Origin of the sequence: Bifidobacterium parmae (assembly GCF_002860365.1) — a bacterium.
Lineage (GTDB): Bacteria > Actinomycetota > Actinomycetes > Actinomycetales > Bifidobacteriaceae > Bifidobacterium > Bifidobacterium parmae.
The window spans coordinates 57672-112431 of record NZ_NMWT01000008.1; the positions used below are offsets into that span (position 1 = coordinate 57672).

Sequence of the window (54760 nt, forward strand, 5' to 3'; positions counted from 1 at the left end):
GATCTCGACGCCGCGTTCGAAGCTCAACGGGCCGGAGCCGTCCGGGCTCATGTCGCCGTGGCGCACCTCGACGGCCTCGACGGTGCCGTCGGCCTCGAAGTCGCGGCCGTAGACGAGATCGTAGTAGTCGACCTCGTTCTCGTCGGCGCCCGTGTACCAGGCGGAGCCCTTGACCACGTGGGCGTCCACGAAGTAGCGGCACGGGTTCTCGACGCCGGCCTTCTCGGCCTGCGGGCCGAGCACCATCGGTCCGATGTAGCCGAGCACCAGCTCCGGGTGCTTCTTGAGGTCGTCCTCGGTGGCCTCTTCGATCTCGGCGGGCGCGAACTGCGCTTCGAGACGCTTCATGTCGACCGTGCGGTCGCCGGGCACGCCGACGACGACGACCTCGCGCCACGGCTCGTCGTGGTCCTCGTCCTCGGGGTGCTTGATGGTGATCGCCACGTTCTTGAGGATGTCGGAGGCGGCCCATTCGCGGCCGTCCGTGCGCGGATGGTCGGCGTTGGCGCGTTCGATCATCTTGTCGATGGTCTTCGCGTCCGGCGTGGCCTCCTTGTGCGCGGCCGGGGTGGCGGAGCAGTCGATCTCGGGCAGTTCGGGCGTGTGCAGCGCCTCCACGTTCCACGCCTTGCCGGACGGGGCGAGCGCGAACGTGTCCTCGCCGATCGGCATCGGCGCGAGGAACTCCTCGGACGCGGAGCCGCCCATCGGGCCGGACATCGCGAACACCGGCACGTACTTGAGGTCGAGACGCTGGAAGACGCGCTCGTAGGCGCCGCGCTCGTCGTAGTACGCCTTCTTCAGGCCCTCCTCGTCGATGTTGAACGAGTAGGCGTCCTTCATGACGAACTCGCGGCCGCGGATCAGGCCGGCGCGCGGACGGAACTCGTCGCGGTACTTGGTCTGGATCTGGTAGAGGACGACCGGCAGATCCTTGTAGGACGAGTACATGTCCTTGACGAGGAGGGTGAACATCTCCTCATGGGTGGGGGCGAGCAGGTAGTCGGCCTTGTGGCGGTCCTTGAGACGGAAGATGTTGTCGCCGTACTCCTCCCAGCGGTGGGTGGCCTCGTACGGTTCGCGCGGCAGCAGGGCCGGGAAGTGCACCTCCTGGGCGCCGATGCCGGCCATCTCCTCGCGGATGATCTCCTCGATCTTGTTGAGGACCTTGAGGCCCAGCGGCAGCCAGGTCCAGATGCCGGGCGCGGCCTTGCGGATGTAGCCGGCGCGCTGCAGCAGCTTCGCCGAATCGACGTCGGCGTCGGCGGGGTCCTCACGCAGCGTGCGCAGGAACAGGGTGGACATACGAAGGGTATTGGAAGTCATAGGCTCCAAGATATTCAACTCAACCGACAACACCAGGTCGCCGACGGCACATCAGCCGACCAACGGCACCCCAGGTCGCCGATTGCGCACCAGCCGACCGACAGCACCCAGCCAACCGACGGCACCCAGCCAACCGACGCACCCGGGGCTTCATACCTCGCCGCCATCCAGCGCGACTATTCCCGGGAATCACCCCACCCATCCGGGAACCATTGCACTGACGCCGTCTCAGCACAAGAAATCCCGGAAAATCACCGCACCATCCGGGAATAGTTGCGCTGACGCCAGCTCAGCACAACTATTCCCGGACGGAGCCACATATTCCCGGGAAAAATTGCGCCGAGACGACCTACGGGCGGCCGCTCCACGGAAACGCGGCCGCAATCGCAACTGGATGGAACATCGGATAGTGACCGCAATCGCTATCACGTGGCTGACGATTCTTGGAATTTCGTCAGCCACGTGGGAGAATGGAAGGGGACATACGAAGGGGACGAGCAATGACGCAACAGCAATCACCGCAACAGGCGCAACCAGCACAACCAGCACAAGCGCCGCCATCCGCGCAATCACCAGCACCGGCGCGATTCCCGCAATCGCCGGCGGCGCCGCAACCACAGCAGTCACAGCAACCACAGGCGGCACCGGGATTCCCCCAATCACCGACGCCACCGGCACCAGCACAACCGCAACCAGCACAACCGCAACCATCCGCTCGACCGGACGCGACCGCGCAACCTCCGCGCCGGTCCACCATCCAGACGCTGCTGCTCGTGCTCGGCGTCGCACTCGTCGTCATCGCCGTGTTCGCGTTCGCATGGTTCGCATACGGGCTGCTCGGCGACGTGGGCCGTGCCGCCTGCGTGCTCGTCGTCGGCGCGATCGCGGTCGGCGTGGCCGTCGCGCTCACGCCGCGGCTGCGCGTCACCGCGGAGGGACTCGCGTGGGCGGGACTCATCGCGCTCGCCATCGGCGCGATCCTCATCTCCACGATCGGCGGACCGCGCGTCTCCGGCGAACTCGCGTCGCTCGCCGCCGGCGCGCTGCTATTCACCGTCGCGGGCGTGGGTCTCGGACTGCGGCGTATCCCGTTGCCCTGCGGATTGCCGCCGTTGCGCGCGTACTCGTTGTACGCCGTGTTCGCGATGCCGGTCGCCGTCATGCTGATGGCGACCGCGCTGCCGATTCCGGACCATGCGCAACGTTTCACCATCGAGAGTGCGCTCGCGGGCGTCACGGCGATCCTGCTCGCGGCGCTGTCGTCCACAGACGCGCGCCGCCGCGCACCGGACTTCGAACGCATCGCCGCGCTCGTCGTCGCCACGGTGGCGCTCGTCCTCGCGTCGGTCGCGTTCGTGACGACCGTCGACTACGGGCATGACCTGTGGGCGTCGGCGGCGCTGCTGCCCGTCGTGGTCGTCGCGTGGGTGGGTGTGATCACCGTCACCTACGTGCGCACGATGACGCGCACCGGACGGCCGCTGCCGACCGGACTGCGGTTCGTGCCGGTCAGCGCGATCATCTGGGTGCTGGCGGTCTCGACCACGCTGATTCTGCGTATGCTGCCGACGTCGATGGACTTGGAGACCCGACGCATGTGGGCGTATCTGCCGGCGATCCTCGTGGCCACCGCTGCGGCGATCGCCGCATGCGCGCTGCCGACACGCGCGGTTACGACGGAAACGGTCCCGACGAATACCGTCCCGACAAACGCCGTCCCGACGGAAACGGTCCCGACAAATACCGTCCCGACGAACGCTGTCCCGTCGAACGCGGCCGAAGCGGGAGCGCGGCGCTTCGCGGTGAGCACAGCGGAACGGGTGGCGGCGGCGTTGAACGGTTCGACGGTGCTGCTCATCATGGTGTGCGGCGAATTCGGACGTGAGGGGATTCCGCCGCTCGTGACATCGATGGCCGCGTTCGTGGGTCTGCTCGCCGCGACGACCTTCGCGTGGATGCGTGCGACCGTGCCGACGCGCAAGCCCGAACGGGTGCGGCGCGAGACCACGGCGCGTCCGACGGGACCGTATACGATGACTCCGCCTCTGATGGGACCGTATCCGGAAGGGCCATACGCCGTGACACCACAGCCGGTACCGCAGCAACCGGTACCGCAGCAACCGGTACCGCAGCAGGCGGCGGCGCCCCGACCGGCGTTGTATCCGGACCCATCTCCGGCGGCGCAATATCCGGCGGCACAGTGTCCGCCGTCGCCGTACCCGCCTGCGTACGCGAATTCGCCGTATCCGACGACGCCGTATCCGTCGGCACCGAACCCGATGCAGCATCCGCTGATGACGCAACCGTCGATCGCGCAACCGACGATGTCGCAGCCGCAGGGCGTGATGGTGACGAAGGCGCGGGGCGTGGATTTCGTCGGCGTGATCGTCACGTCGTTCACCGTGTTGGCGACCGTGTTCCTGTTCTTCGATACGCTGATTTCGCCGCGGCCGTATGCGCCGGCCGATCTCATCTGCGGCGCGGTCGGCGTGGTGACGTTGGCCGCCGGCGTCCGATGGATGATGGCGTGGCCGCACGTGCGCAGTTGGACGGCTCTATGGCCGGGACTCACCCTGCTGATGGCGCCGTCATTGCTGGTGAGCTGGACTTCCCCGCTGTCGTTCCCGCGGGCGCTCATCTTGTTCGGACTCGCGTTGGCCGTATTGTTGTGGGGCGCGATTCGAGGGCTTCAGGCTCCGCTCATCTACGGCACGGTGGTGCTTGTGGTGCATCTGGTCACCGTGTTGTGGCCGTGGCTGGCCGTGTTCTCGCGACAGTTCTGGTGGGTGTGGCTGCTCATCGGCGGTGTGATCCTCATCGTGGCGGCCGCCCGCTACGAGGCGAGCCTGAGGACGATGCGCACGCTGGCCACCCGCATCGGCCAGCTACGCTGAGTCGGGGCCGCCGTGCGGTAGCTGCGGTAGCTGCGGTAGCTGCGGTAGTGGATGCGACGGCTACGTGGTTCGCCGGACGTCGGTTCGGCCGGCTCGGATTCTACCGATGCGAGTTGGCCGACTCGCATCAAATGGGTGGGGCTGGTCGAACGACCTGAGTGAACGACCCGAACGACGTCGCATTCTGAAAAACGCCACAGTCCCTTACCTGCACTGTAAAGACGCAATGTGAAGATGGCCACGATATGAGGGCGCGTATCCCATCATCTTCATCAGGGGGAGACTGGAGCCCCGGCCCCGACCGTACCTTGTCAGCCACCTATGCGGTGTTCCGCCACGCTGTCAACCGTCATGGACAGGCACCACATCCATGAACACGTCAATATCGTGGGGCTCGCCGCAAGCACACGCCACGGAGAATCCCGTGGAGCAACGTCGCATCACACGAATACGGCCAATGACAAGCTGGTGTCCAATTGGACACTCTGGACCAGTGAATTGTTATATTTGATAGGCATGGAACCATAGGACGAGGAGCGGAACTTGCGCATCATTGACAAACTTGATGTGAACGAGTACGAGCTGGACGCCCGGCTCCTCGACATGTTGCTGACAGACAAGACCACGGGAGACACCATCCGATGGTGCACCGATGGATACCGATCATTGGGTGACGGATACGCCGCCTACGACATGATGACACGTGATTCCGTTACGGCGGGCAGCGCCGCGGTCGTCATGCCTCGCGCCGCGAAGCCTGTCGAGGAACAGCTTCGGCGCACTAGGGTCAACGCCGAGGTGTTCACGCCGGCATGGGTGTGCAACGTGCAGAACAATGCGGTGGATGACGCTTGGTTCGGAAGACCTTTTGTGTTCAATATTCCCCGTGGACAGACTTGGATTCCCACCCGCCGCCGTGTGGTGTTCAATGACGGCAGGACCTGGACCGGTTACGTGGATGAGCGCGTGCTTGAGGTCACGTGCGGGGAAGCCCCCTACCTGACAAGTCGGTATGATGCCGTTACGGGCTCGCTTATCCCGGTCCGGGAACGGATAGGACTGCTCGACCGCAAGCTGCGCGTCGTCGCGGAGAACGCCGCCGATGACGCCGAATGGCTGAAATGGTCATTGCGTGCCTTCGAAAGTTCCTACGGTTATGACTATCAGGGGGACAGCGTGCTGCTGGCCAGAGAGAACCTGCTGGCCACATACTGCGATGCGTTCGCGGAACGGTTCGGACGCCGTCCGACCGCCGCGGAACTGCGCCGAGTGGCCAACGTGATCGCTTGGAACATATGGCAGATGGACGGCTCGGATTCCACGGTACCCTATGCATTCACGGAAGTACCCAAACCGCACTCAGCAATTGGATTGTTTGATGCGCAACTGGATGAACCGGCCACTATGCGTGTGCCCGTGAAGGCGAAGGTCTACGATTGGCGGGCGAGGCGACCTGAGACGTTCGAGTCGACGATGACCGGGAGGAATTGATCCATGGAAGGACGACAGCAGACCAATACCGACGGCGGTTTCGTCTCCACGTCCCGCTATCGGCTGATTTACGTGTTCGCCATCGACGATGACGCACACCAAGGGATGTTGAAGATCGGCGACACCTCGATCGATACCGATAGGACCATCGACCAGCTGCCACCGAACTGTGCGCCGTTGAACGATGCAGCCCATGCACGCATCCGGCAGTACACGAACACGGCCGGCATCTCCTATGAGTTGCTGCATACGGAACTTGCCGTGGCCACGAGACGTCTTCAGGACGGGACCACCGTGCTGAAGGCATTCAGAGACCTTGACGTGCATGCGGTTCTGGAGCACTCCGGACACCATCACAAAGCGGTCAACGGCACCACGGGCAGAGAATGGTACAGCCTTGACCTCGGCTGTGCCAAAGACGCGATCGCCGCGGTCAAGGCAGGCCGCGCCAATCTCGCTGGCACTGCCGCCAAGGCGGAGGACCGTACCCCGATTGTGTTCCGTCAGGAGCAGAAGAACGCAATCAACGAGACCCTGAAGAGGTTCAGAAAAGCCGATCGTTATCTATGGAACGCGAAGATGCGTTTCGGCAAGACGCTGTCCGCTTTGGAGGTGATTCGGCGGGCGGGATTCGCACGCACGATCATCATGACGCATCGTCCGGTGGTGGATAAAGGCTGGTACGAGGATTTCACGAAGATCTTCGGCCCAGATGACGACTACCTGTACGGCTCGCACGCCACCGGCTACGATTTGGGGACACTGCTCGATAGCGGCGAGAAATTCGTGTACTTCGCGTCCATTCAGGATCTGCGCGGCTCCAAACGTGTGGGAGGCAAGTACGACAAGAACGATGACGTGTTCGACACCGTATGGGATCTGGTCATCGTCGACGAGGCGCATGAGGGAACGACGACCGCTCTGGGCGACGATGTCATCTCGCAGGTGTTCAAGGAGCACCTGCACCGCACGAAGTTCCTCGCCCTGTCCGGCACCGCGTTCAACATCATCTCCGAATACGGTGACGAGGACGTGTACACGTGGGACTACGTCATGGAACAGGAGATGAAGTCCGAATGGGACGAACGGCACTTCGGCGACCATAACCCCTATGACGACCTGCCGGAACTGCGTATCTACACCTACGATCTTGCCGATATCCTCCACAACGAACGATACATCGCCATCGACGACAAGGCGTTCAACTTCAGGGAGTTCTTCCGCACGTGGACGGGAGAGGCGGCGCGAGACCACGATCCGATGCCGGTGACCGCGAAGGTGGGCGATTTCGTGCATGAGCAGGACGTCGTGAGCTTCCTGAACCTGATGACGACGCCTTCATCCGACAGCGCGTACCCGTTTTCGACTCCGCAATACCGCGACCTGTTCCACCACACGTTCTGGCTGGTCCCCGGAGTCAAGGAGGCGTTGGCGCTCCAACGGCTTATGGAGCAGCATCCCGTGTTCGGCAACGGCGCGTTCGACATCATCAACGTCGCGGGCGACGGCGATCCGGATGACCCGTCCGGGGAAGCGTTGCAGACGGTACAGGATCGCATCGCGGCCGCGGGAAGCGACGGATACACCATCACCTTGTCCTGCGGCAAGCTCACCACGGGCGTGACCGTGCCGGAATGGACCGGCTGTTTCATGCTCGCCGGCGCGTACAGCACTTCGGCATCCAGTTACCTGCAGACCATCTTCCGTGTCCAATCCCCCTACCGTGACGAGGACGGGAAAGTGAAGGAGACCTGCTACGTGTTCGATTTCGCGCCGGACCGCACGCTGAAAATGGTCACCCGCGCGGTTTCCGTCTCCGCCAAAGCGGGCAGAACCGGGGAAAGCGACAAGACCATTCTCGGCAAATTCCTCAACTACTGCCCCGTCATTGCCGTAAGCGGCTCAAGGATGAAGCAATACAGTACCAGCCGTCTGCTGCAACAGCTCAAACGCGCATATGCGGAGCGCGCCGTCCGCAACGGCTTCGACGACCCATGCCTATACAACAACGAACTGCTGCGTCTGAACGATGTGGACATCAAGGAGTTCAACGAGCTCAAGGCAGTGGTCGGGGAGAACAAGGAACAGAAGCAGATCAACAATATCCAGATCAACGCACAGGGACTGACGGAGGAGGAGTACGAGCAGCAGGAGAAGCTCTCCCGCAAGCCGAAGAGGAATCTCTCCCCGGAGGAGAAGGCCGTGCTCGACAAGCTGAACAAGGCGAAGACGCAGCGCCGCAACGCGATCAAAATCCTCTCGCAGATCTCGGTGCGCATACCGCTGCTCATCTACGGGGCGGACGTCCCCTATGACGACGACATCAGCCTTGACCGGTTCGTGCAGCTCGTGGACAATACGTCGTGGGCGGAGTTCATGCCCAAGGGCGTCACCAAACGCGTGTTCCGCAGATTCGAGAAATACTATGACCAGGAGGTGTTCGTCGCCGCCGGCCGGCATATCCGCAATCAGGCGAAATACGCGGATACCCTGCCGCCGACGGAACGCGTCCAGCGCATCGCGGCCCTGTTCTCCATGTTCAAGAACCCGGACAAGGAGACCGTGCTCACCCCATGGCGCGTCGTCAACATGCACATGTCCGACTGTCTGGGCGGATGGTGCTTCTTCGACGAGGATTTCGCGTATCCTTTGGAGAAGGGGCCACGTTTCGTGGACAGGGGCGAAATCACCCATCGCATCTTCGACACCGTGTCGAGCCGCGTATTGGAGATCAATTCGAAGACCGGCCTGTACCCGTTGTACATGGCGTACAGCCTGTTCCGGCAACGGCTCGACGGCGAGCTCACCGACGTGCCGTTGGACGAGCAGCGCTACACGTGGAACCGTGTGGTGGCGAGCAACGTGTTCGTCATCTGCAAGACGCCGATGGCGGAGGCCATCACCCGCCGCACGCTCCTCGGCTACACCGGGGCCGAAGCCAACATCCGTCACGCCGACCAGCTCGAAGGCGTGCTGGAGACCGAGACCGAACGATTCATCAACCGGATCAGCCGATCCGCCTACTGGAAGAAGACCGGCAAGAACATGAAATGGACGACCTGCGTCGGCAATCCCCCGTATCAGAAGACCGATGGAGGCCACGGCGCCTCCGCGAGCCCCGTCTATCAGGATTTCGTCGAGACGGCGATCGCGTTGAAGCCCGAATACGTGTCGATGATCACGCCGTCCCGATGGTTCTCCGGCGGCAAGGGGCTCGATGGCTACCGCGCCCGCATGCTCCATGACCATCACATGAAGCTGCTCGTCGACTTCCCGAAGCTCTACGAGCCGTTCCCGGCCGTCAAGATCAGGGGCGGCATTTCCTACTTCCTGTGGGATCGCGACCATGACGGTCCATGCGCCGTGCAGACCATGGAGGACGGCAAACCCGTGGGGAAACCGGTCGAACGGTACCTCGACGCGTATGACGTGCTCATCCGACGCAACGAGGCCGTGCCGATCCTCGACAAGGTGATGAGACACAACGAAATCACCCTCGACAAACGTGTCTCCGCTCGTAAGCCCTTCGGTCTTCCGACCAACTTCCATGGTTCCGACACCGACGACGGCATGTTCGAGCCGGTACGGCTCTACGCCTCGCAGAGCGTCGAGTGGGTCACCCGCGCGGAGATCACCACCAACGCGGATTGGATCGACGACTGGAAGGTGCTAGTCACCCGTGTACAAGGTACCAGCGGCAGCGTGGAGACCAAGTTCCTCTCCAACCCCATCGTGGCCGGCCCCGGCAGCGCCTGCACCGAGACCTATCTCGTCGCCGGACGGTTCGACAACGAACGGGAAGCGAACGGGTACGCCTCCTATCTGCGCACCCGGTTCGCACGATTCCTCATCTCCCTGCGCAAAGTCACACAAGATTCATCTCGAAACGTCTATGCCTTCGTGCCCGACCTTGACGACTACGGCCACGAATGGACCGACGCCATGCTCTACGAGCGTTATGAGCTGAACGATCGGGATATCGCCTACATCGAGTCCACCGTCAAACCATTTGAGGATTAATATCAATTAATACGTTCAAAATATGAATAAGAATAACTTACTTAAAGTAAAACAGTTCTTCAAAGACAAAGTAGAAGAGTATTGGAAAATAAGCAAAACCAAGCTGACAAAAATAACAATATTGCTGATAAAGCAATTGATTAAGTTGAAACTGCTAATCACAGGAAGGCTTATCACGCTCCCACTATACACTGGGATGATTGTATGTGTGATAGTATTTTCAATTTGGCCACCTCTTCTATTCTCATTTTCCACTCCCAACGGAACAGGCTCAGCGCTTACGATGAGCCTCGGCTTAATAAGCGTACTATCTTTTGTCATAGGTTTTATGAATCCCGCCATCGACAAGAACGACGACCAGTTCTTAGGCAGCGGAAGGAGAAGGACCCTCGTAGAGAACTCAATGTGGTTTCGAATAATCACATCCCCAAGCTACCGCCTTCTTTTAGTATCCCTGATCCTTGTCCCTATATTAAGTAAAGTATTACTCATACTCAGTATGAACAATAAGTTGAATATACATATTCCACATTTACTGTCAAAAAGTTTCACCTATAATGAAATACTACCAATAGCAGCATTCCATTCTTCAACCAATGAAACAATTAGCATATTCATGCGTTTCTGGATAGCAGATTACACTCTTTGTATTATCGTATTGGTAGCGCTCGTTTGGAAATGCCTACAGATTCTTTCTTTAAAAGCCCTTGGACGAGATCAGGAAAAATCCGAGACAATTATACTTGACAATTATATCTATGAATATCAACGAACATTTATCGACAACATCACTACGGAACGCCGCAATCGCAACCACCCAGAGTTCATCGATCCGTCACCAACCGCAAGACTAATCAATAACGACATTATTGATTGGAAAGAGGATTCGACCATATCATCCGCCGACATATTGCGAATCTTGGACTTGGTTTGGAATGGACGAGATGAATTCGACCGGTACCAACCCAAAAAGAACATCAATGACATCTTCTATTCATTGTTGAATATAAGAAACCCACATCACCACGACGATTCACGTATAGACGACTACAACGATCCACACCACGACGATACTGCAAGCACCCATAAAGAGAAGGCTCAATACCACATAATCATGATGGCAAAAACTGTCAATCACGAAAACGCTTTATATGTGCGAGATTATCTGGCCGAAAAATGGAGCCTTACCGAATTTAGAGACATTAAACAATATGATGGCGACATGGACTCCTCTGCCAATATCAACAATTCCTCTTACCAAGAAGTGTTATACAGGTCACTTGAGTCTGACTTGCTTTTCTTGCAAACACAAATTAAAGCAAAACCAGAATTGAATGATTGTTTTTGCTGGGGTTATAATAATCTAGAGAAGAATTATGAAGGTTGGGTTGGATGCACAATAATCCATGGCTATATCAACGCCATATCCGATAAAGATAAACCCGTAGAGCTTACTAAACTTCATGATAAACTTCTTTATTTTAAAGTGATTTCAGCTGAAGATGGCACTTTAACCAAAGTTATAGACTCATACGACCAAAAGCTCCAAAGACAGATTCAATATCTATCAAGCGATAGAACGAATTAATTTATGATATAGAAGTATCATAGACTATATAATCTTTGGAATTCCACACTAATTTTGATTGTTTAATGTTGCCGCCCTACTCATAAGAACCGATGGGGGCGTCTGGCAAGCCAGACGCCCCCATCGCATCGCTGTCAATCGCAACGGCATATCAACTAGGCCAATTAGCGCCTCACGCCTTCTCGACTTCGGCAGCGAGCTCCTCACCTTCGACCACGTCGAACGTGTCGGCCTTGGTCTCGGCGGCGATCAGGTCGCGGAACCGCTCGACCTTGGCGACGGCGTCGGCCGGCACAACCAGCTTGAGCGCGATGTGGTCGGCCACGTCGAAGCCGGCGGACTTGCGGGCGTCCTGCACGACGCGAATCGCGTCGCGCGCGTAGCCTTCGGCCTCCAGCTCGGGGGTGAGCGCGGTGTCGAGGATCACGAAGCCGCCGGTCGGCAGCGCGGCGGACACGGACACGGCCTCCTCGGCGGCGTCCTTCTCCTCCACGCGGTTGATCAGCTCGTACTCGCCGTCCTGGAGCGCGATCTCGCCGGACGGCGTCTCGACGACCGGAGCGCCGGTCGCCGCGTCCACGTGCCAGGCGCCGGACTTGGACGCCTTGATCGCGAACTGGACGTCCTTGCGCAGGCGCTTGCCGGCGACGCGCGCGTTGACGCGCAGCTCGTGCACGATCTTGAGGCCCTGCGAGGCGGCGTCCTCCAGCGTGCAGAACTCCACGTCCTTCACGTTGAGCTCGGACTTGAGCACCTCGGCGTAGGCGCGCACGGCGTCCACATCCTCGGCGACCACGGTGAGCTTGGAGAGCGGCTGACGCACGCGGATCTTCGCGGCCTTGCGCAGCGACAGGGTGCCGGAGACGACCTCACGCACCTTCTCCATCGCCGCGACCAGAGCAGGATCGTCGACGAGCACGCGGCCCAGCTTGGTGCTCTCGCCGGTCTTCTCGTCCACGACGAACGGCCAGTCGGCCAGGTGCACGGACTCGCCGCCGGTCAGGCCGCGCCACACGGACTCGGCCTCCATCGGGGCGAGCGGTGCAAGCACGCGCATGAACGCCTCGAGCACCGTGTACAGCGTGTTGAACGCGTTCTCGTCCTTGGCGAGGAAGCGGTCGCGGCTGTTGCGGATGTACCAGTTGGTGAGCACGTCGATGAAGTCGGACGCGGCGTCGCACGCGTCGGAGATCGCGAACTCGTTGAGCGACTTCTCGGCGGCGAGCACGAGACGACGCGTGCGGGCCAGCAGGTAGCGGTCCAGCTCGGGCAGGCCCGCGACCTCTTCGGGCTTCAGCTGGCGCGCGTCGTAGCCGGCGGCGTTCGCGTACAGGGTGAAGAAGTAGTAGGAGCTCCACACGGGCAGCATGACCTGGCGGACCGTGTCGCGGATGCCTTCGGCGGTGACGATCAGGTTGCCGCCGCGCAGGATCGGCGACGACATGAGGAACCAGCGCATCGCGTCGGAACCGTACTTGTCGAACACGCCGTTCACGTCCGGGTAGTTGCGCAGGTGCTTCGACATCTTCTGGCCGTCGGAGCCGAGCACGATGCCGTGGCAGATCACGTTCTTGAACGCCGGACGGTCGAACAGGGCGGTCGCCATCACGTGCAGCAGGTAGAACCAGCCGCGCGTCTGGCCGATGTATTCGACGATGTAGTCGGCCGGGAAGTGCTGCTCGAACTTCTCCTTGTTCTCGAACGGGTAGTGGAACTGCGCGAACGACATGGAGCCGGATTCGAACCAGCAGTCGAGCACGTCGGGGATGCGGCGCATCGTGGACTTGCCGGTCGGGTCGTCCGGGTTCGGACGGGTCAGGTTGTCGATCCACGGACGGTGCATGTTGATGTTGCCGTCCTTGTCGCGCGGGTAGTCGCCGAAGTCGGCCTTCAGCTCCTCGAGCGAACCGTACACGTCGACGCGCGGGTGCTTCGGGTCGTCGGACACCCACACCGGGATCGGGGAGCCCCAGAAGCGGTTGCGGGAGATCGACCAGTCGCGCGCGTTGGCGAGCCACTTGCCGAACTGGCCGTCCTTCACGTTGCCGGGGATCCAGTTGATCTGCTGGTTGAGTTCGAGCAGACGCGGCTTGATCTTCGTGACGGACACGAACCAGGAGCTCACCGGCTTGTAGATGAGCGGCGTGGCGCAGCGCCAGCAGTGCGGGTAGGAGTGCACGTAGCTCTTCTCCTGGAAGAGGATGGCGCGGCGCTCCTCGGGGATCTCGGCGAGCGGGCCGGACATGTTGCGCAGGTCGCGCAGGATCGGCTTGTTCGCGTCGAACACGTACATGCCCTCGTAGTCGGGGCACTGCGCGGTGAAGCGGCAGCCTTCGTCGAGCACGTCGGTGCTCTTGACGCCCTTCGCGTTGAGCGTGTTCATATCGTCCTCGCCGTAGGGGGCCTGGTGGACGAGGCCGGTGCCCTCGACGGTGTCGACGTAGTCGGCGGTGAAGATCGTGTAGCCGTTCGGACCGGGCACGTTGCCTTCGGTCTCGGCCTTCTCGCCAGCGAAGTACGGGAAGACCGGCCAGTAGCGGCGGCCCTCCAGCTCGGCGCCCTTGAGCTCGCGCACGATCTCGTAGTTCTCGCCGAGCTCCTTCTCGTAGTGCGGCAGCAGGGCCTTGCCGAAGTAGAACTTCTTGCCCGCGTACTTGCCTTCGGTGGGCTTGACCTCGACGTAGTCGATGTCGGCGCCGACGACGATCGCGAAGTTGGTGGGAACGGTCCACGGGGTGGTGGTCCAGAACACGGCGTACGCGTCCTCGTCGCGCAGCTTCACGGCGACGGAGACGGTGGTGTCCTGACGGTCCTGGTACACGTCGGCGTCCATGCGCAGCTCGTGCGCGGACAGCGGCGTGCGGTCCTTCGGGCAGTACGGCAGCACGCGGTAGCCCTGGTAGGCGAGGCCCTTGTCGTACAGCTGCTTGAACGCCCACATCACCGACTCCATGTACGGGATGTTCAGCGTCTTGTAGCCGTGCTCGAAGTCCACCCAGCGGGCCTGACGGTGCACGTAGTCCTGCCATTCGTGCGTGTACTTGAGCACGGAGGCGCGGCAGGCGTCGTTGAACTTGTCGATGCCCATCTTCTCGATCTGGTCGACCGAGTCGATGCCGAGCTCCTTCTGCGCTTCGAGCTCGGCGGGCAGGCCGTGCGTGTCCCAGCCGAACACGCGGTTGACCTTGCGGCCCTTCATGGTCTGGTAACGCGGGATCACGTCCTTCGCGTAGCCGGTCAGCAGGTGGCCGTAGTGCGGCAGGCCGTTCGCGAACGGCGGGCCGTCGAAGAACACGAACTCGTTCTGGCTGTGGTCGCCGGAGGGGTTGCGTTCCACCGACTTCTGGAAGGTGTCGTCCTTGTCCCAGTAGTCGAGGACGGTCTCCTCCATGTGGGGGAAGCTGGGGTTCGGCGCGACGTGCGCGGTCTCGCCGCCCTCGTTCGCCTTGGGATATACGTTGTCGCTCACCGTGTGGCTCCTCGTGATGCGTCGTTGGTTCCTTCACGAGGACGACTTTGGTTCCGGCGTCTCGCCGGTCCCGCCACCGCGGTACCACCTCGCTTGCCGCGCGCGCCGTCCGCGCCTCCAAGAGACGCCCGTCACGTCGCGACCGCTTGAGTTCGGCTGTGTCGGGCCGATCCCGTCGGTTCTAGTAAGCGCGGATCATGGAATCCGCGCCGTTCTTCCGAAGGCTCCCCGCTGATGACGGATCGACGCCTTGACTTCGGTTGCACATCGTAGCACGCCGCATGCCCGGCGCAAGACGCGTCTCGGATGCCGCGCCCGCGTCCCACGCCGCATGCCGTGCGTCGGCACCGTCGCGCCGGTAGCCGCCTACCGCTCCCCCGCCGCGACGGCGCCGACGCGCGTCGTGAATGCGTCGAGGAAGCGGGCGACGTCCACGCCGACCGCCGCGTCGACGGTCTTCTCGGCCGTGTTGAGCCGGTCGTAGTCGCCGATGGTGCGCCCGCGCGTCGGTCCGTCCAGGTCGACTTTCAGGTTGATGGGCAGTGTGGTGACGAGCGTCGGGGCGAGCGCGACGGCCACGGCGAGCGGGTCGTGCAGCCCGCAGCCGCCCATGCCGGGCGCGCTGACCGCGTACGCGTCGATGTAGTAGTCGGTCATGTCGGCGAGGAACCGGCCCGCCGGCGTGCCGGTCTCACGCCAGACGGCCGTCTCGCGTTTGGTGAGCAGCGTCTGCATGGTCACGTCGAGTCCGATCATGGTCACGTGCGCACCGGAGCGGAAGATGCGGTCGGCGGCCTCCGGGTCCTGCGCGATGTTCGCCTCCGTCCACGCGTTCACGTTGCCGGGGACGGTGAGCGCGCCGCCCATCATCACGATGCCGCCGATCATGCTCCCGACGCGCGGCTCGCGTTCGAGCACGGCGGCGATGGTGGTCATCGCGCCGGTCGGCACGAGCCACAGGTCCTTGCCGTAGGTTTCGGCCGCGTCGATGATGAAGTCGACGGACGGCTCCGTTTCGGCCTCGCGCGTGGGATCGGGGATGTCGACTTCGCCGATGCCGTTGCTCCCGTGGATGAACGCGGAGCCGCGGCTCACGGTGAACGTGCCGTCGCCGCCGTTCGCCTCGTCGGCGGCGATCGGATGGTCGACGCCCCGGTACACGGGGATGTCGGGATGTCCGAACAGCTCGGTGACGGCGAGCGCGTTGCGCACGCCCCGCTCGACGGTCACGTTGCCGTAGGTGCCGGTGATGCCGATGAGTTCGGCGTCGGGGCTGCCGAGCGCGTAGGCGATGGCGAGCGTGTCGTCGATGCCCGTGTCGAGATCCAGTATGAGTTTCTTCCTGTCGGCCATGCTTGTTCCATTCCGTCTTCCGCCGGTTGCCGGCTTCAGGCTATCACCTCCAATCGGCTTTCCCCGTCGGGGGTGACGCGGCTGACGCTGATGCGTTCGGCGATCTGGTCCTTGAGCCAGTCGACGTGGGAGATGATGCCCACGTCGCGGGTGCGGCTGATGCGGCGCAGCATGTCCATCACGTCGGCGAGGTAGTCCTGCGAGAGGGTGCCGAAGCCTTCGTCGACGAACAGCGTGTCCATGCTGATGCCGCCGTTCTCCGCCTGGATGATGTCGGCGAGCGCCAGGGCGAGGGCGAGGGAGACGAAGAACGTCTCGCCGCCGGAGAGGGTGCCGGGGTTGCGTGTCTGTTCGGTGCGCCGGTCGAACACGGTGATGCCGAGTCCGGTCTTCCTGTTGCCGTTGGCGGGCGCTTCAGTCACGAGCCGCAGCTCGTAGACGCCGCCTTGGATGTCGCCCAGGAGTTCGTTGGCGCGGTCGAGCACGTCGCGGAACCGTTCGGTGACGGCGTAGGTGGTGAGCGTGAGCCCGTTGTTGGCGCCCGACGCCTTGTTGTCGCCGGCGGCGAGGGCGGCCATGCGTTCCAGCGGCGCGAACCGTGCGGCCTGTTCCGTCCATGTGCCGGCGGTCCGTTCCATCCGTTTCGCCTGCGTATGCCAATCCTGCGCGAGCGCGGTGAGCGCGCCGATGCGGCGACCGGTTTCGGCGGCGTGCCGTTCGGCTTCCTGCGTGGCGGCGGACAGTGCGCCCGTGTCGATGGCGGCGATCGCCGCGCCCAGCGGGGTCGGTTCGCCGGCGTCTGTGTAGGCGGTGTCGGCGTCGGGGGTGGCGGCGGGCTCGGCGACGCCCAATTCGCTCGCGTCGTCGTCGCCGATGCCTGTGAGTGCTTCCTTCAGCTCGTTGCGTGACCGTGTGAGGTTGGCCGTGGCCGTGTGCAGCGCGTCCTCGTGATGGCGGACGCGTTGTTGGATCGTGGCGCGTTCCCGTTCGTCCAGTCCGGCTGCGGTCGCCTCGCTTATGGTGGCGAAGTGTTCGCTTTCCGTGAGCGCACGGTCGCGTTTCGCTTCGGATTCCGCGGTGCTGCGTGCGGCGGCGTCCGCCTGGGCTTGGGCCTGCGTGTGCCGGCGTTCCAGTTCGGCGCGTTCGTCGATGGCCTGTTTGAGCCGTGCGGCCTCATGCGCCGCCTGTTCGGCCGTGTCCAGCTGCCGTCGGGCGGCCGCGCGTTCCGCCGCCACCGTCGTCTTGGTATGTCCTTCGGCTTGCTTGGTGGCGGCCGTCGCAGCGTTGCCGGTCTCCTCGGCTTTCGCTTCGGCGGCCGCGAGCATGGTGTGCGCCTGCTGCGCTTTCTTCGTGGCCGCGGCGATGCGCTGCTGCGTGTCGCGGAGTTCGTCGCGCTGTTGTCGCGCTTCGTCCAATGCCCGGATGCTGGCGGTGATGACCTTGATCCGGGCGTCGGCCTGTTCGACGCCGGTGCCTTCGCTTTGCTCGCGGTGCGTGTCGATCTGCTGGCGGATGGCCCGCATGTCGGCGCGTGCCTGTTCCGCGGCGTCCCGCAGTTCGGCGACGTGTTGTTTCATGTCGTCGAGTTCCTGGGCGTCGGCCACGCTGTCGGGGGCGACGGCCGGTGACGGATGGTCGAGGCTGCCGCATACGGGGCAGGATTCGCCGTCTTCGAGACCGATGGCGTATTGGGCCGCACCGGAGCGTCTGATGTCGTTCTCGACGCGGGCGAGCGAGCGTTCCGCGCGTTGCTGCGCCGCTTCCGCGTCCTTGCGGCGCTGTTCGAGTCCGGGCAACGTCGCGGCGAGGGTCTCGGCCGCTTCGGCGTGCTTGCGCATGCGCCGCACGTGGTCGAGCTTCTGCGTGAGGCCCTGTTCTCCGCCCAGTCGTTCGGCGATCTCCTGCAGCTGGCGTTCGATGCTCTCCGCGTCCGGCAGGTCGGCCAGCGCATGTCGCACATGCTCCTCCTGTTCGCGCGTCTGCTCGACCGTCAGTAGCGCACGCCCATGCTGTGCTTTCGCCTGTTCGGCGGCGGCGATGAGCCGTTCATGCGCGTCGGCCTGTTCGAGACGGGCGTGCGCGGCTCCGGCCTCCGCCGCCTTCCGCAACGCCTGTTCACGCTGTTGTTCGAGCTCGCCGGCGTCCGGCAGTCGTTCCAGTTGCCCCCGCAGCGTTTCGGCTTGCCGTTCGGCTCCAAGCTGTTCCCCGCGGGCCGTCGTCGCGGCCTTGTCGAGGTCGAGGATCGGCTGCGCTTCGACGGCGAGCGCCAGATCGTGACGGGACCGTTCGACCGCCGGCCCGTCGGCCTGTACGTCGTGCAACGCCCGGATGTCGCGCAGTTCCTTCGTCGCCGCGGCGCGCAATGCTTCGGCGTCCGCCTGCATCGACCGCGCGTGGTCGAGCTCCCGTACCGCACGCTCGTTCTCCGTCTCGCCGGCGCGGAGCAGTTTCCCGCATTCGACGTCGATGCCGGCGACCGTCTCGTGGAGGCTTCGTAGGATCTCGCCCGGTTCGCGCGCGGGGTAGGCGAGCTTGTCGGCATCCTCACGGTCCAATCCCCAGCGTGCGTTGGACAGGATCTCCAAACCGTGTTCAGGCCCGTCGCTCTCTTTCTCGATGAGGCCCTGTTGTTCGAGGATGCGCGTGGCGGTCGTTCTGGCCGTGGCGATGCCACCGGCGAGACGGATCCCCTCCTGGACCATGCCGGTCTTCATGGTTTTGCGGCGTTCGGCGAGTTCGTTCTGGATGGTCTCGTAGATGCTCGCGCCGAACAGGTTCTCGATGAGCTCAGTGCGCTTTTCGGGGGCGAGGGATAGGAACATGGCGAACTGGCCTTGCGCGAGCATGATGGTGCGCGAGAACTGTTCACGGTCCAATCCGATGATCCGCGTGATCTCCGGGCGCACGTCGCTTGCGCGCGAGGTGATCGCCTCGGAGTGCCCAGCCTCTCCCGCATAGGCGAAGTACCGTTCCGGATCGTTGCCGGGGGCTTCGACCAGCGCGGCGATGCCGCGGTCGATCCGCATGAGCTTGCCGGTGGCGTTGTGCGAGGTGAATCCTTCGCCGCGGTCCTTCGGACGCTCGTATTTCGGGGTGCGTCGCACCTCGTAGTAGTCGCCGCCGGATCGGAAGATCAGATCGACGTAGGTTTCGGCGCGTTCGCCCATGAGGAACCGGGAGCGGACGCGCTGGCCGTCGCCGCCGGAATCCAATACGGCCTTCTCGTTGCCGGAGATGTTGCCGTACAGGGCGAACGTGAGGCAGTCGAGGATCGTGGTCTTGCCGGCGCCGGTCTCCCCGTCGATGAGAAACATGCGCGAACGGGTCAATGCGGCGAAGTCGATGGCGTATTCGCCCTTGTAGGGCCCGAATCCGCCGAATTTCATGGCGATGAGCTTCATCTCAATCCTCCTTCCGAGTGCCGCCGTCAGCGGGATCGGCGCTGCCGGCGTCGCCGGACCTGACTTCGCCCGCATGTTCGGCATGCTTCGCGTGCGCGGCCTCCACCGCCGATTCCAGCACCTTCCGCTCCTCCTCGCCGGGGCCGCGGCCGAGCTGGTGACGCACGAACTGGTCGAGCACGTCCATTTCCGAGGTCGCCTTGCGCAGGTCCACGGCGCGTCTTGCGGCCGTGTCGGCCCGTCGTTCGTAGACGATGCTCTTCTCCAGGGCGTGCGCGTACCGGTCGTCGATCTTCTGGTAGAGCCCGTGCGGGAATTCGGCGGCATGCACGGTGACGGACACCCAGTCGTCGCGGTGTTCGCGGGCGAGATCGCCGAGAATCTCGTCCACCGTGCCGTCCAATTGCACGAACGCGGGTTCGCCGGAATCCACGTCCATCGTGCGGATGTTCGTCACGCCGCCGTCGGCGACGTCGAACAGCACCACGCTTTTGCCGTTGCCCTCCACCGGCGGGACGCGGCTTTCGGAGAACGAGTAGGCGAGCAGGGAGCCGCTGTAGCGCGCCTGCGGCGTGCGGTCGAGCTGGAACACGGATTCGTCGACGGGCGAATCGGGCACGTTCACCCGCTGCGGCCGGTGCAGATGCCCGAGCGCCAGATAGTCGAGACCGCTATGGGAGAAGAGACCGGCCGGCACGCTGTCGACGCCGCCCACGGCGATGCCGCGCTCGGAGTCGCTGGGCGCGGCCCCGGAGACGAACGCGTGCGCCATGAGCACGGCGGCCACATGCGGGTCGACGGCGCGCCGAGCGGCGAGATCGCGCGTGACGAGTTCCATCGCCGCGCGCATCACGCCCTCATGCGAACGCGGGATGCGAGTGTCGACGCCCGCCTGATCCAACAGCAGTTGCAGGCCGGAACGCGCCGTGTCCGGATCAAGATACGGCAGCGTGTACACGGCGAGCTCGTCGTCGCCGCGCGTGACCGTCACCGGCTGCGCGATCGCGTCGAGTCCGCAACGCACGTGCACGTTCGGGCGCATCAGACCTGCTCCCGCGCCGAGACGAATCGCGGAATCATGGTTGCCGGGCGTGATGACGACCTCCAGCGGCCGGCCGTCGACCTCAAGACGGCCGAGACGGGCGAACATCTCGTCGAACAGCCGGATCGCCTCGGCGGACGGCACGGACAGGTCGTACACGTCGCCGGACACGCACAGCACGTCCACATGCTCGCGTTCGATCACGTCGATCAGCCATGCCAACGCCCTGCGCTGGTAGTCGAGCAGGTCCACGCCTTTGAACCTGCGCCCGATATGCCAGTCGGAGGTATGCAGCGCCCTCATGCCGGCTCCTTTCGTCCCGCCGGCAGGCCGCCCCGCGACGCAGATGCGCCGCACGACCCGCCGGATCCGTTGCCTTCACCCACCGTAACCGGACAATCAGCAACCGGTAGATATGTACCGGTTTTTCGTGTCATCGCGTCGGCGTCGAAGGACGCCCTGGCGTGTCGCGCTCGTTGTCCGGTTGAGAAGGGTGTTCACCGGAAACGAATACGGCGGACGACGACCCGCATCGCCGACAGCACGTCACGGCGGCGGAGTCCGTCACGACATGCATGACGCACACGACGAGGAAAGGAGACGCCGATGCTGGGAATCCCCACGCCACGGCGATCGTTCCGATCAGGAACGACACGCTTGCGTTCCGACGGCATGCCACGCATCCGGGCGGTAGACTGGGCGACAGCCATACCGATGCAAGGAGGAGGCATGTCCAGGCAGAAGAAGGGTACGGACGACTGGGACAAAACTAAGACCCGATACTATGTCGACGAGTTTTTCAGCGACCGTCAATATGACAGGAACGGGCCGACACCATTCCATAAGAGGAAGCATGAGTTCGGACCTCTGGCACTGTATATGATTGAAGACCAGGTCGGGAAACTGCTCGAACAGTACAGGCCGACGTTGCCCGAGGGTGCGCCGGACACGCCACGTGATTGCGCAAACCAGTTCTACGCGGACTGCCAGAAGAATCTCCTGGAAGCGATGGATAGTCCCGAGACCGAGAATGACGCCAAGTTTGTGAGCTTCATCAAAATCAGCGCGGAAGGCTGGTTCAGGAAAATGTACGCACGCACCGATGAAGGCAAGGCCAAGGAGGCACTGCGCAAACGAATGGGACGGGATTCACGGTTCACCAATGAATTCACCGCCCTCGGAAAAGACGATTCCGCCAAAAACGGCAAGCCCACCGGCAAGGAAAGACTGAAAGGCAAGCGCGGGAACTGGGGATTGTCCTTTGAGTACCTCGACTCGCACGGACTGAATGCGAACGAATACCACGCCCCTTCCACTGTTTCCGAAGCCAAGTTGGAGACGGTGGCTCTTCAGTATCCCGTTTCCATCGACAGGAAGGCGCTGCAGGACGCAGACCGCAAACGCAATCCGAACTACGGCTTGCCTGGACAGATGGAGAACATGTTGGAAGGCGTGTTCAATGAGGCGAAAGGCACGTTGCCGCTCGGCTCAGTGTTCCAAATCGTCCGGTACCGCATGGCCGTACTGGAGCATTTCACGGCGACCCATCCGACGGATGAGGACGGTAACCCGATCGACTTCGCGGTGGACTACACATCCGCCGCGGATGCCGCACTCGAAGCGATCGAGGGCGAAGACGACAAGCAGTGGATGACCGATCTCGCCGAAGCGCTCGAGAATCTCACGCCAAAACGCAAAGCAAAGTACCTTAACAAACATCCGGAGATACTCAACAAGTTGCTCAACAGCAAGAATCCGAATATTCACAGGGCGTTGCTCGCCCTCGAAGGCCAACAACACGAGCAGAAAGCCTGAACATCATGAACAACACACGATCCTTTACCGAGCTGCTCGGCATGTACGATCAGCTGAAAGACATCGAGCCCGAAATCACCATGCCCAGCGGCGACGATCTCGACTCCCCCGAACGCATCGAACGCCAGCTGGCCGAAGGCGTGAAACGCGGCCAGCTGTGGAGTGCATACAGCAACGGTGATTCCCTGTACGTGCTCATCGCGGAAGTGGACGATGACCCGCGTATGGCGACCGTCATCCCCTTGTCGAACGACTTGCGCAGCGAGACAGACGATTCGCTCGTCATCGGCAACACGCCATTGGACATCGAAATGGTCGCCTGGCCCGGCCTGAAGACCCTCATTCCGGTCCGTCTGCTCTATAAGCCGATGAAGGAACTGTCCGAAAGCGCCGTCAAGGCCATCGAGAGCGACAACCTGCGTTTCACCAGGAAAGCCGACGCGATCCGTCGCGGCCACGACAGCGGAGAGTATGATTCCCCGTTCGTCAAGGACCGCGATGACATCACCGTCATCCTGCTCAAATGGCACGCCATGTGCTTCGACCTGCCGAAGCTGCACGAGGAGGAGGAAGCCGAGGCCTCCACGACTCCCGAACGCGGCGAATACGCCAAGGCGCTGATCACCGTGCTCGGCCTGCCGTTCGATCAGGTGGACGACGTGCTGGACGGCGTGGTTCCGTTGACGGATGAGCAGTGCGACAAGCTTGCCGATGCCGGCGTGCAGGTGCCGAATGCGTCGAAGCGCACGTTCCACCTGCCTGCCGATCTTCTGGTCGAAGTGGAACAGCCGGCATGGCGCCGCGATGCCGACGAGTACGCGCAGCGCATGGACGGCGACGCCCGCGTCAATCTGGCGCAGGACGCGTTCATGCTCGCGGCACGCCCGAACGGCTACGGCCGCGAGGCCTGGCGCGGTGCACTACACGACGCGTACCGCAATCGTCTCACCGAAGACGACGATCAGGACTGACCGCAGTCGGAAAGGGGCACGGAAAATCGACATGGCGAAGCCGTCAAGGGAGTGGGTTGTCCGGCAGGCGGACCGGATGCTTGCCATTGCGAATGACAAGCATCCGGACACCTTTGTCGAGGACTGTCTGCATGATCCAATGAAGGATATAGCCCTGCATTGGTGTGATGAGATCGTGTTGAAAATGGTCGAAGCGTCACCCCAGGAACAGAGCAACACCAATGATGAACGTGTCTCAGGGTTTTGTCTGCCACAATACAAAACAGCGGACGGCAGGACCTTCATCGAGGTGCATACCGATTTTTATCGCAGGGACTGCTTCACCGTTCTCCATGAGCTCGGCCACCATCTGCAGAACTCGGATGGTGAGCTCTTCTGCGCCCTACGTGCTTTTGATGATAAGGCAGATCAGAAACGCGCCGAGGAGGCGGCATGCAACATGTTCGCATCCAAAGCACTGATTCCGGATTCGGTGATTCCGGAATTGGAAACTCATCGCTGGAATGCCTCGACGGTGGACGATCTGTACCACCGTGTCCAAGCCTCGCGTCCGGCTACAACAATACGCGTAGCCGGCTTGCTGCCGCCGGGCGCATGGGTCACGTTCATCAACCAATACGGCCGTCCCATGCTGCGCGCGTTCTCGGACGGTCACAAGGAACACGACATCGAGCTCCTGCCAGTGGAACAACTGGTACTGGACACATTCAAAGACATGCGCAGAGAACCTCGACGAGGGCGCTCTGATCGATACCGTAACGAAATGACCTTTTGTATCGCGAACCTCGACAAGCCGCGTATCCCGCGCACACGTCCCAAGCATTACACTCGGATCAGCGTTGCGCTGTCCCCCATGTCGAAATACCCTCCATGCACGTTCATCATGGGCGGCCACTGAGCCCTGTTGAGATGCGACACGACTGTCCCTACTCTGGCTTGTTGTGGGACTAACGGCCGAGCATGTCGATGAAACGGCGAGTCGCACCGGGGGCCAGCCGACCCGCGTCCTCCAGCGCGTTGACGGCAAGATAGGTGTGGTGCCTATCCCCCTCGTACCAGCCTTCCTCCTGATATCCGTCGCCCTTGTGGTAGATGACCGGAGGAACGGCATTGGCGCGCTCACGCGCCTTCTCATCGTCGATGAGTCCCTTGTCCCAATCAAGCGCGATTTGAACCAACGTATCCATAATCTGTTCCTTTTCGGTATCTCATATACCCGGGTTCCGCGTATGCCTTTCCACGGCTCACATCACGTGGACGCCGTCAGGGCCGCGAAGATCAAGCAGATCCGGCATCGACTCTCCGACCTCGCCCACGTGGAACTTCAACGGCTTCACGGAACCGTCGGCGAAGCCGTCATCATCCATCGCAAGACCGAAACATTTCCCCGTCTCCTCGGCCTCGTCATAGCTGTCGAAATACGTGGCGTCCGCCGGGGAATCCACCAGCTGAGGATCACCGGCCCCCGCACAGCTCACATAGAACGCGCCACCGTCGCAATACCCGATGATGCAGAAGTCCCCGAGACACAGCCCCTTGGCGATCTCACGGCTCCTGCTCCTCCGACTGATGCCACGACCGTTCCCGTCACGGGTTCCGAATTTCCTGCCCGACTTGCTGACCATCCTGAGCTCCTTCCCGCCCCTCCGGGGCGAATCCCGCGGCCCGGACCATCCGAACCGCTACGCCATCTCAAACCGGACAACGCCACGGGAATACGCGACACGCCTCGAAAACAGCCGAAAGACACCTGCCCCACTTCTCACCGTGCACTAATTTTTATACATGCAATGTACTATTTTTTGTACATCGCATGTGCAATCATTGCCATATGGCAGCATACATTCCCCGCCCCATAGCCGATGCCATCCTCCATTCGCGCCGCAAGGTGGTGATACTCGAGGGAGCGCGCGCCGTCGGCAAAACGATGACGGCCAAGCACGAGCTGACGGAACATGGGTTCTCCTATGTGACGCTCGCGGACGATTCCACCTACGAACTCGCCCGCACCGACCTGCACGGCTGGCTTGGCCAGTTGACGCTTCCGGTAATCATCGACGAGGCGCAACGCATCAAGGGGCTCCCCTTGGCCGTCAAGGAGATGGCCGACAGCCTGGAAGCCACCGGCATACAATTCCTGCTCACCGGCAGCGCGATCATCAACCGCGGCGGATTGGACGGCCAGGACCCGCTCGCCCGCAGGGCGCAACGCTTCACCATGAACCCGCTGACGGAACGAGAGAAACTAGGCATCGAACGCAGCCTCGTCGACGATCTGTGGGAGTCGGAACCCGATACCGACTATGACGAGGCGATCACGCGCCCCGCGCTCTATGAGCTCATGGCCGCGGGAGGCTTCCCCGAGTATTCGTCGCAATACGCGGAATATGCGGAGTGGGAACGCGAATCCCTCATCGCCGACGACATCGCCACCGTATTGGGAGACACCATTCTTCCCGGCGAGAAGCTGGATGTCGCCATCGCGAAGAACATTCTGGAGAAACTGCTCTGCACTCCCGGCGGGATACTCAATGCGAGCGCGACAGGAGACGCCCTGGCATTGGACCGGCGCACAGTCGAACGCTACATCGGCATCTTCATGCGCAGGTTCCTGATTCGCGCGCTGCCCAATCTGCGCACCGCTCCGAACCGGCAGACCTTCACCCGCGCGAAACTGCATCCTGTGGACACGTCGCTCAGCGTGCAGACGCTGCTCGCCAAAGGAAAAGACCCGACCACCGACCCCGTGGCGTATGGGGAGACTCTCGAATCGTTCGTCGTCAACCAGATCGTTCCCGCAATCCAATGGTCGCAGACCCACCCCGATTGCTTCTACTGGCGGGAACCCGGCTCACACCCGAAAGAAGTCGATCTGGTGCTGGAACGCCGCAACCGCCTCGTCGGCATCGAAGTCAAATCCTCGTCGAAGGTCGACCGCAACGATTTCAAGGGACTGGCGGAGCTGACGAAGGATGCCCGGTTCCACCGCGGGTATCTCGTCTACACCGGCTCAAGGGTCATGCGTTGGCCAGACGACCTGTGGGCCCTGCCCGTCACCGCGCTGTGGCGTGCGGAGGCGTTCAAACCTACCGGAATCAGCGCCGCATAATCCTCAAGCCATCCGCAATCACCCCTTGAGGCGCCTGTCGATCTCGGCGACGAGCAGCGGCGGAAGCATCGCCTCGCCGCCGGGTACACAGGTCGCGTTCACGTGCGCGAGCAGCGATTGCATGTCCATGCAGGTGACACCGCCCGGCCATACTGCGGATCGCAGATCGGGCGCCCCGTTGGGGCCGGGGATGGGACACACCACCCAATAGGATTCCACGTTGAACCGGCGCAACAGACGCGCCCAGTTTCGTTGTTGGACGGCCATGTTGTCGCTCATCCGCATCCACGGCTCACCGTCCGAGCCGATGATGAACGCACGCTGCGAACGGCTGATACGAACCAGATTGCCCGCGTCCACGTTCACGTAACTGGTATCCGAACCTCCCTTGTAACGTTTCGCGTCGACGAACCACGCGACGGGCCGGCCATCGGGCTTCAATCCCATGAGAATGCAGTCGATGTCCTTGTCCGTGGGATCGCCGTACTGGTCCATCCCATAGAGGCTCCACCATGAGAGGACGGGAGGCTGGACGGCGCGAATCGCCCCGGCGAGCATCCGTTCGCCGTATTCTCCCGCACTGACGGCGTTCCGATCAAAACCGGAGCCCTCCAATCCAACGCCCGGAGTACCGCGCATATGCCATCCCGTGTCCACATATGCGGACGCCTTGATGCTGGGCATGATCGGATCAGGCATGCCGCCCATGTCTCGTGTGACGGTGGCCCACCCCATCCACCCCAACGGGTCGGGTTGGATGCCGCATCGCGCGGCCACGTTCGCTACGGCATTCGCCGTCGGTTCGGCAGGCTCCGTCCGCTCCGGCATGTTGCGGAACCGTACGGGCATATGCCGCCGGATGGTGTGGCCGATGCCCAGTCCGAACAGGAAGCAGAGCCCAAGGAAACCGATGGCGAGAATGAGAATCGGGACAATGATGAGTACAAGCGCGCCCACAATGCTCTCAGGGGTCATGAAATGATCGTCCTTTCCGTCCGGCGGCCCTCAGCCGGCTGCATTCCGCTCCAATACAAGTTACGTTCCGATACGACGGCGCTATCCCTCACACCGCACGATGGACATCCGTGATCCGTCCGGTCCGAGACGCACGTCGTTCCCTGAACGAATCACGCTCACGTACAAACGCAGAAACGCCTGCAGCGCTTCGACCCCGCCGCAATCCAACATGTTCGCCGCCGCACGCAGCAAGGAGGCGTACTGCTGGTTGCAGCCCCTTGCTGCCGCCCCTGATGTGCGGCGACACGTAGACCTGCCGTGCGGCCGCGAGCACCTCCCGCCACAGACTCTCGTCGGCGGCGGCGAGCAGCCCCATGCGCTGATTCAACGTCAGGTGCCGCAGGCCGAATCGGGGGCTCAACCCGATCATCCACCCCGGATCCGTGTCATAGTCGTATTCTTCGATGAGGTCATCGCCATGGTCATCATCGGCGGCACCGGCATCCGGTCTGCGAGCCATCGGCCGCATGAACACCGTTCCGGTCTTCTCGAACAACGGATGATCGATCACGCCGCGAGCGGTCTCGGTATCGCACAACCCACATCCCACCATCTGCCGAAGCAGTCCCATGACGGCCTTCCTTCCCGCCCCATCCGGAGCGACCCAGCGGCCCGGACCATCCGAACCGCTACACCAGAGGAAACCGGACTAACGCACATCGATGAGACGATGGCCGGCGAGGCCGACGAGCCAACGCTCGGTCACGCGGTAACCGGGGTACCGCTGTTCGAGCGCACGGGCGTACAGATCCTGCTGCTGGCGATACTCGTCCGCAAGCCGGTTCTTCCATACGCCCACGGATTCGCGGTGCGCCTCGTCGCCCTGCAGCCGGTCGGTCTTGTAGTCGAACAGGATGATCGACTTCGTGGCGTCGTCGACGACGTAACCGTCGATGATGCCGCGCACGACGACCTCCTCGCCGCCAGCCCACGTCGAGGGCGAATCGGCGGTATCGGTCTCGGCCCCGGCGCCCTTACCGCCTTGCGGCCTCTTGAGTTCGTTGGCGCCGATGAGCATCGTGAACGGCTCCTCCCGGTACAACCGGTCCGCATGCCGGCGGATGGTCGCAGCCAGCTCGCATGGCTCCTTCACTCCCGCCTTGCCGCCGCTGACGAACCAGAGCAGGCTCCTCATCATCTCGTCGCCGCGCAGCACGTCCGCCACGGCGGCGGAGACGAGCCCGCGCGATTCGAGCCGGTCGATCGCCTCGCCGAGCCGCTTGCGGCATGCGGCGGCCGTGGCCGGACCGGTCCAGTCGAACAGTTCGAGCACGTTGTGCGCGCCGGTGCCGACCTCCGCCGGCGACGGCGCGTATGCCGCGGAGCCTTCCGCCATGAACGACGGCAGGGCGAAATCGTTGCGACGCCACTCGTGCGCGTCCTTGTCGTCCACGATCACGCCGTCCGCTGCGGCATCTGCCGCATCGTCCGTCTCTGCGTCGCCATCGCCGGCCGCCTGCGTGACGTCCGCCAGCCAGTAGCGTGCGCCGGACGCGTTCACTGCGGCCGGCACGCGCGGCAGGTCGTCGCCGTCGAGCATGGGCGGCGCGGCGAGCACGTTCATGCGTTTGAGCGTGGTCGCGTAGCCGGGCGTGTCCGCGGTCATCACCGTGGGCGGTTCCGCCGCCTCGCCGTGGAAGGACACGGTGACGCACAGGCCGGAACGCGAGGTGCGCGGATCGGCATCGGCCGGGTTCTGCGGGATGGGGATGGTGCGGGATCCGTTCACCGGAATCGATTTCCATTCGTCCGGCACGTTCAAGGCGACGAGACCTCCCGCACCGATGTTCTGGTTCCAGGCGATAAGGCCACGCATGATCCAAGACAGGTATTCCGGCGTGGCGACCATCGACTTCGGTGCGAGCACCATGCGTTCGCCGTCCGGATCGCCGTCGCCGACGACCAGCATGCCGGAAACGAGTTCCGCGAGGCTGAGCGTATCCGGCGAATCGTCTCCTTCCTTCTTCTTGACCGGGTCGACGGTCGCGGCGATGATGAGCTTCTCCTTGGGGCGCGTCAACGCCACGTAGAGCAGTCGCAGCTCATCCTCGACGCTTCTGATTTTGAGCCTGTCAAGCGCATCCTCCCGTTGGGGTGTTTTCAACCGCAGTTCCCGCTTTGTGGACCGGAAATCCATACCGGCGATGCCGTGGTCGGCACCCACCTCCGGAACTACGGGGATGCTCTCCTTCGTGACGTTGCTCAGCAGATCCGCCGCGGCGTTCATCAGAATCACGGCCCTCCACTGCAGGCCTTTGGCCTTGTGGATGGTCATGATATGCACGGCGTCCTTGGTGGGCACGGTGGAGGCCTCCTCCCCCGCCTTCTTGTCTTGGGACCAGGCTTCTACGGCATCAAGGAACGGCCTCAGCCCCTGCGCCTGCGTGGATTCGTAGGTCCGCGCCTTCGCCGCCAGGGATTCGAGGTTCGCCTTGCGCTGTTTGCCGTCCGGAAGACGGCCGGCGTAGTCGAACAGTCCGACGGCAGTGTAGAGATGCCAGAGGAGTTCGTCGACCGGATGCGCCTTCGCGAACGCACGCAGATCGTCCAACAGGTTCAGGAACGCGCGGCACTTGCATCGCAGTTCGTCGGTCAGCCATTCCGGCGCCGACGCCCGCAGACCATCGCCGTCGGAAGCGCCGGCGGTATCGTCGGTATCCTTCGCCGTGACGTAAATCTGCCCGTACAGGCCCCCGCGGTTCTGCTGCCGCAACCGCGCCAGATCGTCGTCGGTGAATCCGAGCGTGCGCAGCACGGCGACCATGGGGACGCCGCGATGCGCGTTGTCGATGACACGCAGCCAGTTCAAGGCGACCACGATCTCCGGCTTCTTGTAGAAGTCGCCGACGCCCTTCACCTCGACGGGGATGCCGGAAGCCAGCAGGCGTTCGGCGAGATCGCCGAAGTAGGTGGCGCCTCGCGCCAGCACGGCGATGTCGCCATACGCATATCCCTCGTCGTCATGCAGCTGCCTGATGCGGCGCACGATCATGTCGACCTGCAGCTCGATGGCGGTGTCGCGTTTCTTCTCGGAACCATCATCGGATTCGTCTTCTTCCGGGAGCGTACTGTCGCGCAGCAGCAGTTCGACGGCGCACGGATCGAAGGTGGGAGTCTCGACCCCCGTCCCGGGCCGCGCATCCTCCCTCATGCACAATCGTTCCGCACGGTAGTCGGCCTTGCCCATCGCATTGGTCATCAACCCGTCGAACACGGCGTTGACGAAGGTGATGATCTCCGGGGTGGAACGGTAGTTGGTCCACAGCTGGCTGACGTGGGTCTCGGACACGTTCCGGCAGATCTCCAGGAACGCTTCGGGTGATGCGTCGCGGAACCCGTAGATGCTCTGCTTGATGTCACCCACCATGGTGAGCTTGTCCGCCTTGGCGCTGATGAGCCGGATGAACGCGTTCTGGAGGGCGTTGTCGTCCTGGCTTTCGTCCACGTAGATGTACCGCCACTGGCTGCGGATACGCTCCACGGCCTCGGGGTGCTTGCCGTCCTCGTCTTCCAGCACCTGCACCGCCCATTCGGCGATGTCGCTGAAATCCGCGAGATGAAGGAGCTTCTTCTCATCCTTGTATGCCGTGTCCAGTTCTCCGATGAGAGCGACAAGCGTGTCGATGCGATGCTTGAGCATCGCGTTCAGCTTGTTCGTGTCATCCGCGTCAAGAGCGAAGATGGACAACAACCTCTGCAACGGCTTCCGGATGGCGCTGATGGCACTGGTGACACGCGTGTTGCGGTCATCGTTTCCCTTGATGAGATTCTTGCCGTATGACGCTTCGAAGACGTTCCTGTTCCAGTTCACATCGCTCACGCATGCACGATACAAGTCACCTTCCTCATCGCGGAACAAGTCGAACAGGAAGTTCCAGGTTTCCGACCGCATGCGTTCCGGAAGTCCTTCCAGATGGGCGAAGAGACGCAGCTGTTCGCTGTCCCGCCACGGGTCGGCATCCGGGTATTGCGCCTCGCAGTCGGCGATCACCGCGGCGACCGCCTCATGCAGCTCATCGTAGGCCGTGGTGAATTCCTCGATGGCTTCATCGATGTACCGCTTGGGGACGATGTCCGAACCGTATACCGGCTCATCCGAGCGGATCTCGATGTCGAAGCGATTCGAAAGCCCCTTGAGCCAATCCAGCCGGTTCGGCTTGGTGAGCGCCGTGTCGTACAGCCGGAACATCATGTCACGCAGACCGGCATCGCCATAGGGGCCGCCGAACTGTTCCAGCAGGGCGAGGAAATCGTCATGATACGGGTTGCCCTCGCTCTTCTCGCCATACCACCGCTCGAACAGCGTATCCATCACCTGGCGCTGCAAATCGTGGCGCATGGCTTCGTCGGAGAGGATCTGCTGCCCGGGCTCCACATCGGGCAGCAGTTCGGCGTTACGGTCGACGATGCGCTTCGACAGCGCGTCGATGGTGCTGATCTGTGCGGCCGGCAGGTCGTCCAACGCCTGCGTGAACACGTTTTGCGCCTTGTCGCAGTCGGCGAGAATCAGTTTCGCGAGCCTGCCGTCGTCACCGCCGATCACATAGCCGTCGTCGGTTTTGGCGAGCGATCCGCCGACGCGATGCGCGTTCTCCCGCGCATAGTCGATGGTGAATCTGAGGTTCGTCTCCAACCGTCTGCGCATCTCCGCCGCCGCGGCCTCGGTGAACGTGATGACGAGCGACGAGCGGATGGACCGTTCGAAGGCGCTGCGCCCGGAGTCCATGTTGCGTTCCAGCAGGTCGGCCAGCACGTCCTGCAGCAGGCGCGTGGTCTTGCCGGTGCCGGCGGACGCGTTGATCACATACGTGTTGGGGCTCATGTCGTTCAGCTCCTTCATGCCTTCGCCACCTTGTCTTCCGAAGCGTCTGCGACTCCAGCGAGCAATGCCTTGCCCGCATTGATGAGTTCCGTCCTGCTGACCTGGCGTTCCTTGTGGAACGCCTCGCCGTTGATGAGGTCCAGGGCGAACACGTCGGCATAGTCGCTGAACGTCGTGCCGTCCCTGTCATCGTCGTCCGTCTTCCGATAGGGGGCGACCTTCACGTCCCCGGCCATGACGGCATCGCATGCCTCGTGAATCCGATGCTGCACGAATGCGCTGATGGCGTCGAAGTCGTTCTGCGAGTCCAACGGCCATCCGCTCGATACCTTCCAAGGGACGATGCTGGTGCCACCGGCGGTGAGATTCATGCCCCATGCGGTGGCCTGTCCGCCATCGTCAAGCGAGGCGAGACCGTACTGCAATCTGCCGTGAACCTGCTTCCAACGTTTATCGACCTCGATCTCGTCCATGTCGTTGTTCTTCAGCTTGATGGGCAGAAAGTACAGTCCGGCGACCGGCAATCCTGTCTGTTGCAGCGCCACACGCGCGTAGGTGAAGAGCTGGAGCTCTCGTCCGGCATATACGGTCGAACCGCGATTGGCATCCGGCTTAGCCTTCGTGGGCGTTCCTCCGAACAAAGGCTTGACCGAGGACTTGTAGTCCAGGATCAACAGACTCTCCGGCACCTTCTCCGCATCATCCGGGGCTACGATCCGGTCGATGCGGTCGATCTTGCCATTGACGTGCAACGGCAGCAGGATCTCCCGCCCGTCCACAAGGCCGTGAAGCGTATGCTCGGACAGCGCCGCCCAATGGCCGGGCTTGCCGTGGATGTCGCCGAACTGTCGTTCGGCGTGCATCGGGATGAACCGTTTCGAAATATACGGGGCCTTCTTGGACCCCGACTCCGTACCGTATTTCAACCCATGTTTCTCACCCCACGCCCTACGCCGTATGTCCATGTGCACGGCCATGTTGAGCAGCCGGTCTTCGAGCTGTCGGCGTACGGCGCGCATGCGGTTGCTGGAGTCGAGCACGCTCATGCGCGCGTCGTCGTCGAGCACGGTCCAGTCGTCGTCCGGTTCGCCACTCGTGGCATCGGACCTGTCGAGTCGCGCGTAGTCGCGGATGTACTCCTGCATCTCCTCCAGTTCGGGCTGTTCGCCGGGGTGGCGGCGCATCCATCGGTCAAGCGCGTGTTCGAGCACCGCATGGTAGTAGCTGCCTTCCAGCATGGAGTCGAGCTCGTAGGGGCGGATCGGCTTGATTCTCAGTCCGCGCTGGAGGAAGTAGTCGTACGGGTTCGCATAGTACTGTTCGATGGCGGAGACGGACGCATCGAATACGAGCGGCGACGTCGGGTCGTCGGGCCGCTCATGGTTCGTGAACAGCAGCGTGGCGAGTTCGCGGTCCAACGGCGGCTGCCCGTCGGCCGAGGGCACGTCGATGAGTGCGTCGTCGATGTCGTGCGCCCAGTCGTCCGCGTCCGCGGCGGTTCCGGCCTTGCCGTCCGCCAGTTCTTCGACGGATGTGCCGAGGATCGCCGCCGCGTAGGCGCTCGGCTGTTGCGCCGCGCCGTCCATCGTCCGCGGCCAGGTGACGGTCACCTGTTCCGTGGCGTTTCCGGTGACGAGGTTGAACGACGTCGGTTCGCGGCGTGCTTTGGCGTCCACGGTGGCGGCGCGCAGCGACCACGCCTCCACGTGCCTGCCGTGGGATTCCAGATCGTCGGCGAGCGTCTCGCGTTCGCTGTCGTCCAACAGTCCGGTCTCATGCGGCACGGCGGGCAGTTGCGTCTCGCTCGCGCCCAGCACGTAGACGAGCCGGTAGGGGCGCATCGGCGTGGGGTAGGTGGCCACGTCCACCGCGTTCAACGCCTTCGGCCGTGCGCCGGAAGGCTCCATGGCCAGCAGCGAGGCGAGATTCTCACGGAACGTGGAAGCGAATCCGTCGAATGGTTCGTCGCCGAACTGTCCGACCAGTTCGTCGAATGCGGCCATGATCGTGTCCCATGTGCGACGCGAGCGGAGCAGCGCACGCCCGTCACGATCGGCATGGTCCGCGTTGAGGTCGCGCAGGCCCTTGTTGACCTGGTAGTCCGCGAGCAGCGAGACCAGTCCGGTCAGGTATGCGCGCACGGTCGCGCCGGACTTCGGTTCAACCACGCCCTTCGCCGCGTCGATGAACCCGTCGATGGCGATCAAAGCGTTCCATACATCGGCGTCATACCCGGCTTTCTTCGCCTTCGCGACGTTCGCCTTGGCACGATTCCTATCCCAGATGCGTTTCGGATCGGATTCGGCGAGCATGTTCTCCACACGATCCAGCACGGAGGGGCCCAATGCCTTGGTCTTCGCGGAACCCTCAGCCGCGTTCGAGTCCGGGATGCGCAGGCCGCGCAGCAGTCCGGTACGCAGCACGCGCATCACCGCGGTCGGATCGCGATGATCGCGGTCCGTGAACGCGGGATCCAGCAGGCCGAGCACGACGTCGGCGACCGGATCGTCGACCATCATCGCGGCGGGCGTCGCGTTCACCGGCACGCCGCGATACGTGAATTCCGTGTCCAGCAACGCACGATAAGGGTCGAGGTCTCGCGCGGTGACGAGTATGTCGCCGTATGAGAGCGATCCCGCCGATTCCCGTACATGTCGGGCGATGTCGTCGGCGGCGAAACGCACCTCCTCCGCCGGATCGTCGACGGCGAGCACATGCGGGGGAACGGTCGGCGGCATCACCGGTTCCAACGGACCGTACCCGTCGGAATCCTTGCCGCCGATGGCTTCGGACAGTCCATGCCATGCTGCGCCGGATGCGGTGACGTCATCGACGTCCACCTGCGAATACCGGAGCATCGCCTGCAGCGCCAACGCCTCGGACGGGGCGAACCATTCGAACCCGATCAGCAGGAACCGGCTGTCCACGCCGTGCAGGCGCAGCCACGGCTCCACCACCGGCGCTATCTCGCCGGGCAATGCGTACCGCTCGCCGAACCGTTGCTCGACGAGCGACAGCAGCGTGCGCAACGCGTTGAAACGACCGGATTCCGCCATATCCTGCGATGCCGTCGCGACCGTCGTCGCGCGCGCGGCCCGGTCACGTTCCTCGGCGGCGAGCCGTTCGAGATCCGCTGACGTGACGCCCGCCTTGCGCAGCTCCTCGATCTGGGAGGCGAACTGGTTCACCGAGCCGAACGTCCTGCCCGCCTTGCGGAACACCGACTGATCGCGGGACATCTCGCGGGCGAGGAACGCGCGCAGCACGAACGGCGACAATGTGGGGCGCATAGACGCCGCCTCATCGCGGTTGCCGATCACGGAACGCACGAAACTGGTGAACGAATGCACGTCCACGACCGCGCCCGCATGTTGCACGGCTGCGGCGTGGTCGCGCAGATAGCGCAGCGTCTCGCGTTCCATGTGGGAGCGCAGACGCGCCGGCGTGATCACGTACACGTGTTCCACGCCCGTCGCTTCCGTCTTCGGCCGCGCAAACACGCGGTCCAACATCCCGCCCAATCGTGGATTCCCCATCGGATTCCCCTTCTCCTCGAATCTGTCGGACATCACTCGCTGTCCCGTTTCCGAACGACGTTGTTGCGTCTTACGATACTCCAGGATGCCGCCGCATCCGCGGTACAACATGGCGGATGCGGCGGCGGGACAGGTCACTCGCCGAGCGAGGACTTGCCGCGGGAGGCGCGCGTCTTGACGAACACGCAGCCGGCGCCGGCGATGGCGGCGATCGCCATCACGGTGACGGGCAGCATGGCGTCCGAACCGGTGGAGGCGAGCCCGTTGTCCGAAGCCGCGGCCGGCTTGGCGTCGGAGGCGGACTTCTTCGAGTCCTTCTTCAGCGCCGCGTCCGCCGCATCCTTGGCGGCCTTCTTGGCGGCCTCCTCCTTGGCCGCGGCGTCCTTGGCGGCCTGTTCCTTGTCCTTCTGGGCCTGCTCCAGCTTCGCGGCCACGTCCTTCGCGTCGGAGAGCGCCTTGTCGGCGTCCTTCTTGTCGGCCTTGGCCTGATCGACCTTGCCCTGAGCATCGGCGACGGCCTGCTTGGCCGCGTCATCGGCCTGCTTGGCGATGGCGAGCTTGGCGGCAGCATCGTCGGCGTTCTGCTGGGCGGCGGCGAGCGCGGCGTTCGCCTCATCGAGCTTCTGCTGGGCGACGGCCGGATCGAGCGCATTCTGCGCTTCGGTCGCGTCGGCGAGCTTGCCGTTGGCGGCATCGAGGTCCTTCTGCGCCTCCTCGGCCTTCGCCTTGGCGGCGTCCAGCGCCTTGTTCGCCTTGTCGGCGGCGGCGGTCGCGTCGGAGGTGGCCTGCTTGGCGTCCTTGAGCGCGGTCTCCTTCTGGGCGAGCGTCTCCTTCGCCTTGTTCAGCGCCTCGACCTTGTCGGCCTGGGAGCCGCTGGCCTCGTCGTATGCCTTCTGGGCGGCGGCGAGCTTGTCATTCGCCTCCCGGAGGGCCTTGTCGGCGGCTTCGCGGGCGGAGGTCGCGGCGGCGGCCTTCTCGTTCGCCTTGGCGAGCGCGTCGGACGCGGCCTTCGCGGTTTCGGCGGCCTTGTTGGCCTTGTCGAGCGCGGTCTGGTAGATGCCCTTCGCGTTCTTGAGGCCATCGATGTAGGAGGTGAGCTTCGTCTCGTATTCGGCGAGGGTCATGTCGCCCTTGGCGAAGATGTAGTTCTGTCCGTCCGTCTGCCAGTTGCCATCGCCCACGGTCGCACCTCCGAACGCCTTGGCCAAAGGATCGATGATGTTCTGATAGTGGCCGGTCAGATCCGGGTCATGGTTGCCGGAATCCCAGATCTGCTTCTCGTAGTAGTACCAGCCGTCCACCGGGTCTTGCAGGCCGAATGCGAGGTTCTGGGATCCGTTCATCAGCGGCATGTAGATGTGCGTCGGTTCTTTGGCGACGCTGTAGTTGTAGTCGACCGCCCCCTGCACCAGCGCCAAGTTGAACGAGTCCACGTCGAGCTCATTGAGTCCGAGGCTCTTGCGGATCTCGTTGACCTCCTTCATCGCCGCCACGGCACGGGCCATGTTGTCCAGGGATGTGGACGATTCCTCATCACCGAGCTTGAACCAGCTTTTCGCAGCGAAGTCCTTCATCGTCTCGGCCGCATCGTTGAGGTTGTTCGCCTCGTAGAAGCCGAGTGCGCCCTTCTTCCACTGGGAGTCCGCGTTGTCGGCGGCGGTCTTCTTCGCGTCGGCGTCGGCCTTCGCGTCGGAAGCGGACTTCGATGCCTGGTCGGAGGCACTCTTCTTGTCTGAGGCATCCTGCTTCGCCTGCGTCTCATCCTTCGCGGCGGCCTGCTGCTTGGCCTCGGCCTCGGCCTGAGCCTTCTTCGCGGCCTCCAGCGCCTGCTTGACGGATTCGGGCATGTCGATGGCCTGTTGCTTGGCGTCCACGTCCTTCTGGGCGTCGTCGCGTTCCTTCTGCGCCTGATCCTGCTTCGTCTGCGCGTCGGCCTGCGCCTTGGTGGCCGCGTCCGCGTCCTTCTGCGCGTCCTTGACCGCGTTGTTCGCCTCGTCGAGCTTGCCGGCCGCGTCGGTCACTGCCTGCTGCGCCTGATTGACGGCCTGCTGCGCCTGCTGCTGGGCGGCTTGGTCGGACGACTTGTCGTAGTTGGACTGGGCCTGCTGCTGGGCGGTGTTCGCGTCCGCGAGCTGCTGCTGCGCGGCGTCGTTGTTCTGCTGCGCCTGCTGCAGCTGCTGCGAGGTGCCCTGCTGGGCGGTCTGCGCGTTGTTCAACGCGGTCTGCGCCTGATCGAGCGCGGCGGCGGCCTGATCGGCCTTCTGCTGCGCCTCCGGCACGCCGGCGATCTGCTGCGCGTCGGACACCGCCTGCTGCGCTTCGCTCACGGCCTGAGTGGCGGAGGCCAGCTGGTCGTCGGTGGTGAAGGTCGTCTCGTCAGCCATCGCGGCCTGCGGCGCGACAATCGTTCCTGCGGTGATGATGGTCGCCAGCGCGGCCTTGCTCATGGCGTTCATGAGTCCTCTCCTTACCCTCGGGGTTGTTCTCCTTCGACCCGTTTCCGTCAACCCCATGGGCGGAAACGGGCCGGTCGGCGTTCTGCGATTCCGTCCGGAGGCGGAACCTCGTGGATCGGTTCTCTCGAACCCGACAACAACCTCAACCGGACAAGCGCCCGGAATCCACGAAAATATTTCAATACACGGCGTGTTGCGCACTATCGGGCATCGTCACGCCGCGTGGCCGTTCATGCCGCGGACAATGCGGCGCGCACGTTCGGCATGAGCTGTGGGATCGACGACGCTGTCAGGTGCGACACGTGCTGAGGCAGCGGCGGCAGCCTGTACGCCTGCGGCAGCGTGAAGGGCGCCTCGTTCATCATGTTCAGGATCGTCCCGTACAGGTCCACCGCGTCGGCACCTCCCCACGCCATGAGCGGCGACGGTGCCGAACGGCGCACGATGGCGTCGTATTCGGCTCGAATCTGGCCGAGATACGCGTCCAACCGCGTCGGATCGATATGCGTCTTCCGCCAATTCTCGATCTTGAGGTTGAGCACGAACGCCCACGTTCCCAGCCCCGCGCACAACAGCAATCCCAATGCGGAGAAGAACAGTTCACCCCCGACGGTGAACACGAACGTCGGCAGTCCCACCACGATGAGCGCGATGATCGCACCCCAATACATGATCTCCATCCTCTTCGGCAACGCCTTTGCAACGCCCGGGCTCACGGCCCACTTCCACCGGGGATCCGTCTGCGCCTTGGCATAGGCGATGTTGTTCAGATCCGTCTCCAACGCCGCGGTGACATTCCACGCGCCCTGATCCATCTCGCGCATGAGCCACGTGGCCTGATTCTCCCACGCGTTGTACGCCCGGCCGGAAGGGGTCTGTTCACGCCACATGCTGAACCGCCACCAGCGCTGGTCGTTCTGGTCCTGGGTCATGGCGGCCCTCATGCGGGCGTTCGCCTCCTGCTCCATGGCGAGGCGCTGGTTCGCTTCCTCCATCAGGCTCGCCTGCTGGTTCATCGTGCCGACCATCGCGATGTCCGCGAACAGGCTCTCCCATTTCATGAACTTGACGTCCTGGCTCATGGTCCACGCCATGATTCACGCTCCTTTCTTCTCCGAGCGCGTCGGCGCTCTCCTCTCCGCTTTCGCCTCTTTCAACCGGACAAGTCCGTCGATTCCCCGAAATCGCTGCGATTTGAGGCGTGTCGCAACCTTGTGGGAATCATCGGCAGTGACGCGTCCCGTTGGACTCCCCGCCTGCCCCCCGACCGAAAACAGCCACCAGACAGGACGAATCTCACGCAACGAAATGTTCCACGCCGCGGTCCTCCAGCAGACGGTGGATGTGGGCCTGCGAGAGCCTCGGATCGTCGAGGCTGCGGACATGCTCCCTGGTCCACGCCGTCACATCGTCCGCGACCGGCGTCATCGCATCCCATTCGCGCTCCGGGTCGGGGTGATGCCGCCCCACGGCGTCGAACAGCGCGCACCGACGGCAAATCGGCCGAATCCAGCCTCGGGTCAGGCGCACGTCATGCCATGACCCGCAATCGATGCACGTGACCAGCGACAGGTTCTCGTAGGCGTCCAGCAGCGCCGTCATCAGCCCGGCGAGCCCGGTCCGACGCACATCGAATCCGTCGTCGCTACCGCGCCCGCCGTCATCGCCCCCGCCGGCATCGAAGTAGATGCGCAGACCGCCGAGCCTCTCCTCGACCTGTTCGATCGCGAATCCGTCCAATCCAAGGTCGACGACCCGCTGCATGTCCCCGAGGAGCTCCGCGCCGAAACGCGTCGCCCAGCCGACCGGCAATCCCATCAGCGGATCGGCCCACGGCCATCCGTGGTGGAGCGCACGCATCAGCTTCACATGCGAACGCCATTGCATCGCGAACAGGTCGCGCATGATCGACATGGACGCCTTCCCCGTGATGATGCGCCATCGTTCCTCACCGCTCAGACCGGGCCGGACATACGGCTCGTCCTCGTACAGGATGCGCGAATAGGCGACGTAGCGGTGCAGATGGTCGATCGTCGCGTCGGCCATCGCACGCTCATCGGCCATGTCGATGCCCAGGAACTCGTCATCCACGGCGAACCGTACACGATCCGTGTCCGCCGCGGACCCGCAGTCGCCGAGATCGCGCTGCTTCGCCGCGACGTCGATGAGCACGGCGACCAGCGCCTGGTAGCTGGAGTATACGAGCCGGCGCGGTTCACGCCGACCCGCCCTGCCGTCGGACGCGATCCCGCCGAACCCGCGCACGTTTCCGTCGTCTGACATGTCGAACATGCCGGCATCGTCCCATCGCAGTCGCGTTTCCAGGATCCGGCGCTCGTCGTCCGTGAACGGCGAACGCACGCTCCGTTCGAACGGGATGCCGTCCAACGACCGTTCCAGCGCCGCACGCAGCGAACGTTCCGTCAGTTCGCGTCCTTTCCCGGGGTGCAGCGGCTTGGGCGGTTCCATCCCGCGTGCGACGCGATCGTCGACGACGCGGGCGACGGCCCGCCGCGTCGCCTCCAGCAGGTCCTCCACGTTCGAGATGCATGGCTTGTTCCATGTGCCGACCTCGTCGCACGTGACCGTGTACCCCAGTCGTCGCTCGTCCCATCGGACCGCATACGTGTATTCGCCCGCGATGCGCATCGCCTCGGGCGAAGGATTCTGCTGCTCCGTCATGGCGGCGGGCCTCCTTCCCATCATTCGCGGCGCTCCCTGCGAACGCCTTCGCTGGTCAGAACCGGACAGAAGGCACCACCACCGCATCGCTTCGCCCACAGCGAACAAGGTGCCCGTGTCCGGTTGGTCGTTGCGGAACGACGCGGAAGACCGTGGGAACCGACCACGGAATGAGGGAACGGACGCGCGAGGCATCGCGCGGGAAAGGAGCATCATGGACCATACGGATACGGACGGCGGCACCATCCGCCTCACGTTCAACGGCGACTCCGTGATCGCGGACATCGACGAACGGCTGGAATCAGTGAACCGCCGTCACGGCACCGGTTTCGCGCTCATGCGGTTCCGCCGCCCCGCGCGAGACTCCTCAGGACGCTGGAACTGCCGGTTCCAGCTGCCGACGCTCGTCACCCGCTACGGCGAGGTGGAACGCGACCATGGACTGCCGACGCGGCGCATGTTCGACGTGCGCTACATCCGCGCGCAGGTGGCGCACAACCGTGTGCGCCATAGCGCGCGACTGAGACTGGAACGTCACGGCGACGACGCGCCGCGCCTCGTCGCCGCGGACATGCTCGCAGCCGCGGAAGGCGTTCTCGATCTGGGCGACGCGGCTGACGCGCGACTGCTCGTCGAAGAGGGAGGAGACCGCGCCATGCCCCATCTGCATGCGCTCGTGGAGGAGCACTCGGGCATCGTGTTCCCCGTGGCGACGGACTGCACGGTGGAAATCACGGTGAGCGGCGCCGGAGAGGGGAACGCCGGAAACGATGGCGAAGACGCCGCCGGGCCGACGATGGATATCCTCGTCTGCCCGCCGAGGGCGCCCCACGCGCACAGGAGCACCGTGTACGACCGCTATTTCGACGTGCCGTCCACCATCGGCGACGACGAGGTGCTCGCGCGGCTGTCCGACGATTCGGCGCTGCTGCGGCGCGAGGTGCTGGAACGCGACGGCGAACGCTACCGGATCGTGCGCGACGCGGTGGACGCGCTGCGCGCCGACAATCCGCCGGACGCGCGGGACGGCCGCGAATGGACGCCGGACATGGATGACTGACACGAAGCGCCGGAGAAGAACGACACGAAAGGAGAGAACCGATGACGACGACGGACATGCCGACGTTGCCGCGGATGCGCGACGACTTCGATTTCCCGCTCGACCCGGACGCTTGGGGACGGGGGAAGAAGGTCTGCCAGTATTTCGACAGCGACGACGAGACGAAGGTCTGCACCGCGGAGCCGGAGTATTTCATCCGCGGCTACTGCTGGGACCCCGGATGCCTTCACGTGCACGACTGGTATTACTGCCTGCGCCATTTCGGCACGAACATCGGCGCACTCGCCCACGACCTGTGCGCACAGGAGCCCGGCGACGAGATCGTCTGGTATCTGCGTGAAGGCGACGTGCCCGCACGCTACCAGCTCATCGAATGGGGGCGTATCGGCGAGGAGGGCGCGCACCCCCTGCCCGATCCGCTGCGACACGCCTGAGATTCCAACGAAACAAAAAACCGAGCCAACTGTCCGGTATAGCGGAGTGTCACCCGGAAGAACGGATGACGAAGCAAGGAACCTTCGGGGAGATGCCCCGGAGGATAGGAGAAAGGAAACCATCATGGCCAAGAAGACCAAGAAGACCATCATGCCGGAGGGCGTCATCCTGACCGCGCCGAACACCCAGTGCCTGAGGGAGGGCGCCTCCGCCGTCGGATTCGAGTACGCGGTCCGCCGCGATAAGGACAAGCGTTACCTGTCCGAACCGGATGAATACGGCGAAGGCGTGTGGGAGACCGATTCGGAGAGCGGCACTTGGCGTGGGAGCGCCGAAGACGCATATAATCTGGCCAACCGATACGACTTGCTCAATCCGGACTGCGAAGAGGATACGTTGATCGACGGCTACCATGTCGTCGCCCGCCCGTGGTTCCACGATGAGGATCTGATCGACAGCGAAGAGGACATGCCGTTCGACAAGCTTGATTTCAGCGGACTCGGCATCACCCCGGATGATTTCGAGGAGTAGACTCGGACGGCACGAGACGATTCATCGACGAATGGAATCCGACCCGAAGGAGGTGTGCGTTTGATTCCCGAACAGTATCGCAACCAGCGGGTCGGCGTGAATGGCTACCGCGTGCTGAACCTCGATCTTGATGGCGTGTGCGCCGATTATTCAGGCGCGTTGCGCGCGTATCTGATACGGCACGGGTTGATGGATGAAAACGTCCACCCCTCGGAAGACAGGTACGAGCTGTATCAGGCCTCCGGCTGGCCGTTCCGATCCTACGAGGGGTACCTCGCCACGCATAAGGCCGCCGAATCGGAGCATCTCTATGCCACGATGAAACCGATCGACGGCGCCCCGGAGGCGCTGCGCACGCTGGCCTCGAACCACGTGTACATCCGCATCGTCACGCATCGCCTGTTCGTATCCGGCCAGCACCGCATGGTGGTGGCCGACACCGCGCAATGGCTGGACGAGTGGAACATCCCCTACATGTCGTTGTGCTTCACCGGGTTGAAGGACAGCATGCAGGCCACGGTGCATATCGACGACTCCCCTTCGAACATCGCCGCGCTGCGCGAAATGAACCAGCATGTGGTGGTGTTCGACCAACCCTACAACCGCGATATCACCGGCCCGAGGCTCCACGATTGGAGTCCCTCCTCGGTCGACCGGCTGCTCGACTGGTTCGAGCACTGGCCCACTGAGGGCGGACCCGAGGGCATCGACGGCCCATCCCGCCGGACATGATGACACCGAACAGCAATTATCCAATGGCCATGTGAACGAATGATTCGACTTTGGAAGGAACAGACGCATGAACAATAAACGACCGCATTACGACAAGCCATGGTTGAGCATCGACGAACAAATCGCGAAAGTGGAATCACGCGGTATGACCGATGCACATGAGTACGCGATGGAATTCGCACGCATCGGCTACTACCGTCTGAGCGGCTACTGGTATCCGTTCCGCAAGGTGAATCCCACGACCGGCAAACGCTCCGACGAATTCATTACGGGCGCCCGTTTCGAATATGTCATGCGTCTCTACCGCTATGACGAGCAGCTGCGTACCGCATTGTATTCGGCGCTCAGCAAGATCGAAGTAGCGTTGCGCGTCAAGCTCGGCTATGTGCTCGGCCATCGTGACGCATTCGCCTATCTGAAACCTGCGATGCTCAAAGACGATCTCGACGTGGTCGCCTACGCGAACTTCATCAGTTCGTTCATGCGCGAGATCGGCCGCAACGAAGAGGATTACGCCGAACATTTCAAGAACGATTACGATGGCGAGATGCCCATCTGGGTGGCCACCGAAGCCATGACGCTCGGGAATCTCATCAATCTGATGCGTTGCACCAAGCCTGAAGACCGCGATGTGATTGCCAACGATTTCGGTGTGACCCGCGGAGCGTTGCGTTCGTGGTTCGGCGTACTCACCGACATGCGCAACTGCGTCGCGCATCAGGATCGGCTTTTCGACCGCGAATTCGACACCATCCCGAATTGGGAACAACGACCTGAGCTGATACACGCGAAGAAGGCCAACGAGCAATACAACCGTCGCCGCGAGCAGCTGGCACGCATCAGCTACGACGCGTATCGCGAGTTCCAGAAGAGCCTGCAAGAGAACAAGCGACAAACCAAGATCTACGGACAGATCGTCATCATCGCCTATATGCTGCGCAATCTCGGAGACATCGAGGAAGCCAAAGCACTTAAGAAGTGCCTTGCGGCGTTCCCCACCGACATTCCCGGCATGAGCCCGAACAAGACGATGGGAATTCCTGACCATTGGAAGGAGCAGATTCTTTGGAATTTCAATCTGCCGATCGTACCGGAGACCGAAGATGAGAATGCGCATGGAGAAGAGAAAGCACAGTGATCGGGTATTTCACGCCGCACGTGATGGGTGATTTCATGCGATTGACGGAAGATATGCCGCCAGAAGAAGTGGAACGTCTGCTGGACGAGTCGCCGCATTGGAACCCGGATGACGCGTTCTTCATGCGATACGAGCCCGAATGGGAGATGAACGAGCCGCGCAAGGATGGCCGTTGGCCCGGCATGCATCAGGTCGACCCCGACGACATCGGCATGCTCGTCAGCCTCCCAATGGACGACAAAGAGATTTGGAACCGCTGTCTCGCCTGGAGCGACGACCACGCCTACGACCTGCGGAATAAGGCCCGTCAGCAATGGCTGGCCTCCGGCAAACCACGACCGTAATACCATCCAATTATCAATAATTCGAGAGGATGAATACAATGGATACAGCTTATAATCTTGAAAAACAGTTTTCCAAGTGGCGCCATGAGAAAGCATCAGGGAAAACCGTAGGCAGACAAGCAGACTATCGAGACATTAATACAATAGGCAATTTCTCAATTCAAGAAGGTCGACTGCTATGCAAAACAAAGGAAGCAGTTTACGACTATGGAATTGTTCACTTAAAAGATTGCCCTACTCTATACAACAACCATAATATTGACGATATTTCTGCAATTATCTCGATTGTAAAAAACAATATGCCGAATAATATATCAATAGACACATGGAGGACACATCGCTCAGCACTAAAAAACTATAGAGATTTCCTATCCTCCTCTGATTCATCAGACAAAGCCAAACCGTCGTCCCATTCCAATAAGAGGCAAAGCGTCTCCACCATTAATCCTAAATGCGCGTTGAATACGATTTGGTACGGGGCGCCGGGGACTGGCAAGAGCTACAAGCTGAATGAGCTGTTGAGGAATTCGTTTGCGGGCAGGTATGAGCGTGTGACGTTTTATGCGGATTACCTACATTCGCAGTTTGTGGGATCGTATAAACCCATCACCGTCGCCAATACGGATACCGTCAAGCAGGAAACGGGCGCAGCGACCCATATCGAATACCGATTCCGTCCCGGCCCGTTTACCCGTGTGCTCATCCAAGCGCTCAACGACCCCAATAACGTCTACGCGCTGGTCATCGAAGAACTGAACCGCGCCGAAGCGGCCTCCGTATTTGGCGACGTGTTCCAGCTGCTGGACCGCAATAAAGATGGTCGAAGCGAGTATGCCATCAGCGTGAGCGAGGATATGCGCGAATACCTCGAGACCGACGGCGAAGGACCGAACTATCTGACAGAGAGCGGACGTACCACACTCGGCAAATTGACCGAAACCGATGACTGTTCTCAAATCGTCATTCCGAACAACATGTATATTCTCGCGACGATGAATTCGGCCGATCAGGGCGTGTTCCCGTTGGACACCGCGTTCAAACGCCGCTGGGATTTCGAATACGTGGACATCGATGCCGGCGAGAACGCAACAGACAAGAATGGGGAGCGAGTCGTCAAAGACAAGAAATGGGTGACCGATTATCGCCACGAGATCAATGAACATCTGCTCAACGCCGGCGTCCCGGAAGACAAGCAGATGGGCCCCTTCTTCCTCGGCAACGCGAACGGCAGTGTCTTCGGCGATGCCGATTTCGACAAGGCGATGAAGAACAAGGTCATCATGTATCTGTTCGAAGACGCTGCGAAGTATCAGCCTGACATCGTTTTCGACTTGGACAAAATCGGCACCACCAAGGAAAGCCTGTCGCTCAGCAAGCTCTTCAAAGCATGGGATGACAAGAACTACGGCATCTTTAAAGGACTTGACACACAACCTAGGCCGACAGACGACACCTCCGATAATGATGAAGACGACCACGATAACGGGCAAGAAACCGGAGATTCGTCCGAGGACGCCAAGTCTGCTGATTCAATGGATCCGCAAACGGAGAACGACCCGCAATGATCAAACGCTTCTTCATCGAGGGAGTCCACTACTCCCCCGAGCAGATCCGTGACGCGTGGGTGGTGGGTGATTCCCATACGACGGAATCATCCACCACTTCGACCGATGCCAATGCGAAGACGGCACACTCCGATGATGTCGTCGCGCTTCTCACGTCGATGAACATCGGCGAGAAGCCACTACTCGAATCAAAGAAGAACGGATACCGGTTCAATTACGTGGGCGTCATAGCAGCCGGCGGCTACATCTTCCCGATTCTGCCGAAGTACTACACCTATGCGCCCACGGAGCCGATTCCAGCCGATATTGCTTCACGGATGCTGGTCGAAGCCCTCGCCGCCATCCGCCAGTATCTGAGGAAGAAGCCGAAAGACCGGGACGAGCTGAGCTTCAATCCTGTGAAGTCGAGCACTCCGATCGTGCAGAACCGACTGGGACTGTACCGGTTCCTGTTGGAGGATTTCGCGCAGCATGGCCCGTACACCAGCACACGCCGTATTCGTGAATTCAACGGCGAGGGTGATATCGACTGGCCGCGCACCATCAACCAGATCATGCCGGTGCTGAGCCGTGACGACCCCGCCTACATGGAACTGGTCACGTCACGCCGCACACGGGAATCCTCGAATTTCATCGCACGCATCCAATTGGCGATGCTCACCGAAATCAGCGTCTTCATCGAAGGCACCGGACTGAACGACATTCTGCGCATGCCGTTGTTCAACCAGTCCCGTGAATCCTTGGATGATCTGGGCGAGACGGAGATGCTCGTACGCAAACTCCGGCAGGAGCTCAACACGCAGTTCGAAACCCGCAAGAAACTGCTGCTGCGCAACATGATCAACTATTTCGACGACCGCAGCCCCGCGGACAAAAGCACCGTCACGGCCGAAGGCACCGGTTCGTTCAACCTCGTTTGGGAGGACACCTGCAAGACGATCTTCCACAACGCCGACCTGAAACTGCCCAAACCGCAATGGGAGTTCCTCCCCGAATTGGAATGGATGATCAATGACCATCCGGGGGACGACGATACGGACAACACCACGGTAAAGGACAATGAGACCCAAGAAAAGCAGGCCGACGAGGAGACCAACACCACGGCGACGAACACGCTCATCCCGGATGTGGTGAATCAGGACGAGAAGGAGGACAAGTCCGTTCTCTACATTCTGGACGCGAAATACTACATGCCGACCTACGAACGCAAGTCCCCATCCAAGTCAGACAGCCAAGATCCCGACAACGACTCCAAGGGTTCCGACAAGAGCACGGGCCGCATCGCCCACCAGCCCGGCATCGGCGATATCATCAAGCAGTATTTCTACATGCTGGCGCTGCAACGCGGGCTGAAGCTCGAAGACAAGCCCGGAGACGGTGCCGACGATGATGACAAGGCCAAATCCAAGAAGACCATCACCATCGCCGGCAACGCGTTCATCCTGCCATCGCAGCGCAAACTGTCCGACGACGACAGCCCTCGGCATCTGCTCGTTCAACGAGGCCGCGTCTCACTCGCTTTCATGGATTCGTTCGAGGACGGACGTTCGCCGTACATGCCCGATTCCATCCTCCTGTACGAGATGGATGCCGAACAGGCGCTGCGCCTCTACCTCGACGGAACAACCAGCACGCAGACCGCACTGGACTACCTGCACCACATGTTCCCCAAGCCCGGCACCGACACCATGACCACCCGGAAGCCCCAAGCCGTGAAGGCTTGGACTTCAGAGCCCGCAGACCATAAGCAAAGGAGTGGCCATCATGCGTAGCGTCACCATCATCATCCACCATGAGGACGATACGTGGTGGGCGGAATCCCCGGACATGCCCCACTACTACATCATCGCCGACACACGCCAAACATCATCGACAACCTGCAAGACGACATCGCCTTCTATTGCGACGAGTCCGGCGATGACCTGCCAACGAATATCGCCGTGCATGATGAAGACATCGACTAGGACGGGCTCAACGTGAGAACCACCTTCAGTCTCGCTTCGCGAGCCAGCTCCCGCCAGCGGGAGCGTATTGACGCCCCGACTATCATCATTCATCCGGTAATGGCCAGGGGCCTGCTGTGAGCAGATGGGCGAGCAACGGTTCGGAGGTGGCGCAATCACCGGATTCAGGCATCATGCCGACATCCCCGCAATCAGCATGGGCTTGCACGATGTCACGCATCGGCACCGCTTCCTCCTGCCTCGCGCGATCGAACCATCTTCCGCCGTTACGGCAGATCACGCATCGCGGCAACTCATCATCCGCCGTGGAGGATACGGCGATTCCACACGAGGCGCATACATAGCGCGACAATGCGCCGTATCCTCGCAGCAGCCGGTTCATGGCCTCGCATCCGTTCCAACGGATTCCGGCCTGCGCATCATCATGCGCGGAAGCGGCCGGCTCCGACGAGGAAACCGAATAGGAGACGCCCAGCCTGACGCCACGATCGCTTACCGTTTCAAGCCGGAATCCATCCATATCGCCATGGTCCAGGATCGACTGCATGTCCTCAATGAGTTCGGCCCCGAAACGGAGTCTCCAGCCGATCGGCAAAGCCAGCAGGGGACGCGCCCAACCATAATGGTTCTCGAACATCCGGTACAGCATCGGGCGCGTATTGTACGCGCACAGCAGGTGACGCAGCAACGCGCGATCCGGTTTCCTATCGAGAATGCGAAGACGATCGACGGCGGTGAAATCATACCTGTGATCCCACGTATGCATACTGTCACAGGACGGATCCACGACGTGCAATATCATGTCGTACACACGATTCGGGACCGCCATCCAATGCATGGAATCGATCATCTCCTCACGGTCCTCGATATCGACGGCATCGCATCGGTCCTCGAACCGTTTCCGCAAACAGCAGTAGTAGGACTCCAGCGACGGATTGTCTTCGGGAATCCACCCATAGCCATCAAACCTCGGCTTGAAACGGTAACTCAACGCGATGAACTTGGCACCCGTATCGATCGCACGGTCATGGTGAAGATCCGCCAACAGACAATCGTCCACATTCTCGTAATCCATATCCCCGTTCACGTCTTCCCTCCCCAGAACGTCTACTGTCGACCACACCACGGCAATATCGCGCGGCTATCGGCCGTCATGCCGTCATTCGCGGCAACGGCCCCAACCATTGAAGCCGGACAGTCCGCGGAAAAACGACCCACGACACGCCGAATGGCATCGCGGAGTCGTCAGAATCCCCAATGCTCCTCGTGATCGTTCACGCAGACGTCGAACCGCAGATCCGGCTCTTCGGGAGGCGCGGCGACGAACCGTTCGATCCGTTCCATCTGCGCGCGGTTGATGCCGATATGGGATTCCGGTCCCACCGCGAGCACGGGCGCCTGCGGATCATTGCCGGCGATGGCGAGTCCCGCATCATACGTGGTCTCCTCGTCGTCGATCCATACGATCGGCCTGGCATACGGCAGATGGTTCAGCACCGAACGCCGTTTGCCCGTATACCGCCCCTCGCGGGTGACCGGATCATACCAGCGGATCGTCTCCCATGCGACGCCGAGATGCCGGTTCAGCATGTCCGTATACGGCTGCCACGTGCTCAGCCACAGGATGTCGGCATCCAACGCCTTGAGCCGATCCACCAGTTCGCTCGACCAGAGGATGCGCAGACGCCCGTGATACATCGTGGCCACGGTCTCCTTACGGTCCGGCGTGAACCAGTTCTCCGGCGAGTACAGGGCGATGCGCGGATCGCCCGGCTGCATCCAGTCCGTCGAATTCTGACGACGACGCACCTTCTCGTCCGGGAACTGGTTGATCACCCCGTCGAAGTCGATGAGCACCAAAGCACGTTCCATACCCCCACCGTACATTCAGATACGTCCCCATCCGCGGATCGCGTAACGGTCGGGCAGCTCGCCATGCTCCACGAAACGGCGCTGCTCCATCTCCGGCGTGCGACGGGCCATGCGGTCGCACAGGTAGCCGAGGTTCAACGCGAAATGACGCGGGCAGTAGTATTTCACCTCCGGCTTGTCGTCCAACGGGTCGCCGGTCGTGAGCTCCAAGTAGAACTCCGGCTTCTCCTGACATACCGGTTCGCCACCATTGCCCTCTTCCTCGTTGTCCGCGCCGATGTCCATATAGAGGCAATGCGGCTCGTGCCCGCGATCGTCGTCATCGTCGCCGGGACGCGGCCAGAAGCCGTCGTCGAAATCATCGTCGATGACGTCGTCGTAGTAGAGGACGCTCTTGGACGTGAAGAGCGAAAGCTCCTCCTCGATGGTCTTCGATCCTGTAGCCACCTTGTGGCTGAATTCATGGATGGTGCTGGTGCTGATTTCCTTCATAATGGTCTCCTTTGCTTGTCGTCGTCGTTGTCGCATCGTCACGGGCGTGGAGCCGTGACGCAGCCCGGTTCAGGCGTTCACACGATCGTATTCGTGCATCTTCCGCCGCATCTGGTCGACGGATCGACGCAACCCGTCGAAACGCGGGCTTTCGCCGTCGTCGATGTGACGGCCGAGCTCGTCCATCCACCGGTCGATGTCCCGGTATGTCTCCTCGGCGCTTACGGCGGGCTTGCCGTACTCGTACTTCTCGAATCCATTGAAGCTGCCGACGGAGGCGTATCGCAAATCGCCCTCTTCCACGTAGCCGATGTCGAGGGTCACCTCGCCCGGCTTGCTACGGTCCACGGTCAGCGTCAGCCCTTCGGCCACGGGGAGGATGACTCCGGTCATCCGTTCGATGACGGCGAACACGCCCGGTTCTCCCTCGGAGCGTCTGTGGGTGAGCATCCGATCGTCGACCGCCGTCTGGAGATTCAGCATGTCATGCAGGAAATCCACGTGCGTGAGCATGGGGGCATCCGGGTCGTCGGAGATCGGCTTGCAGCTGAGCGTCATCTTCGGATTGAGACGGAAATGCTGCAGACGCCACAGCAGGTACTCCGTGTTGAACTGGACGCGCTTCGGCAGTCGCTTGTACGGCGCACGCTCGCCGAAGTAGTTCGTCCACTCGCAGTGCTCCATCCACTTGCAGTTCCACTCGCCATCGATCTTGCGCGGTTTGCGGAAGTACATGGTGGAGAAGTCGAACGGCAGATCGGAGGTCATATCCGAGACGAACTGGCCCACCTCGCGACGCTTCGTCCATGACATGATCGTCAAGCGATGCACGTTCTCCTGCCCGCTGTTTCCACGGCCCTTGCCGTCTGCGGTCCCGTCTCCCATCGCGGTCATGCTCCACTCTCCTTCCCGGTGGCTCCTGCACCGGTCTCCGGGCTCCGGCCCCTTGCCGAAGCATCTGCTCCCTACAACCGGATTAGCCACATAAATGGCTATTTTCGAGGCGTGTCGCCGCCTCCTATGTGGAATCAACCACACACCATTTCATCGTCACACAACTATCACAAAAACGGCACGATGACGCACCTCAATCCGGAGTATTGTCCGGTTCCATCATGTAGACGAACCAACACAAGCCGATAAGGAGGAACGATGACCGTATACGACCCGTCATGGCTGGAGGCCGCCAAACGGGACATCGCCCAATGGGCCGAAGCGATGCCTCATGATGCGCAGGGGCGCGTCATCGACTGGAACTGGGTGGCCAAGCTCAATCTGGCAGGCGGTATCGGATACGCCCGGGAAGAGGACTTCCGCCCCGGAGCCGGGTCCGACCTGCATCATCTGCTCCGATGGGATTACGCGACGCGTAACTGCGTGGAATCGATCATCGCGCAATGCTCCACCACGTACATGATGGACTTCGACCGTCGACTCTCGTCGTATCGTCTCCCACGCGCACTGGCACACGCGAACCGTCGTCTCAACGACGAAATCACCCTGCTCATCGACCGCGGAGTCAAGGAAGGGCGTTGGACCGTCACCAGCGAGAAGCCGGGACGCTCCCCCGTCACCGTATTGCATCCCACGCCCGGATACCCGTATCCAGTGAACGACATTCAGGACGATACGGCCGTCGCCGAAGAAGCGCGCAAAACCTACCGTGCGCAGAAGAACAGCTCACGAGGCGGCTCCGGGTATTCCCGCGGCTATTCCCGCAATACCTTCGGCGGCGATTCGGCGGGATATCCGTCGAAGCGAGGATCCGGTACTTCCGATGACAAGCCCGAGAAAACGTATCCTCAGCCGGATTGGCGCAACGCATACCTGCCCGGCCGTGACGTCGACACCGTGATGGGCATCGACATCGAAACCACCGGCATCGATCCGGCTCGCGTGTACATCATCGACATCGGCTTCGAGTTCATGAACATGGTCTCTTCCAAGCCCGATGGCGCACAATCCGCTGGGTCGTACAGCTACGAGCAGGACTATTACGATGCGGGAGACGCCTACGGTCAGGCGCGTCTGTCTCTGGGCGTTCCGCGGCATAACGCGGCGCACGGTAACGAACTGATTAAGAATCTGACCGGCATCGACGTGCGCACGCGCGGACCCGAATCCGGTCTGACCCCGTTCGACGAATACCCGGACGCGCAGAGCTCGCTGCTGCGACGTCTCATTCAACAGCCGTATGTCGCACACAACGCGACGTTCGAGCACAGCTATTTCATGCTCAACGTGGAAGGATACGCGGAAAGCTACCGCAACGGCGACATCACCATCATCGATACGATGCCGATGAGCAAGCAGTGGGATCCGGGCTCGGCGCCCGATGAGGATCACCCCTACGGCAACAACACGCTTGACGGATACGCGAAACGGCATGGCGCACTGCCTCTCGATCGCAACGAACGACATCTTGGTCTTGAGGACACCCACATCATGCTGGTGGCCATGAAGAACCATCTTCATGAACTTCGTGCCGAACAAGCCGGACCATGGGGTCCTGACGGCAAGAACGGCGTAGGCGGCAAGCATTGCAAGAAGCGCCGTTACTGATTAAACAAAGAACGCGTTTGAGGCCACCACCCCCACCCGGCTGTGCCGGGAGCCCCCGCCGGCGGGGGCGGGAGTCCCGCGCCCCGGTGGGCGTGGCGGTGTTCCTTCCGCTGGCGGGAGGTGGCGCGCGGCACGCGCGTCGGAGGGTGGTCCGGGTCGCGGGGTCCGGGCGGCCACCCCCACCCGCTTCGCGGGAGCCCCCGCCGGCGGGGGCGGGATCCGCGGTCGCGCGCGCCGTTCCCCTGCTCCCCCTGAGGGGGGCGTGTGTGTGCGGGTATGCGTGGACCCCCGGGAGCCGTGGTGGCTCGACCGGGGGTCCGTTTCACGTGTGGTGCGGCGGCGTGCTACTCTCCCACATCCTCTCGGGTGCAGTACCATCGCCGTGCCAGGTCTTAGCTTCCGGGTTCGGAATGGGACCGGGCGTCTCTCCTGGGCTATGACCGCCGCAAATCTTCTGTTATCGGGGTTGTCCCCGCTTGCTGGTGGTTTGGGGACCGGATGGTGGACGCCTGCTGATTCGTTGTGTCGTGTCGTCACGGTTGCTCCGTGTCGTTCATGATTCGCAGAAAAGTGGTTGATGCCGTCCCAACCAGGGGTTGGGATGTGTGTGTCGCGCTTCCCCGTTAGTACCGGTCGGCTCCACCCCTTGCGGGGCTTCCACGTCCGGCCTATCGACCACGTGTTCTTCATGGGGGGTCTCGGACCCGAGGGTCCGGGGAATACTTATCTTGGAGCGGGCTTCCCGCTTAGATGCTTTCAGCGGTTATCCCTTCCGAACGCAGCCAACCGGCGGTGCCACTGGCGTGACAACCGGCGTACCGGAGGTTCGTCCACCCAGGTCCTCTCGTACTATGGGCAGGTCTCCTCAGTATTCCGACGAGCGCAGAGGATAGAGACCAAACTGTCTCACGACGTTCTGAACCCAGCTCGCGTGCCGCTTTGATCGGCGAACAGCCGAACCCTTGGGACCTGCTCCAGCCCCAGGATGCGACGAGCCGACATCGAGGTGCCAAACCATCCCGTCGATATGGACTCTTGGGAATGATCAGCCTGTTATCCCCGGGGTACCTTTT

Annotated in this window: 37 protein-coding genes and 2 rRNA genes (1 of these 39 running past the window's edge); 18 read left to right on the top strand and 21 right to left on the bottom strand. The window is 62.2% G+C overall.

What is annotated here, in order from left to right; genetic code table 11:
* Both Uis4E_RS03785 and Uis4E_RS11650 read right to left on the bottom strand, forming a co-directional pair.
* Positions 1 to 1326, bottom strand: partial view of a proline--tRNA ligase gene (locus Uis4E_RS03785; protein ID WP_165784834.1) — the 5' portion only. It extends 477 nt beyond the left edge of the window; the window shows 1326 of its 1803 coding nt (coding positions 1-1326); it begins with the start codon at positions 1324 to 1326; its stop codon lies off the left edge, out of view.
* A gap of 228 nt (positions 1327 to 1554) precedes the next feature.
* Positions 1555 to 2037 carry a hypothetical protein gene (locus tag Uis4E_RS11650; protein ID WP_133125389.1) on the bottom strand — a complete coding sequence of 161 codons (483 nt, stop codon included), beginning with the start codon at positions 2035 to 2037 and terminating at the stop codon, positions 1555 to 1557.
* Positions 2038 to 2099: 62 nt separating this feature from the next.
* Between Uis4E_RS11650 and Uis4E_RS03790 the strand changes: the two genes are divergently transcribed.
* From Uis4E_RS03790 to Uis4E_RS11655, 4 genes are all read left to right on the top strand, one after another.
* Positions 2100 to 4220, top strand: coding sequence for an SCO7613 C-terminal domain-containing membrane protein (locus Uis4E_RS03790; protein ID WP_101621929.1), 2121 nt, complete (start codon positions 2100 to 2102; stop codon positions 4218 to 4220).
* Between the two features lie 543 nt (positions 4221 to 4763).
* Complete coding sequence (locus Uis4E_RS03795; RefSeq protein WP_101621930.1) at positions 4764 to 5711, top strand: restriction endonuclease subunit M; 948 nt, start codon at positions 4764 to 4766, stop codon at positions 5709 to 5711.
* 3 nt (positions 5712 to 5714) lie between these two features.
* Positions 5715 to 9731, top strand: a complete 4017-nt coding sequence (locus Uis4E_RS03800; protein WP_101621931.1) for an Eco57I restriction-modification methylase domain-containing protein — start codon at positions 5715 to 5717, stop codon at positions 9729 to 9731.
* Between the two features lie 22 nt (positions 9732 to 9753).
* On the top strand, positions 9754 to 11319 hold the full coding sequence (locus Uis4E_RS11655; RefSeq protein WP_133125390.1) for a hypothetical protein: 1566 nt from the start codon (positions 9754 to 9756) through the stop codon (positions 11317 to 11319).
* 172 nt (positions 11320 to 11491) lie between these two features.
* Here Uis4E_RS11655 and ileS read toward each other — a convergent pair whose 3' ends face one another.
* The 4 genes from ileS to Uis4E_RS03820 form a co-directional block, all read right to left on the bottom strand.
* Entirely contained in the window at positions 11492 to 14788 is a 3297-nt protein-coding gene (gene ileS / locus Uis4E_RS03805; RefSeq protein WP_101621932.1) for a mupirocin-resistant isoleucine--tRNA ligase, read from the bottom strand.
* A 366-nt stretch (positions 14789 to 15154) separates the two neighbouring features.
* A complete protein-coding gene (locus Uis4E_RS03810; protein ID WP_101621933.1) occupies positions 15155 to 16141 on the bottom strand; it encodes a nucleoside hydrolase in 987 nt (328 codons plus the stop codon).
* A 35-nt stretch (positions 16142 to 16176) separates the two neighbouring features.
* Complete coding sequence (locus Uis4E_RS03815; protein WP_165784835.1) at positions 16177 to 19542, bottom strand: AAA family ATPase; 3366 nt, start codon at positions 19540 to 19542, stop codon at positions 16177 to 16179.
* A 1-nt stretch (position 19543) separates the two neighbouring features.
* Complete coding sequence (locus Uis4E_RS03820; RefSeq protein WP_101621935.1) at positions 19544 to 20887, bottom strand: metallophosphoesterase family protein; 1344 nt, start codon at positions 20885 to 20887, stop codon at positions 19544 to 19546.
* A gap of 426 nt (positions 20888 to 21313) precedes the next feature.
* Here Uis4E_RS03820 and Uis4E_RS03825 point away from each other — a divergent pair, with 426 nt between their 5' ends.
* From Uis4E_RS03825 to Uis4E_RS03830, 3 genes are read left to right on the top strand one after another with little or no spacing between them, the layout of a single operon-like run.
* A complete protein-coding gene (locus Uis4E_RS03825) occupies positions 21314 to 22399 on the top strand; it encodes a hypothetical protein (RefSeq protein WP_101621936.1) in 1086 nt (361 codons plus the stop codon).
* Positions 22400 to 22404: 5 nt separating this feature from the next.
* Positions 22405 to 23370 (top strand): hypothetical protein, encoded by a 966-nt coding sequence (locus Uis4E_RS11825; RefSeq protein ID WP_165784836.1) that lies wholly within the window; start codon positions 22405 to 22407, stop codon positions 23368 to 23370.
* A 31-nt stretch (positions 23371 to 23401) separates the two neighbouring features.
* Positions 23402 to 24268 carry an ImmA/IrrE family metallo-endopeptidase gene (locus tag Uis4E_RS03830; RefSeq protein ID WP_165784837.1) on the top strand — a complete coding sequence of 289 codons (867 nt, stop codon included), beginning with the start codon at positions 23402 to 23404 and terminating at the stop codon, positions 24266 to 24268.
* A gap of 49 nt (positions 24269 to 24317) precedes the next feature.
* Here Uis4E_RS03830 and Uis4E_RS03835 read toward each other — a convergent pair whose 3' ends face one another.
* Together Uis4E_RS03835 and Uis4E_RS03840 are read right to left on the bottom strand one after the other, a co-directional pair.
* On the bottom strand, positions 24318 to 24557 hold the full coding sequence (locus Uis4E_RS03835) for a hypothetical protein (protein ID WP_101621938.1): 240 nt from the start codon (positions 24555 to 24557) through the stop codon (positions 24318 to 24320).
* A 57-nt stretch (positions 24558 to 24614) separates the two neighbouring features.
* Positions 24615 to 24995 carry a hypothetical protein gene (locus Uis4E_RS03840; RefSeq protein ID WP_101621939.1) on the bottom strand — a complete coding sequence of 127 codons (381 nt, stop codon included), beginning with the start codon at positions 24993 to 24995 and terminating at the stop codon, positions 24615 to 24617.
* Positions 24996 to 25201: 206 nt separating this feature from the next.
* Between Uis4E_RS03840 and Uis4E_RS03845 the strand changes: the two genes are divergently transcribed.
* Positions 25202 to 26479 carry an ATP-binding protein gene (locus tag Uis4E_RS03845; RefSeq protein ID WP_101621940.1) on the top strand — a complete coding sequence of 426 codons (1278 nt, stop codon included), beginning with the start codon at positions 25202 to 25204 and terminating at the stop codon, positions 26477 to 26479.
* Positions 26480 to 26497: 18 nt separating this feature from the next.
* Here the strand turns inward: Uis4E_RS03845 and Uis4E_RS12165 are convergent, their stop codons facing one another.
* The 7 genes from Uis4E_RS12165 to Uis4E_RS03880 form a co-directional block, all read right to left on the bottom strand.
* Positions 26498 to 27454 carry a hypothetical protein gene (locus Uis4E_RS12165; RefSeq protein ID WP_243394314.1) on the bottom strand — a complete coding sequence of 319 codons (957 nt, stop codon included), beginning with the start codon at positions 27452 to 27454 and terminating at the stop codon, positions 26498 to 26500.
* Between the two features lie 88 nt (positions 27455 to 27542).
* Positions 27543 to 28067 (bottom strand): hypothetical protein, encoded by a 525-nt coding sequence (locus tag Uis4E_RS03855; RefSeq protein WP_101621941.1) that lies wholly within the window; start codon positions 28065 to 28067, stop codon positions 27543 to 27545.
* A 78-nt stretch (positions 28068 to 28145) separates the two neighbouring features.
* Positions 28146 to 32336, bottom strand: a complete 4191-nt coding sequence (locus Uis4E_RS03860) for a UvrD-helicase domain-containing protein (RefSeq protein ID WP_101621942.1) — start codon at positions 32334 to 32336, stop codon at positions 28146 to 28148.
* Entirely contained in the window at positions 32333 to 35887 is a 3555-nt protein-coding gene (locus Uis4E_RS03865; protein WP_165784838.1) for a PD-(D/E)XK nuclease family protein, read from the bottom strand. The genes Uis4E_RS03860 and Uis4E_RS03865 overlap by 4 nt, the downstream gene beginning before the upstream one ends.
* A gap of 101 nt (positions 35888 to 35988) precedes the next feature.
* Positions 35989 to 38310 (bottom strand): CAP domain-containing protein, encoded by a 2322-nt coding sequence (locus tag Uis4E_RS03870; RefSeq protein ID WP_101621944.1) that lies wholly within the window; start codon positions 38308 to 38310, stop codon positions 35989 to 35991.
* A 230-nt stretch (positions 38311 to 38540) separates the two neighbouring features.
* Entirely contained in the window at positions 38541 to 39404 is an 864-nt protein-coding gene (locus Uis4E_RS03875) for a hypothetical protein (protein ID WP_101621945.1), read from the bottom strand.
* Between the two features lie 202 nt (positions 39405 to 39606).
* Positions 39607 to 40992, bottom strand: coding sequence for a hypothetical protein (locus Uis4E_RS03880; RefSeq protein ID WP_101621946.1), 1386 nt, complete (start codon positions 40990 to 40992; stop codon positions 39607 to 39609).
* Between the two features lie 214 nt (positions 40993 to 41206).
* On the opposite strand from Uis4E_RS03880, the gene Uis4E_RS03885 reads away from it, so the two are divergent.
* The 9 genes from Uis4E_RS03885 (at position 41207) to Uis4E_RS11830 (ending at position 48761) form a co-directional block, all read left to right on the top strand.
* Positions 41207 to 42052: a hypothetical protein gene (locus Uis4E_RS03885; protein ID WP_101621947.1), complete on the top strand. Its 846-nt coding sequence runs from the start codon at positions 41207 to 41209 to the stop codon at positions 42050 to 42052.
* A gap of 41 nt (positions 42053 to 42093) precedes the next feature.
* Positions 42094 to 42486 carry a hypothetical protein gene (locus tag Uis4E_RS03890; RefSeq protein WP_101621948.1) on the top strand — a complete coding sequence of 131 codons (393 nt, stop codon included), beginning with the start codon at positions 42094 to 42096 and terminating at the stop codon, positions 42484 to 42486.
* A gap of 124 nt (positions 42487 to 42610) precedes the next feature.
* On the top strand, positions 42611 to 43018 hold the full coding sequence (locus Uis4E_RS03895) for a hypothetical protein (RefSeq protein ID WP_101621949.1): 408 nt from the start codon (positions 42611 to 42613) through the stop codon (positions 43016 to 43018).
* Positions 43019 to 43072: 54 nt separating this feature from the next.
* Positions 43073 to 43750: a 5' nucleotidase, NT5C type gene (locus Uis4E_RS03900; protein WP_101621950.1), complete on the top strand. Its 678-nt coding sequence runs from the start codon at positions 43073 to 43075 to the stop codon at positions 43748 to 43750.
* A gap of 67 nt (positions 43751 to 43817) precedes the next feature.
* Positions 43818 to 44888, top strand: a complete 1071-nt coding sequence (locus tag Uis4E_RS03905; protein WP_101621951.1) for an Abi family protein — start codon at positions 43818 to 43820, stop codon at positions 44886 to 44888.
* Positions 44885 to 45232: a hypothetical protein gene (locus Uis4E_RS03910; RefSeq protein ID WP_101621952.1), complete on the top strand. Its 348-nt coding sequence runs from the start codon at positions 44885 to 44887 to the stop codon at positions 45230 to 45232. The genes Uis4E_RS03905 and Uis4E_RS03910 overlap by 4 nt, the downstream gene beginning before the upstream one ends.
* Before the next feature lie 38 nt (positions 45233 to 45270).
* Positions 45271 to 46797 carry an AAA family ATPase gene (locus Uis4E_RS03915; protein ID WP_165784839.1) on the top strand — a complete coding sequence of 509 codons (1527 nt, stop codon included), beginning with the start codon at positions 45271 to 45273 and terminating at the stop codon, positions 46795 to 46797.
* Positions 46794 to 48569 carry an LlaJI family restriction endonuclease gene (locus Uis4E_RS03920; RefSeq protein WP_101621954.1) on the top strand — a complete coding sequence of 592 codons (1776 nt, stop codon included), beginning with the start codon at positions 46794 to 46796 and terminating at the stop codon, positions 48567 to 48569. Before Uis4E_RS03915 ends, Uis4E_RS03920 begins: the two co-directional genes overlap by 4 nt.
* Positions 48570 to 48602: 33 nt before the next feature.
* Positions 48603 to 48761, top strand: coding sequence for a hypothetical protein (locus tag Uis4E_RS11830; RefSeq protein ID WP_165784840.1), 159 nt, complete (start codon positions 48603 to 48605; stop codon positions 48759 to 48761).
* Between the two features lie 85 nt (positions 48762 to 48846).
* On the opposite strand, the gene Uis4E_RS03930 is transcribed toward Uis4E_RS11830, so the two are convergent.
* The 4 genes from Uis4E_RS03930 to Uis4E_RS03945 form a co-directional block, all read right to left on the bottom strand.
* Positions 48847 to 49836, bottom strand: coding sequence for a hypothetical protein (locus Uis4E_RS03930; RefSeq protein WP_101621956.1), 990 nt, complete (start codon positions 49834 to 49836; stop codon positions 48847 to 48849).
* 170 nt (positions 49837 to 50006) lie between these two features.
* Positions 50007 to 50633 carry a hypothetical protein gene (locus Uis4E_RS03935; RefSeq protein WP_133125391.1) on the bottom strand — a complete coding sequence of 209 codons (627 nt, stop codon included), beginning with the start codon at positions 50631 to 50633 and terminating at the stop codon, positions 50007 to 50009.
* Between the two features lie 15 nt (positions 50634 to 50648).
* Positions 50649 to 51125: a hypothetical protein gene (locus Uis4E_RS03940; protein WP_101621958.1), complete on the bottom strand. Its 477-nt coding sequence runs from the start codon at positions 51123 to 51125 to the stop codon at positions 50649 to 50651.
* Positions 51126 to 51194: 69 nt separating this feature from the next.
* Entirely contained in the window at positions 51195 to 52019 is an 825-nt protein-coding gene (locus Uis4E_RS03945; RefSeq protein ID WP_101621959.1) for a hypothetical protein, read from the bottom strand.
* A gap of 258 nt (positions 52020 to 52277) precedes the next feature.
* Here Uis4E_RS03945 and Uis4E_RS03950 point away from each other — a divergent pair, with 258 nt between their 5' ends.
* Positions 52278 to 53687, top strand: a complete 1410-nt coding sequence (locus Uis4E_RS03950; protein WP_101621960.1) for a 3'-5' exonuclease family protein — start codon at positions 52278 to 52280, stop codon at positions 53685 to 53687.
* A 331-nt stretch (positions 53688 to 54018) separates the two neighbouring features.
* On the opposite strand, the gene rrf is transcribed toward Uis4E_RS03950, so the two are convergent.
* Both rrf and Uis4E_RS03960 read right to left on the bottom strand, forming a co-directional pair.
* Positions 54019 to 54135: ribosomal RNA gene (gene rrf / locus Uis4E_RS03955) — 5S ribosomal RNA — on the bottom strand.
* Between the two features lie 155 nt (positions 54136 to 54290).
* Positions 54291 to 54760: ribosomal RNA gene (locus tag Uis4E_RS03960) — 23S ribosomal RNA — on the bottom strand; the annotation flags it as partial.

Excerpts from the sequence above, each read along its gene's own strand:
- Uis4E_RS11650 (WP_133125389.1), bottom strand. The coding sequence starts at position 2,037 with ATGGTTGCGGTTGTGCTGGTTGCGGTTGTGCTGGTGCCGGTGGCGTCG.
- Uis4E_RS03800 (WP_101621931.1), top strand. The coding sequence starts at position 5,715 with ATGGAAGGACGACAGCAGACCAATACCGACGGCGGTTTCGTCTCCACG.
- Uis4E_RS11655 (WP_133125390.1), top strand. The coding sequence starts at position 9,754 with ATGAATAAGAATAACTTACTTAAAGTAAAACAGTTCTTCAAAGACAAA.
- Uis4E_RS03810 (WP_101621933.1), bottom strand. The coding sequence starts at position 16,141 with ATGGCCGACAGGAAGAAACTCATACTGGATCTCGACACGGGCATCGAC.
- Uis4E_RS03815 (WP_165784835.1), bottom strand. The coding sequence starts at position 19,542 with ATGAAGCTCATCGCCATGAAATTCGGCGGATTCGGGCCCTACAAGGGC.
- Uis4E_RS03820 (WP_101621935.1), bottom strand. The coding sequence starts at position 20,887 with ATGAGGGCGCTGCATACCTCCGACTGGCATATCGGGCGCAGGTTCAAA.
- Uis4E_RS03825 (WP_101621936.1), top strand. The coding sequence starts at position 21,314 with ATGTCCAGGCAGAAGAAGGGTACGGACGACTGGGACAAAACTAAGACC.
- Uis4E_RS11825 (WP_165784836.1), top strand. The coding sequence starts at position 22,405 with ATGAACAACACACGATCCTTTACCGAGCTGCTCGGCATGTACGATCAG.
- Uis4E_RS03830 (WP_165784837.1), top strand. The coding sequence starts at position 23,402 with ATGGCGAAGCCGTCAAGGGAGTGGGTTGTCCGGCAGGCGGACCGGATG.
- Uis4E_RS03835 (WP_101621938.1), bottom strand. The coding sequence starts at position 24,557 with ATGGATACGTTGGTTCAAATCGCGCTTGATTGGGACAAGGGACTCATC.
- Uis4E_RS03840 (WP_101621939.1), bottom strand. The coding sequence starts at position 24,995 with ATGGTCAGCAAGTCGGGCAGGAAATTCGGAACCCGTGACGGGAACGGT.
- Uis4E_RS03845 (WP_101621940.1), top strand. The coding sequence starts at position 25,202 with ATGGCAGCATACATTCCCCGCCCCATAGCCGATGCCATCCTCCATTCG.
- Uis4E_RS12165 (WP_243394314.1), bottom strand. The coding sequence starts at position 27,454 with ATGACCCCTGAGAGCATTGTGGGCGCGCTTGTACTCATCATTGTCCCG.
- Uis4E_RS03855 (WP_101621941.1), bottom strand. The coding sequence starts at position 28,067 with ATGGGACTGCTTCGGCAGATGGTGGGATGTGGGTTGTGCGATACCGAG.
- Uis4E_RS03860 (WP_101621942.1), bottom strand. The coding sequence starts at position 32,336 with ATGAAGGAGCTGAACGACATGAGCCCCAACACGTATGTGATCAACGCG.
- Uis4E_RS03865 (WP_165784838.1), bottom strand. The coding sequence starts at position 35,887 with ATGTCCGACAGATTCGAGGAGAAGGGGAATCCGATGGGGAATCCACGA.
- Uis4E_RS03870 (WP_101621944.1), bottom strand. The coding sequence starts at position 38,310 with ATGAACGCCATGAGCAAGGCCGCGCTGGCGACCATCATCACCGCAGGA.
- Uis4E_RS03875 (WP_101621945.1), bottom strand. The coding sequence starts at position 39,404 with ATGGCGTGGACCATGAGCCAGGACGTCAAGTTCATGAAATGGGAGAGC.
- Uis4E_RS03880 (WP_101621946.1), bottom strand. The coding sequence starts at position 40,992 with ATGACGGAGCAGCAGAATCCTTCGCCCGAGGCGATGCGCATCGCGGGC.
- Uis4E_RS03885 (WP_101621947.1), top strand. The coding sequence starts at position 41,207 with ATGGACCATACGGATACGGACGGCGGCACCATCCGCCTCACGTTCAAC.
- Uis4E_RS03890 (WP_101621948.1), top strand. The coding sequence starts at position 42,094 with ATGACGACGACGGACATGCCGACGTTGCCGCGGATGCGCGACGACTTC.
- Uis4E_RS03895 (WP_101621949.1), top strand. The coding sequence starts at position 42,611 with ATGGCCAAGAAGACCAAGAAGACCATCATGCCGGAGGGCGTCATCCTG.
- Uis4E_RS03905 (WP_101621951.1), top strand. The coding sequence starts at position 43,818 with ATGAACAATAAACGACCGCATTACGACAAGCCATGGTTGAGCATCGAC.
- Uis4E_RS03915 (WP_165784839.1), top strand. The coding sequence starts at position 45,271 with ATGGATACAGCTTATAATCTTGAAAAACAGTTTTCCAAGTGGCGCCAT.
- Uis4E_RS03920 (WP_101621954.1), top strand. The coding sequence starts at position 46,794 with ATGATCAAACGCTTCTTCATCGAGGGAGTCCACTACTCCCCCGAGCAG.
- Uis4E_RS03930 (WP_101621956.1), bottom strand. The coding sequence starts at position 49,836 with ATGGATTACGAGAATGTGGACGATTGTCTGTTGGCGGATCTTCACCAT.
- Uis4E_RS03935 (WP_133125391.1), bottom strand. The coding sequence starts at position 50,633 with ATGGAACGTGCTTTGGTGCTCATCGACTTCGACGGGGTGATCAACCAG.
- Uis4E_RS03940 (WP_101621958.1), bottom strand. The coding sequence starts at position 51,125 with ATGAAGGAAATCAGCACCAGCACCATCCATGAATTCAGCCACAAGGTG.
- Uis4E_RS03945 (WP_101621959.1), bottom strand. The coding sequence starts at position 52,019 with ATGACCGCGATGGGAGACGGGACCGCAGACGGCAAGGGCCGTGGAAAC.
- Uis4E_RS03950 (WP_101621960.1), top strand. The coding sequence starts at position 52,278 with ATGACCGTATACGACCCGTCATGGCTGGAGGCCGCCAAACGGGACATC.